Consider the following 52,910-nt stretch of genomic DNA (forward strand, 5'->3'; position numbering starts at 1 on the left):
GCCCACCCCGGCCCCGCCGACCTGTTGCTGCTCGTCGAAGTCGCGGCCAGCAGCCTGCGTTTCGACCGCGACGTCAAGCTGCCGCTCTATGCGCGCCATGGCATTCCCGAAGTCTGGCTTGTAGATATCGAAAACAGCCGACTCGAGATCTACAGCCAGCCGCAGATGAATGGCTATGTGGAAACCCGGGCGCCGGTATCGACGCTCACACCGATCGACGTGCCGGGGATGGCCGGCATGGCCGTGGACCTGAGTGGATTGTTCTCGTAACCCATGAACCCATGAGGTGGGCCAGGCAGAGCGGCGGTGGCGGTGGCGGTGGTGAGGCGTGAGGCGTGAGGCGTGGAAATCTTTATGGCCACGGAACTACACGGAAAAACACGGAAAATTACGAAAATAAAAGCCCACATAGCAACCGCGCGGCTTGATTACTGGGATGTTGCAATTGCCTTTTTCCGTGTTTTTCCGTGTGCTTCCGTGGCCATAAGGGGTTTCACGCCTCACGCCCCGCTCCCCGCTCCACCGCCGCCCGCAGGGCCAGTTCGTAGCCGATCGGGCCGAGGCCGGCGATGGTGCCGATGGCGATGTCCGACAGGTAGGACCGGTGCCGGAACGGCTCGCGGGCGTGGACGTTGGACAGGTGGACCTCTATAAAAGGTATATGCACCGCCGCCAGGGCGTCGCGCAGGGCGACGCTGGTGTGGGTGAAGGCCGCCGGGTTAATGATGATGAAGCGCACGCCTGCCGCCGGCGCCCCCTGCACCCGCCCGACCAGCTCGTGCTCGGCGTTGGACTGGAAGGTCTCGACCGTCACCCCCAGCTCACCGCCCAGCGCCGCCAGGCGCGCGTCGATGTCGGCCAGGGTGGCGTGGCCGTAATGCTCCGGCTCGCGGGCACCGAGCAGGTTGAGATTGGGGCCGTGCAGGACGAGGACGGTCATGGCGTGCATCCGGTAGTGGTGGAATGCGGGGATTGTAGTGGAAACCGCGCCCGAGAGCCCCTGCATGGCCACGGCGGCACACACTAAAGAGTCCGTCTAACCGGGAGCGCCTCGCAGGGTGTGGTGCCTGCATCGACTAAAAACCGATCTTGGCCACGGAAGCACACGGAACAACACGGAAAAATTACCTCGTTAAAACCCCTTGGGGATCACGCGACGGAACATCTCTGCGATGAGGTTCGGCTTTGGGATTTTCCCACCCGATTTTTCCGTGTTGTTCCGTGTGCCTCCGTGGCTATAAAGGTTTTACTCCTCACTCCTCACTCCTCACTCAATCAAGCCTGACCCCATTGACCGGAGCTTCAGAAAAAACGAAGGCCGGATCCACTTGCGCGGATCCGGCCTTCATCAGGCCGTGAGACGGGTGATGTATCAAATCACCCAGAGCGTCTCATTCAGACAGCGGCCTTCTTGCGGCGGGCTACGCCCACCAGGCCGATCAGACCCGAGCCCAGCAGCCACACGGCAGCCGGGACCGGGATGACAGCGGGGGCGGTAATGTCACCACCACTGATAGTACCCACCAGGTTCAACAGGTATCGTGTATTACCGAAGTTGGACGGATCACCGGCGGGCACAGTTGCAGAGTAGGTCAGGGTGTAAGTGTCCCCGGCGGTACAATCCACACCACAGGTAATATTGGCAACGCCCTCAGCATTACCATTCCACGCACCGCTACCCATCGGGATCACTGCGATACCGTTCCAGCTCACGGACCAGCCGCTGAAATCTGCCGTGGCGGTATTGCCGCTGGCGCTGAGTACGTTCGTGTTTGAAGTGCTCAGGTGCAGGCCAGTGTTGCCAAAGAAGGCCCAGGCGTTGTCGATGCCCTCTACCTCAGAGCCATTCGGCACGCCGCTGTGGCTGCCGCTGGCCGACTGGGTAGTACCCAGAACCAGACCATCATTCCCACTGATGAATTGACCGTCGAAGCCTGGGGCGTTGACGGCAGTGCCACCACCCATGGTGAAGAACGAACCAGCATCGACACTCAGTGTGGCGGCGCCAGCGGTAGAAGCGGCCATAGCAGTCGCGATGGCAGCGGAAAGAGCGATCTTCTTCATTGAGTAACTCCTCCAGAGTAACCTTCATTATTGAACTCTTATACTCAAGCTTAAGAAAAGCTGAGTACGACGGGATTATTGAGCAATGCACGTGCCAAGCAAACAAAATCATTAATTATCATATAGATATACATACGCACCCCGGAAGGACTACAGCCGGACTGTCAAGTCGACCGACAGGGCGCGGCCGGCACGGTGGCCGGGAATGATCGCCACGGCCGAATGTAACCGAGTGATACACTTTGGTTATTTCTCGGCAATCGGTCCGAAACACCCAGCGCTCGCCATCTGTAAAGAATCCCGGCAGATAACACGCCTCTTGCCACGTCACCGCTGCACCCTCCCGGTGGCGCGGGGCACACCCCGTGACGGTCATCACACTTCGGGAAGATCGGCCGATGCGCGCGGCTCAGCGCAGCGCCGGATCGGTCCGCCGCCACAACCCACGACAGTGTCTGCAGCAACCGCGTGCGTCGGTCGCGCCCGGTGCCACCAGCCAATGCCGACACGACCACAGCCGACACTGTCGTATACATTGGCGTGCGACACACCGACGACGCCACGTCCCACAGGTACCTTGACAATTCTTTTTCCCACCGTCAGCATGCCGTAACAAATACACATGCCGTAACAAATACAGAAGGCCTGCGGCAGCGCGCTCACAGTATTTTCATCGCGCGCGTCCGACAGGAAGCGGCCGTCACGGCACGCCGGCCTCGACAACAACAGAACTAAAAACACAACATCGGAGGAGTCACTATGCACGCGGCTAGGAACCGAGCCTTGGCGTTGGCCGTCAGCGCTATCTTGTTTTCCCCCCTCTCCCACGCCACCAACGGCATGTATATGATCGGCTATGGAATGAGCTCGATCGGCATGGGTGGCACCGCCATCGGTAATCCGCAGGACAGTCTGGCCGGCGCATCGAACCCCGCGACCATCACCGCGTTCAACATCCGCGCCGATGCCGAGGCGACCCTGTTCCTGCCGGACGCCTCGGCGACCATCCGTCGCGACGCGCCGGACGAACTCAGCCAGGACAGCCGCGCCACCACCTTCGTCATCCCCAACATGGGCATGGCGATGAAGTTCAACCGCAAGCTCAGCTTCGGTTTCAGCGCGGTGGGTGCGGGTGGCGGTGGCAGTCGCTATAACTATAACCTCTACAATGCCACTGCCGGCGCCGGCGGCGATCCGGATCAGACCCTCGGCGTGAACATGATGATCATGCAGATGAACCCGACCATCGCGTTCCGCCCGGCGAAGAACCATTCCGTGGGCGCATCGCTGGTGCTCAGCGTGCAGACCTTCCGCGCCTTCGGTCTGGATTATTTCACCCCGTTCACCCGCGATCAGGACAACCGCTACCTCACCAACCGCGGCAATGACTGGGCCTACGGCGCGGGCGTGCGGCTCGGCTGGATGGGCGAGTTCATGAAGGAACGCCTGATCCTGGGCGTCACCGGCACCTCGAAGATCTATATGTCGAAGTTCGACAAGTACACGAGCCTGTTCGCCGAACAGGGCGACTTCGACACCCCCGCAAACTTCGGGGTCGGCATGTCCTACAAGGTGACGCCGAAGCTGCTGGTGGCGCTGGATGTCACCCGCACGCTGTACTCCGATGTCCGCTCCATCGGCAACCTGCCGCCCGCCACCGGCCCCGGCTCGGTGTTCCCTGATGCCGATGAGATTCATCGCATGGGTAACGATGCCGGCCTGGGCTTCGGCTGGGAAGACCAGACCGTCTACAAGCTCGGCGTCGCCTATAAATATGACAACAAGTGGACGATGCGAGCCGGTTGGAACTACGGCAAGAGCCCCATCCCGGAGGACAACGGCGCCATCCTGGTGAACTTCCTCGCACCCGCGACCACCGAGCACCACCTGACGCTGGGCGCGACCTATGCGGCCTCCGACATGATCGAGTACAGCTTCATGTACATGCGTGCCTTCAAGAACCGTCAGTGGGGCCCGACCTACATCGGCAACATGGGCGAGATCGAGATGAGCCAGAACGCCTTCGGTGCCGGCATCGGTGTCAGTTTCTAACCCAGACCATCACACAACTGTAACGGGATGCATACCCCGGGCGCTGGACACGACAACACCCTACCCGCGTGACACCGGCGAAACCCGTAATTAGAACAACATAAGATTTGGAGGAGCGGCGATGAACGCCTCACATTATAAGACCCGACGACTGACGGCTGTTGCAGTATTGATGACCGGCCTGCTCGGCTCCAGCGCAAGCTGGGCCGTGCTGCAGGACGGTTCCACCCTGAACATCGGTGCCGGCTCCAATTTCACCATGTCGGGGCAGCCGACCGCCATCACCGGCCTCAATGGTATCGTGCTCGGCACGACTCAGCTGGCCAGCGGTTCCCATTCCGGCGCCCCCGGCTGCGTCAATGGTGTCGGCACCTGCAACAATACCGGCGAATCCCCCAACATCGACAACCCCTGGGGTTTCTTCGGCAATACCGGCATGCATCAGACCACGTCCCCGAGCAACGTGTCGACCGCAAGCGGCAACACCGCCACCGTCGATCTCAGCGGCTGGAACGTGACCTGGAACGGCCTTGCCTCCATCCCAATGGGCTCCGGAGCCTGGGGTGCCAACGCCAGCGGTGTGGCCAACATCGTCTGTGGCGTCGACTGTGGCAACGGTGATACCTACACCCTGACCTATACCGCAACGGTCCCAGAGGGCGATCCGTCCAATTTCGGCGGCGTGCAATATGGGCTGAACCTGGCCGGTACGATCAGTGCCCCCGTAGCCCCGGTGGCCGGCGACCTTTCGCTTTCGGTCGCCCAAAACACCGCCGCGTCCTGGACCCCCGACGTTACCGACGACAATGGGGATGCTCTGACATGCAGCATTGTGGCGCAGCCCGCGGCGGGCCAGGGCACGGCCACGGTTGCGGCCGACTGTAGCACCGGCAGCTATGATCCGGGCGCATTTTTCGGTTCGACATCCTTCACCTATCTGGCCAATGACGGCACAGCAGACAGCGACGTCGCCACCGTAACCGTCACGGTCGCGGCAACACCACCACCGGTCGCCGTCGACGACACCGCCACCACACGCGTCAACACACCCGTAGATATTGATGTGACTGCCAACGATACGGATGCCGATGGGACGGTCGACGTGACCACGGTTGCGATCGTACTCGATGTCACCAACGGCACCACCAGCGTCGATGCCGTAACCGGTGTCGTGACCTACACGCCAAACGCCTCCTTTACCGGTGACGACAGCTTCACTTATACGGTTGATGACGACGATGGCCAGACATCGGATCCGGCAAGCGTGACCATCACCGTCACGCCCAACAGCGTACCGACCGCCAGCAACGACAGTGCCACCACCGATGCCGACACCGCCGTCGTGATCAACGTGCTGGCCAATGACAGTGATTCCGATGGCACGCTCGATCCAGCAACCCTCACCGCATCCAACGGCACCCACGGCACCACCAGCGTGAATACGACGACGGGCGAGGTTACCTACACCCCGAACCCCGGCTTCGTGGGTCTCGATACCTTTACCTATACCGTCGATGACAACGACGGCGACACCTCCAACAGCGCGACCGTGACGGTCACCGTCCGTTCGACAGGCGCCGGTGCCATGCCGGCCAACGCCACGCTGAGCATCGATACCGGCTCCAACTTCACGATGGAGGTCTCGCCCGGGTTCCACCTTCCCACGGCCATCACCGGCTTCCAGGGACTCAAGACCTTCGTCGCCCAGGCCGCATCCGGCTCACATACCGGCGCCCCGGGCACCATAGCGGGCGAGAACCCCAGCATCGACAATGTTTGGAACTTCTTCGGCAACACCGGCATGCACGGCACCACCACCCCCGCACGGGTACTGAGTGCCACCGGCAATACCGCCACCCTCGATATGAGTGGCTGGTTCGTCACCTGGAACGGCATTGCACTCATTCCGATGAGCAACAACCCCTGGGGTTCCAACGCCGAGGGTGTTGCCGACATCGTCTGCGGTGTGGACTGTGGCGACGGTGACACCTACACCCTGACCTATACCGCGACCGTGCCCGTGGGTGATCCGTCCGGCTTCGGCGGCGTGGCCTATGGGCTGAACCTGGTCGGCACCATCAATGTCATCCCGGTGGTGGACGCCAGCGGCAGTACCGGCACACCGGTCGTGGGCGACGGCGGTGAAGGTGGCACCGAGGCCAGTGGCTATCAGATCGCCGTGACCGGCCTGTTCGACGATCCCGACTACGACGCCGTCAGTTCGGTGTTCGACTTCTCGGTTAGCGGCCTGGGCGTCGGCGGCACGGCCGTGGTGACCCTCAACCTGGGTCAGGCCATGCCAGCCGAGGCGGTCTACCGCAAGTTCACGCATACATCAGGGTGGTTGACCTTCGACACCAGCGCGGGTGACACCATCGAGTCCGGTGCCTCCGTCAGCGGTGACTGTGCAACGGCGGCGGGTGTCACCTATGCGGCCGGACTCGCGGCCGGCAATGACTGCATACGGCTGACCATCACCGATGGCGGCAGCAACGACGGTGACCGCTCCCTGAATGGGACGGTCTTCGATCCAGGTGTGGTTGCAGTGCCTGCCGCCGCGCCCTTCGTCGACACCCGCACCAGCGGCTCCAGCAACAGCGGTGGCTGCACCCTCGGCACCCGCCCGGTCTCGCTAAACAAGGCCGGTGACTGGTTGCTGGTCGGGCTGGCGCTCGTCGGTCTGGCGCTGTTCCGCCGCCGCGCGGCCTGAGACGGGCCGGCAGGATGCCGGTGGCAGTACCCCAAGCGCGGCCTTCGGGCCGCGCTTTTTTGTGGTGCGTGTATCCCGTGGTGGGAAAACCGTGACCCCGCGCTTGACGCACCTGCCGGATTTCTGTTGAATCGGCCGCACCCGGTGCGGCGGACGGCGAACGCACTGGCACGGACGACGCCGGCCGTACCGCGGCAGGAATGCCGCTCCTGCAAAGGCGGCGGCCGACAATCACAAGCCCACACGGGCACTCTGGAGGAGCTACGTATAATGGTATTGAACCGCACCCTGCCGGCCCTGGCCGGCCTCGTCCTGATGGCCCTGTCGATGGGACCCGCCCTGGCCGCCGAGGCCGGACCCGACGACGCCTATCTCGTCCAGCCCGGCGACGTGCTGAGCATTTCGGTGTGGCGCGAAGAGGGCCTCGAGAAAGAGGTGCTGGTGCGCCCCGATGGCGGGCTGTCGTTCCCGCTGGTCGGCAACGTCCAGGCCAGCGGCAAGTCCATCCCGCAGCTGCAGACCGAGGTCGCCGACAAGCTCAAGCGCTTCATCCCCGACCCGTCGGTGACCGTCGCCGTGCTCAAACTCGACGGCAACAAGGTCTATGTGATCGGCAAGGTCAACCGCCCCGGTGAGTTTCCGGTGACGCGCAATGTCGACGTGGTGCAGGCCCTGGCCATGGCCGGCGGCATGACGCCGTATGCCGCCGTCAACAAGATCCACATCCTGCGCCGCAGCGGCGGCAAACAATCGGCCATCCCCTTCGCCTATGGCGATGTCGAGAAGGGCCAGGATCTGGAACAGAACATCGTCCTGCAGGCCGGCGACGTGGTGGTGGTGCCGTGATGGCTTGACGAATACATATGTTATGCATATATTCACGTCATGGAGCTGACCTGGGATCCGGCCAAGGCGGCCGCGAACCTCGCCAAGCACGGGGTGCGTTTTGCCGATGCCGAAACGGTCCTCTATGACCCGGATGCGCTTACCGTCGAGGATACCGACGCGGAAGGTGAGCACCGCTACGCTTCCATCGGGACGGATGCAATGGGTCGCATCCTGGTCGTCGTATACAGCTACCGTGGCAACCGGATTCGCTTGATTTCCGCACGCCGCGCCAGCAAGAAGGAGAGGCGGGCCTATGAAGAAGGAATATGATTTCAGCACGGGGACCCGCGGCGCCGTGATCGCCCAGAAGGGTAAGACCCGTATCACCATCTACCTGGACGATGCGGTGCTGGGTGCTTTCCGGGAGCGCGCGGACGCCTCGGGCCAGGGATATCAAACCCTGATCAATGAAGCGTTGCGGGAGTACCTGGGCAGATCCCAGGTGCCCGTCGACGAGGAAACGCTGCGGCGCGTGATCCGCGAGGAGCTGAAGCAGGTGGGTTGAAGGTGCAGGGTGCCCCGGCACACCCTGCAAGATGGATGGCCACGGAAGCACACGGAAATACACGGAATTCAAAAGCCCGCTGCTCACCACCTTCCGTGTTCTTCCGTGTGTTTCCGTGGCCAATATTGATGGTTGCAATGATCAATGGGGTCAGACTCGATTGGTCCGCAATCCATTGATCCGGGATTTTTTTACCTTCCGTGTATTTCCGTGTGCTTCCGTTGCCAATGGTTGTTTCCGAGCACGCTGCCGATTCGAGACGCTGGATATGGACATCTCCTTCCAAAACCCGGATCATCGGGCGACCCGCAGGCAGGACCACATGACCGAAAGCGCCTGACCGAAGAGCGCGACGCGGGGGCCGTGAGACAGGGTTGTCCCAGACCATTACAACGTTAAGAAAAACCGATTTCGGCCACGGATGCCCCGGAAGACACTGAAATGAAACAGCGTCGTGAAGCCCCGGCTCAACACCTGGCGGGCGTGGATTGCTGGTGTGCGAAACGTATGCCCTCGTCCGTGTTTTTCCGTGTGCTTCCGTGGCAAATACGGGTTTTGGGTTCCATTGCGTTGAGCTCACAATGAACACACACAGCCGCCTGTCGTGCCTGCTGCTGGCCGCCGCGTCACTGGCCGCGCCCGGGTTGCACGCCGCCGAATGGGTGGCCGAGCCGAGCGTCAGCCTGCGCAGTGAATACGACGACAACATCCGGCTGACGGCCTTCGATCATGACGCCGTCTGGGGCGCCATCCTCGACCCCCGCCTCACGCTCAGCCGCCGCACCGAACTGTGGGACCTGAACGCCACCGGCCGGTTGCGGGCGGCCTGGTACGACGACGACGATCTGAATACGGTCGACAACTTCCTCGACCTCGCCGCCGCGCGGCGCTTCGAGCGCGGCTCGCTGGAGGCCAGCGCCGGGCTCAGCAACGACACCACCCTGCAGAACGAAATCCTGGACATCGACACCGGCCTGGTGATCAACCAGGTCGACCGCAGCCAGCGGACGCTGCGCCTGGCCGGGGAGTACATGCTCACCGAGACCACCTGGGTGGAGGTCTCGGCGGAGTACCACCAGGTGGACTACGACGACGGGGAACGCTACGGCCTGCTCGACTATGACTATCTGACGCCCGGCGTGCGCGTCGTCCACCAGCTGAACCCCAAGACGCAGGTGTTCGGCATCCTCAGTCACGCCCGGGTGGACTACGAGACGGCCAGCGCGCTGGAGTCCAAGACCGACAGCCTGCAACTGGGTGCGGCCTACGACATCACCGAGCTCTGGAAGGTGAGCGGATCGGTGGGCACGCGCCGCACCAAGACCAGTTCGCTGCTGCCCACGGCCGTGCCGATTCCCGGGCTGGAACCCTTTTTCCCGCTCCCCGGGACCTACACCATCGTCTACGAACCCCGCGACAGCGAGACCACCGGCCTGGTCTACGACGCCAGCCTCAGCCGCGAGTTCGAGACCGGCAGCCTGAAGCTGAGCGCCTCGCAGTCGATCATCCCCAGCAGCACCGGCACGGACACCGAGACGACCCGCGTCGATCTCCATGGGACGCGCCGCTTCAGCGCTCAACTGTGGGGCCGGTTCGCCGTTAGCTATTACCGCTCGGACAGCCTGGGCGATGTCACGACACGCGCGGACCTCGACCGCTACCGCATCGCGCCCGGCCTGACCTGGAGGCTCGACCGCGACCTGGCGCTGACTGCCGGCTACGCCTACACCCACGTCACGCGCGATGTCGCGCTCGACGATACGGCCGACAGCAATATGGTGTATGTCAGCCTTGGTTACACCTGGCCGCGTATGGCGATGTCGCGGTGAGTGAGGGGTGAGGACGAAAAACTTTTCATGGCCACGGAAGCACACGGAAAAACACGGAAAATTACGAAGGCAAAAACCCAGATAGCAACTTCGCAGCTTATTTGCTGGGATTTTGCAATAGCCCCTTTCCGTGTATTTCCGTGTGTTTCCGTGGCCAATGAGATGTTTGTGAATGCAGAGCGCCGCGAGGCTGTATGATGAGGCGCTGCGGATGCCAGGAGATCCCCGGTTTTACAATAAGATATTTTTCCCGTGTCTTTCCGTGTAGTTCCGTGGCCAGAAACAGATTTTTTTAGTACGCCCCACACCGCGATGCGGCGCCGACGCACCCAGCGAGCACCGCACGGATCAACTGAAAAAGGGCTCACACGAGCAGCGCATGAACGAAGAACAGACCAAGAATCTGCAGGACTACCTCATTGCCTTCAAGCGCCGCCGCGCCCAGATCGCCGCCCTCTTCGTGGTGGTCTTCGGCATCGGCGCGATCATCGCGCTGGCCTGGCCGCCCACCTACCGGTCGGCGGCCACCATCCTGATCGAGGAGCAGCAGATCCCCACCGAGCTGGTGCAGTCCACCGTCACCAGCTATGCCGCACAGCGTATTCAGACCATCAGCCAGCGCGTCATGACGCGCAGCAATCTGATGAGCATCATCGACAAGTACAACCTCTATGCCGACAAGCGCGGGCGTGAGACCACCGAGGAGATCCTCGCGCGCATGCGCAAGGATATCGCGCTCGACATGATCAGCGCCGATGTGATCGACCCGCGCTCCGGCCGCCCCATGCCGGCCACCATCGCCTTCTCCCTGGCCTTCGAGGGTGAGAACCCGGAACAGGTGCAGCGGGTCGCGAACGAACTGACGACCCTGTACCTGCAGGAGAACCTCCGCACCCGCACCTCCAAGGCCCAGGAGACGCTGACCTTCCTGTCCGACGAGGCGAATCGCCTGAACCAGCAGATCAAGGAACTGGAAGGGCGCCTGGCGGCGTTCAAGGAAGCCAACGCCGGCAGCCTGCCGGAGCTGCAGCCCTTGTTGCGCGAGCAGATCGAGCGCACCGAGCGCGAATTGACCGACACCGCCACCCAGATCCGCACCCTGGACGATCGGCGCTTCTATCTGCAGGGCCAGCTCGGCCAGCAGGACCCCTACGGGGCGGATGTGAATCTGAGCCCCGGCGCCCGCCTCAAGGCCCTGCGCACGGAATACGCGAGCATCGCCGCACGCTATTCCGCCGACCACCCGGACGTGATCCGCATGCAGCGCGAGATCGAGAGCCTGGAGCGTGAGACCGGCCAGGTGAATCCGCGCGAGGGCCTGCTGGAGCAGATTGCCGCGCTCAAGGTCGAGCTGGGCAGCCTGCGGGAGAAATATTCTACCGAGCACCCCGACGTGGTGCGGCTCGAGCGTCAGATCGCCGGTCTGGAGGCGACGCTGGCCAAGACCCCGGCCGGCGGCGGATCGCAGTCCCAGCGCAGCCCGGACAACCCGGCCTACGTGACCCTGCAGGCGCAGCTGAACGCCACGCTGAGCGAGATCCAGTCACTGCAGACCAAGCGCACCCAGCTGGAGGCGCGCCGCGCCGACTACGAACGGCGGCTGGCGGCCATGCCGCAGGTGGAGGGCGAGTTCCGCACCCTGACGCGTGATCTCGAGAACGCCTCGGCCAAGTACCAGGAACTCAACGCCAAGCAGATGCAGGCCCGGATCGCCCAGCAGCTGGAGACCGAGAGCAAGGGCGAGCGCTTCACCCTGATCGATCCGCCGGTGCTGCCGGAGGAGCCGATCAAACCGAACCGCCCGGCCATCATCTTCCTGAGCCTGGTGCTGGCATTGGGCAGCGGTGTCGGCTATGCCGCCGTGGCCGAGAGCCTGGACACCACCGTACGCGGTGCCAAGGGGGTGCTGGCGACGCTGCAGGTCGCGCCGCTGGCCCTGATCCCCTACCTGGCCTCGGACCGCGAGCGCAGCGCCCAACGGCGCAAGCGCCGCCTGCTCGTACTGGGCGCGCTCGCAGTGGTGCTGCTCGCCGTCGGCCTGGTGCATGTGTTCGTATCGCCGCTGGACGTGCTCTGGTTCCGCGCCCTGCGCAAAGCGACCATCGTCACGGGTATTGGGATGGAGTGAGGCGTTAGGCGTTAGGCGTTAGGCGTTAGGCGTGAGGCGTGAGGCGTAAAAGACAAAACCTTTTTTAGCCACGGAAACACACGGAAATACACGGAAAAGGGCTATTGAAAAATCCCAGTAAACAAACTGCGCGGTTACTATCTGGGCTTTTACATTCTTAATTTTCCGTGTCCTTCCGTGTGTTTCCGTGGCTAAAGAGGGTTTTCACGCCTCACGCCTCACGCCTAACGCCTCACTCTCAAAACACGTTCACCGTTGAGGACGAATTCATATGGAACGCATCAAAGACGCGTTGGAACGGGCCAGGCAGGAGCGCGGCGAGGCGCCGCCACCGGTCGCACGTCCCGGGTCCACGCCCGCGGCACCGCCGGCGGCAGAGATCAGCTACACCCAGACACGGACCGCCAAGCCGGCCACCGGCATGCTGCGCAGTCGCCGCATCGTCGCCGGCCTGCCCGACGGCGCCTTCAGCAGCGCCTACCGGATGCTACGCACCCAGGTGCTGCAGCGGCTCACGGAGAACGACTGGAACGTGCTCGCCGTCACCAGCCCCGGCGAGGGCGAGGGCAAGACCCTGACCGCGATCAACCTGGCCATCAGCCTGGGGATGGAGGTCGACTACACGGTGCTGCTGGTCGACGCCAACCTGCGCCACCCGAGCATCCACGAACAGCTGGGGCTGCCGGCCAGCCAGGGGCTGAGCGAGTACCTGCTGGACGACGTGCCGCTGCCGGAGTTGCTGGTGCACCCCGAAGGCCTGGACCAGGTCGTCGTCCTGCCCGCCGGCCGCGTGGTGCAGAACTCCGCCGAACTGCTCAACTCGCCGAAGATGGCGCAACTGGTGCAGGAACTGAAGAACCGCTACCCGCGCCGCATCGTGATCTTCGATCTGCCGCCGGTACTGTCCGCCGCCGACGCCCTGGCCTTCGCGCCCTACGTCGACGCCGCCCTGCTGGTACTGGAGGAAGGCGGCACCACCCAGGACGACGCCCGCCGCGCCGTGGAACTGCTGGACTGCACCAACGTCCTCGGCACCGTGTTGAACAAGGCGGGGAGGGAGTGAGTGCGTGAGGAGTGAGGAGTAAAAAACCTTTTATGGCCACGGAAGCACACGGAAATACACGGAAAGTTATGAATGTAAAAGCCCAGATAGCAACCGCGCAGTTTGTCTGCTGGGATTTTGCAATAGCCCTTTTCCGTGCCTTTCCGTGTGCTTCCGTGGCTAAAAAGCGTTTGGGTTTGGGTTTGCCTTTTGCGCCTCACGCCTCACGCCTCACGCCTCACTCATAAACAGCCATGTACGAAACCCATTTCGGACTCAAAGAAAAGCCCTTTTCGCTGCTGCCGGACCCGGCGTTTCTGTATCTGAGCGACAAGCACCGTATGGCGCTGGCGCTGCTCGAGTACGGGCTCGGCAATCAGGCGGGCTTCACCGCCATTACCGGTGGCATCGGCACCGGCAAGACCACGCTGATCCGGCATCTGCTCAATCACATGGGCCAGGACGTCACGGTCGGGCTGATCACCAATACCCACCGTTCCTTCGGCGAGCTGCTGCAGTGGATCCTGCTGGCATTCAACATCGATGAGACCGGTAAGACCAAGGTGGAGATGTACCGCGCCTTCGTCGATTTCATGATCGCCGAATACGCCCGCAACCGGCGCACCGTGCTGATCGTCGACGAGGCCCAGAACATGGACGCCGAGACGCTGGAAGAGCTGCGCATGCTGTCCAACGTCAACGCCGACAAGGACCAGGTGCTGCAGGTCATCCTGGTCGGCCAGCAACAGCTGCGCGATACCCTGCGCCGCCCGGACCTGATCCAGTTCGCCCAGCGCATCTCGGTCGATTATCACCTCACGCCACTGACGGCTGAGGAGACGACCGCCTACATCCGCCATCGCCTGGAGGTCGCCGGCGGTCACCCGGAGATCTTCACCGATGCCGCCTGCCTGGCGGTGCACACCTACAGCCAGGGCGTGCCGCGGCTGGTGAATCTGTTGTGCGACATCGCGCTGGTATACGGCTATGCGGAGCAGCGCACGCACATCGATGCCGATCTGATCGCCGATGTGGCACGCGAAAAACAGGCCGGCGGGCTGTTCCCCGCGCCGGAACCCGACCTGGACGGCACGCCGAACGCCACCGCCCCGGCCGCCGACAGCGCGCCCGGGGCAAAAAAAAAACTGCGCCTGGCGATAGCCAGTGAATCGCCGATCCTGCGCCGCCACCTGCGCCAGCTGGTCGAGGCCCAGGGTCTGGACGTCATCGATACCCTGCCACTGAACGACAGCACCGTCGGCCGCATCGATCCCGAGGCCATCGATATCCTGCTGGTGGATCTGGACGACGATGCCGAGGCGCGGCTCGGCAATCTGTGCGACATGCTGGACCAGTGGAATCTGCCGGTCCTGTTCAACGATACCCAACTGACCGAGGCCAGCCTCTACGGCCGCGACCCGCAGTTCGGCGAGGAACTCACCGCCCGGCTGCTGTCGCTGGCGCCGTGAGCTGTGGGGCTCACGGCTGGTATCACGTGCGAAACCCTCTAGCCACAGAATCCACGGAACGACACGGAAAAATCTATTAATGGCCACGGAAACACACGGAAATACACGGAAGATATCGATGCATCGAGATTTACATTCTGTGTGTTTCCGTGGCTATAAATGGGTTTAGCTCACCGGATACTTTGTCGCGGGTTTCGTGACTGAAAGATTTTTCCGTGTTGTTCCGTGGATTCCGTGGCTAAAGAGTTTTTACCGCGGACTCCGTACCGCAACAGGTCTTTTCCCGACCACCCGCCGCAGCAGCCAGGCCCCGAGCAGGGCGCCGATCGCGTCGGCCAGTACATCCAGCCCGTCCATGGTGCGGCCCGGCACGAAGAACTGGTGCCATTCGTCGCTGATCCCATAGAGCGTGGCGAGTGCGGCGGCCAGCAGCATCTGGCCGCGACTGTAGCCGCCCGTGCGCAGCGGCAGCGCGCCGAGCAGGAGCGCGCCCAGCAGACCGTACGCCACCAGATGCACCAGCTTGTCCTGCCCGGTGAAGCCCAGATCGATCTCCGGCATGGGCTGCGACGACAGATAGAAGAGCGTCGCCATCCAGGTCACGGCCAGGAACGTGCTCAGCAGGCGCAGGGTCTGGGTCGAGGGCATCAGCGGGGTCTCGTCATGGCAGAGTGAAAATCTTTCGGATGCTGGTAGTTACAACGATTCAGCCACGGAATCCGTGGAACGACACGGAAAAATCTATCAATGGCCACGGAAACACACGGAAATACACGGAAGATGTCGATACATCGAGATTTACATTCTGTGTTTCCGTGACCATTAGGGAACCCATCTGATTTATTCGTCGTACCGTCATTGCGAGCGAAGCGCGGCAATCTCCTTCGACGACAGATCAGCAACTTGGAGATTATTCGCTGCGCTCACCCCTCCGGGGCCGCCCTGCGGACGTTCTGCGCTCGCAAGCTCGCTGGTGCCGCGTCGCTGCACTCCTCGCAATGACGGGTTAATCAGGTTCCTTAGATCTTTGTAGGTCACCGACGCACCCTACACGGGCGCTCCCTCCCAGGCGCGGGGCGGGCCGAGCATCTGCCGCGAGAACGCACGGACAGGCGCGGAAGAGGCCGACATCACGGGTTTTACATTCCGTGTACTTCCGTGTGTTTCCGTGGCCATGAATAGATTTTTCCGTGTTGTTCCGTGGATTCCGTGGCTAAAGGGTTTTGCAGTCGGGCCTTGTGGCCGAGGTCTTACCGCACTTTACAGATACGCCGACCAGTCCCGCGACGCGTCGCCGAAGACGAAGAAGTGTGGGTTGAGCAGCGAGTCCTTGGTGTTGTAGCGCAGCGGCTGCAGGTCCAGACCGGTGACGCGGCCACCGGCCTCCTCCACCACGCATTGCGCGGCGGCTGTGTCCCATTCCGAGGTCAGGCCCAGGCGCGGGTAGATGTCGGCGCGGCCCTCGGCGACCAGACAGGATTTCAGGGCACTGCCCAGGCTCACCAGTTCGTGCGGACCGAGGTTGGCAAGGAAGCGCTGCAGCGACTCGCCACCGTGCGAGCGGCTGCCGGCGACCACCACCGGGCCGTCGGGCAGGGCCCGCACGCGGATCGCCTGCGGCGCGCCCCCGGCCTCCTGCCGGAAGGCCCCACCGCCGGTGCAGGCGAAATAGGTCAAGCGCGTCACCGGCACATAGACGATACCGAGCTCCACCCGCCCGTCGTGGACGAGCGCGATGTTCACCGTGAACTCGCCATTGTGCTTGATGAATTCGCGGGTGCCGTCGAGTGGATCGATCAGCCAGTAGCGGCGCCAGCGGCGGCGCTCCTCGAAGGGGATGCTGGCCGACTCCTCCGACAGCACCGGGATGTCCGGTGTCAGTGCCTCGAGCCCGGCGCTGATGGTGGTATGCGCCGCGAGATCGGCGGCGGTGAGCGGTGACTTGTCGTCCTTGTGCTCGACGGCAAAGTCGGTCTCGTAGATTTCGAGGATGTGTTCACCGGCCTGTACGGCGATCGCCTTGACCGCGGCGAGCAGGTCACAGGCATTGAAATTATCGTTATCGGCCATCGTTACGTCTCTCCCATACCATGAACAGCACGCTCCACCAGGGGCCTCACGCCCCGCCGGGGAGGCGGCATTCTAACAAGCCCGGGGCGTGAGGCGTGAGGTGCAGGGGGCAAAACCCGGTGATGGCCACGGAATCCACGGACCAACACAGACAAAACCTTTTTTGGCCACGGAAACACACGGAACAACACGGAAAAAATCCATTGTTGAAAACGCAATAAATCCGTCCGCAGGGTCCCCTCAGCAGACCGGTAGGGTGCGTCGAGGCGCAGCCTGACGCACCAGGTTCCGCGCCACGGTGCGTCGCTGGCGCCGACGCACCCTACACGATCGGCCCCTCACAGGCACAGGACGGGCCAAACATCTGCCACAAGAACACACGAGCAGGCACGAAAGAGGTCGACCTGACGGATTTTACATTCCGTGTACTTCCGTGTGTTTCCGTGGCCATCAAGATTTTTCCGTACGCTTCCGTGGCTACTACGTCCTTTGAACCGTGGTGCCCGCGTGCATCACGCGGGCGGGTTGAGCGCACCGCCGCAGCTCGCACCCTGGCCGGCGGTGCAGCCGTAGCAGTGATCGGCGACCGCGATCGCGGTGCCTTCCAGCGCGGCGCCGATCAGCTCGCGGAGGTGCCGGCGGCGGCCGCCCAGGCCGACACCGAGCATCTGGTTGAAATCGCAGTCGTAGACCTGACCCTGCCAGTCGATACTGAGCAGCGAGCGGCACATCACGCCAGCGAGATTCTCGGCGCGGTGCGCCCCGCGCAGCAACGCCATGTAGTCGCGGAACTCGCCCCGCGACACCAGCGTGCTGCCGAAGCGCTGGATGGGCATGTTGGCGAGTACGTAGAGCCGGTTGAATTCCACGCCCGCGCGCGCGCGCAGCTCGCGGCGGTAGTCGCCCTCCAGGGCGTGCTGCGCCGGCGGCAGCATCGGCCCACTGGGGTTGTACATGAGGTGCAGCAGCAGACCGCTGTCCGCACGACCATAACCGAGCGCATTGAGACGCCGCAGTCCGCGCAGGCTCGCAGCATACACGCCCGTGCCCCGCTGGCGGTCGACGTTCTCCTGCAGATAGCAGGGCAGCGAGGCGATGACCTCGACCTGCTGCGTGGCAAGAAATTCCGCCAGATCTTCCTGCCCGGGCTCCTCCAGAATGGTGAGATTGCAGCGGTCTACGACCTGCACCCCGAGCTCGCGCGCCGCCGTGACCAGCCTACGGAAATGCGGGTTCAGCTCCGGCGCACCACCGGTGAGATCCAGCACGCGGACACCGGCCGTCCGCATGAAGTCCAGCACCAGTGCGATGTTCTCCGCGTTCATGGACTCGCGCCGTGTGGGGCCGGCGTTCACGTGACAGTGCAGGCAGGCCTGGTTACAGCGGTAGCCGAGATTGACCTGCAGCGTTTCCAGCCGGTTGCGTCGCAAGGGCGGAAAATCAGTCTGCTGCAGTAGCGGCAGGGTTGCATGCATGCGTGTGGTCTCCGGTGGTTCGTCGATGCATCAGGTCTTGTGGAGCGCCACCGCGAGGAAGCCGCCCCAGCTGGCCGTAGTGGGTATGTGCGGTTCGATCCAGCGCGCACAACGGCCACCGCCGGGGAAGAATACGGCACTGCCGAACGACAGTCGCGGCCGCGGTTGCAGACCGGCGCTCCAGCGTATCACGTCGGCCGCGCGATCCCAGCGCGCGCCCCGGTAACCGCCCTGCCCCTGCTCGCGGTGATAGAGCAGACTGCGGCGGTTCAACAATCCCAGTACCACACCGCGACGACAGACCCGCCAGAGTTCGGCCAGTGCCTGCGCGGGTGGCTCCACGAAGCACAGACTGGTCACGGCGGCGGCATAATCGAAGCTGCCCGCGTCGAACGGCAGTGCCAGCGCACTGCCGCGGACGGCCGGCAGCTCCGGGGCACTGTGGCGCGCGACCCCGAGCATGGCGGCATCGATGTCGAGACTGACGACAGCCAGCCCCGCCGCGGCGAAGCGCCGGCTGAACTCGCCCGTACCGCTGCCCACGTCCAACAGCGTCCCCGGCACCACCGGTCGCAGCAGCGCCAGCATCAGCGCGTCTTCGAGCGCGGCGATCCAGCGACCGCGGGCGCTGCTGTACCAGGCCGCGTAGCGTTGCGCGGCCGCGGGCGTGAGGTACATCTACAGCGTATCGATGAAGCTGCGGGCGGCCTCCACCACGTCGTCCGCGTACAGATCGCGGAAGAAGTGGTCTGCTCCGTCGATGACCTCCAGGCGGATGCGTTGGCCGTCGGCCAGGGGCCCGACCTTCTCCGCCACGTCCGGGACGACCTCGTCGGCGCTTCCGGCGATGACCAGCACCGGCACATCAATGTCACCGAGCAGGATGGGCGTGTCCAGACGGTGGTCGGGGGTGTAATAGGACGTGAAGGTCCGTGCCTGGACCTGGGCATCGGCACAATAGAGAAAGCCGGTCGGCTCCAGCCAGGTATCGCCCTTGCCGGTGTCGACCCGTTGCTGCGCCGACGTCAGTACGGCGGCCAGTTCCGTCGCGTAGCGCTGGCGGTACTCCGCATTGGCAGCGGCCTCGCTCCAGGTCGCCGGCGCAATCAGCACCACCCCGCGGACGGCCGGCTCGGGGCGTTCGGCCGCGAACCACGCGGTCTGGTTGCCGCCGCGCGAATGTCCGACCAGGATGATCTCCCGCACGCCCTGCGTCTTGAGCCAATCGCGCCACAGGCCGATCTCGTCCAGTGCATCCGTATGCTGATGGGTATGCGGCACGGCGCAGTCGTACATGCCCTCACGATCGTCCAGGCCGAGGCTCAGGGTGATCGCGAGTGAGCTGATGGCCTGTTCGGCGAACAGATCCTGGAGGGTCGCGATGATCTCCATGCCGTTGTGCCCCAGGGTGCCGTGGGTGATCAACAACACCGGCCCGTCCTGCCAGCCCTCCTGTGCGGCCGCCAGATTCGCGTTCAATGTCAGATCGCCGTGCTGCAGCTGCACATTCTCGGCCTGCACCGTGCCGGCGATGCACACCAGCGCCAATATCCAGGAACCCAGTCTTGCCATCATGGCACGCTCTCCTTGTGGAATCTCACTGCGAAGTACTACTCGTCAAGGGATTGGACGCCGGCGGGTGCGCGTCCATTCCCACTGCGTCGGCCTCCCGGCCGGCAGCAGCCATTTCCCGAATGCGTCGCAACCGGCTGACCTCGCCTTTGATACGCAGCAGGTCGCCGTCCAGGGCCGCCTGTCCATGCCACCATTGATAATCGGGCGACTGATGGCCGACACCCAGCCCCACGTTCTGTACATGCCGCCCCATCCGCGCCAGTACGGCCAGTGCCTGCGCCAATTCCATATCCGTATGTTCGTCCCGGGTGGCCTCGACCAGGCTGTGCGCCTCGCGCTGCTTCATCCGGGCGATGCCCAGCATGCGCTCCCCGCCCTCGCCCAGCCGGCCGACGTAGCGCGGTGCGTGGCAATCGTAACAGACCGCGTTCATTGCATCACGGGCCCGCTGGGCCACGTCCGACGCGGGCTCCGTAGCGTGCGGCACGATCCGGCGCCGCGTATCGTGTTCAGCGGTGTGCAGATGGCAGTAGGCACAGCCGGGCGCGCGGTAGTTGGCGCTGCACAGCGGCCGCGTCCAGTCCCAATGCGGGGCCTCCAGCTTGACGATCACGCCGTGCTTGGAGGTCGCATAGCTGTGCGCCACCGGCGCCTGTGTCCCGCCGTGACAGCCGCTACACGTCTGATCGTGGCGCGCCTTCACACCGCCGTCGTGGACCGCGCCATGGCAGTCCATGCAACTGGCGCCGCCGGAGCCATGGCCGCTGCCCCGCCATGCCGCCACCAGCGCCGGCTGTATCGCCGCATGGCAACTGACGCATTGCCCGGCATCGGCCACCGGTCCGCCGGGGCGCTCGGCGGCCTGCGCAGGACCGCCGAGCAGCACCAGTATGACCGCGCAAGCGCCCCAGCGGCGGCCACGGCGGCGCGCCGCTGACCACGCCTGGCCGAGCGCATCCGCATCACGGGGCCTGCCGCGCACGTCACGGACCATCAGTTGTGTACCCGGTTGTACGACGTGTATTCACCGTCGATCCAGAAATCCCCGGGATCGGCCCGTCCGCCGGTGCGCTCCTGTTCGGCCTCGCCCAGGGTGCGCAGAGTATCGGCGGCGATCAGCAGCGCGGCGAGATCCTCATCCAGACGGTGGTGTGCGGCGGCGGCATACTCCGGTGCAGAATGCGCCGCGCCCTTGTAGGCGGCGAGATTGTCGAAGTACCACATCTCGAAATAGTCGCGCTCGATCGGCGAGACATTGTAGAAGGCCGAGGATTGCCCCTCCATATAGCCGATGCGCGCCCGTGGCCAGAGGCTGTCCAGCCAGTCCGTGGCATAGGGTGGCCGCTCGCCGGCACCGGGGTGCAGCAGATCGTCACGACGCAGTGCCTTGAGTACATCTTCCGCCGCATACAGTTTGCTCCAGGCCCGTGTGCGCTCCGCATCCAGGCCACGCAACTGCTGCGCCGACCACTGCGCATCGTGGCAATCGCTGCACACCTCGATCCAGGCACGGCGCTTGACCTCGTTGCTGGAGGTGAGCGGATTGACCTGCTGCAGGCCGAACTTCCAGATGGTCTTGTCCGCCACCTGATGCTTACCCTCCCGCATGTGGCAGTAGGCACAGGTCGGGGTGCGGTAATTGCCCTTGGTGAGTGGCTTCGACCAGTCCCATTTGACACCCTCGGCCAGGTAGATCTGGCCGTGCAGCGAGTGGAAGTAGGTCTCGTCGTCCGGGTGCGGTGGCCCGCTGTGACAGGTGATGCAGGCCTCCGGCCGGCGCGCCTCGGCGGCGGAGAATTTGTGCCGCGTGTGGCAGGAGTCGCACTTGGTCGCCACCGAATGACACTGGATACAGGCCTGCACCTCGGCCTTGGGCTTGTCGACGAAATGTTTGGCGTCCACGGCCCGCTCCATGGCCAGGGCATGACTGGGGAAGCCGAAGCGCTTCTCATCCTCGAACTCGGCCACGCGCCCGGGGTGGCAGCCGGCGCATACCTGGGGCGTAGGCATGTGCAGCGCACTGTGATCGCTACCGTGACAACTGTTGCAGTACACCGGTTCGCCGTGGCTGCGCCGGCGTGCGTGCAGGCTGGCCTGCCAGTCCTTGACGATACCCGGCGTCACGCCCTCATGGCAGCTCACGCACTGCTTGCCGTCGAAGCTGCCGCTGACAGTCTGCACAGAATCGTAGAAGCGCTCGGGATGCCAGTAGGCGGCCACCGGCTCGGGTTCCCACAGGCGCGAATACAGGCCGGCACCGGTGCCGCCCTTGCTCCAGGCGACATAGGCGTAGCCGGCCGGCACCAACAGCGCGATCAGCGCCAGGGTGATCCAGATGTACCCAGGTCGCTTCATCGTCCGCCCCTGTCATGACGTCCCGGGCGCAACGAGTTCCACCAGTGCAATGGATCATATTGGCTGGATTCCCGCCCGCGCCGGCGTGCCCACCAGCGCCACAGTCCCAACCCGGCCAGTGCAAAAAACGGTGTCAGCCAACCCAGCCGTCCCGGGCCGTGCTGCGGTACACCGGCACCGGTCGGAGTGACCCCGGTCGACGCCACGCCAGCGCCAGCCTGTGAATCGACCGCCAGCCGATCGTCATCAGCGTGCCCGTGCAGCTCCGTCAGCGTGTCCGGATCGAGGCAGTGCGCCGTGTCGTGATGGCCGCTGCAGAAGTCCATGCCGGCCCATTCGTGGCTGGCCTGGGCCGCAGGTATGACCAGGAACCACAAGAGGCCGGATATCGCTATGGCCGCCGCGCGCCTCATGCGCCCTCCGCGGGCGCCGAGGCGCGCGCCGCCACCGTCTGCAGGGTGACCGCGGCGCCATAGCGGGGTCGTGGGGTCAGCGCGCGGCGCGCCTTTTTCCATAGACTGGAATCATCGAGGATCGCCTCGGCGGCGCGGCGACCGGCCGCCAGTGCCGTGACCACCAGATCCGGGCCATGCGTGTTGTCGCCGCCCGCGAAGATACCCGGCTGCGACGTCCGTCCGGCGGCATCGATGCGGATCAGACCCTCGGTATCCGTGGCGATGTCGAGTGTGGCCAGCCAGTCGGGTGGATCGGCGGCGACACCGAAGGCAAAGACGACCGCATCGCAGTCCAGTCGCCGCTCGCCGGCGGGCGTCGCGCAACGCAGGCCGTTGACCTGGTCATCGCCCTCGATGGCGAGCGGGGTATGCTCGAACAGAAATTCCGCCCCCTCGTCGCGGGCGGCCCCGGCCTCGCGTGGTGCGGCGCGCAGTCGCTCTTCCGCGCCGCGATAGGCGACCCTGACCGCCGCGCCCAGGCGCAGTGCGCTGCGCGCGCAATCCATCGCCGTATCGCCACCGCCCAGCACCACGACGCGGCGGCCCTGCAGTGTCATGGCACCGGTCTGTGCCGCGCGCAGAAAGCCCAGCCCGTCGTACACGCCGCTCAGGGCGTGCCCCGGCAGATCCACCGGATGCGGCCGTTGCGCACCGGTGCCGATGAACACGGCGGCATGACGCGCGCGCAGGGCGCGCACCCGCGGCGCATCGACCGCGACGCCCAGGACGAATTCGATACCCAGTCCGCGCAGCACCGCCTCGCGCCGTGCGAGCACCTCCGCTTCGAGCTTGAAAGGCGGCACACCGCTGACGAGCAGACCGCCGATGTGCGGCTCGCGGTCGTACACGCGGACCGTGACGCCCGCGCGTGCCAGGCGTTCGGCACAGGCGAGCCCCGCCGGCCCCGCACCGATCACGGCGACGGAAAGGGTATGGCGGCGGAAGCCACGGAACGACACGGAAGACTTGGCTACCGGTCCTGAATCATTGCGTGTCGTTCCGCGGCTTCCGTGGCGAGTGTTTTTCCGTTCGTCTGCGCGGGCCGGCCGCCAACCCTGCGCCAGCGCGTGATCGGTGATGGCCCGCTCGATGGCGCCAATGGCGACGGCATTGCCATCCGGCGCCAGGGTGCAGCCGCCCTCGCACAGACGCTGTTGCGGGCACAGCCGGCCACAGATCTCCGGCAGCGGGTTGGTGGCATGCGCGATTCCGGCGGCGCCGATGAGGTCACCGCGCGCGGCCGCCTGCAGCCAGTCGGGGATCCGGTTGGACAGGGGGCAGGCACTGCGGCAGCCGGGTACGCCGCAATCGAGGCAGCGCGCGGCCTGTTCCGCGATCCAGGCGCTGGCCGGCGGCCGCTGGATCTCGTCCCAGTCGCCGCGGCGCGCGGCCGCCGGACGCGTCTCCAGATCACGGCGCGGTACCGGCGTGGCGGGGGCGCGCTTGAGCAGATGGCTGGCGTTCTGCACCAGCCCGGGCCGGAACAGATTGCGCACGTCACGGATTTCCAATGCATCCGTGGGGCAGGACACCACGCAGCGCGCACAGCCCATGCAGTCCTCCAGCCCGGTGACACGTCCGTGCGCCTTGCCCTGCTCCCAGACCGGGATGCCCATGTCGCAGACCTCTTCACACCGGCGGCAGTCGTTGCACTTGTCGGCGTCGAGTTTCAGGTCGTAGAAGCCGGCATGATTGAGCAGTCCGAAGGTCGCCCCATAGGGACAGAGATAGCGGCAATAGAAGCGATTGCCCACCACGGGGGCGACGAAGAACGTGCCGAAATAGGTCAGCCCGACCAGCGCGTAGAAGCCGCCGACGAAGCTCACCGTCCAGGCGCTGGGGGGATACTGGGTGACGACCATCACGCCGACGTAATAGGCGAAGAAGAACCACTTGCTGTGGTGCAGCCGCCACGCCCATTTGCCGCGCACGGTGCGGTCGCGGAAGGCGAAGCCGACGGTCTCGCGGATACCCACGCACGGGCAGTTGAAGCCGCAGATCACCCGCCGGCCGAACAGGAACACTGCCGCCAGGACCAGGAAGAAGGTGATCGTGCCGGGCACGTGCAGCGCCGGGAACACCGGTTGTCCCCACAGGTAGCCGACGTAGGGTTCGTAGAACGGCGTCAGCCAGGGGATCAGCCACCAGAACACCGTGACCATGGCCACCAGGATGATGAATCGTTTGCGGGTGTAGGGATTGCGCTCGGCGGCGATGCGCCAGATACCGAAGCCGAGGATCAATGCATACTCGGTATAGCGGTTGAGCCAGATGGGATTCTCGAACAGCATCAACCAGCTCTCGTTCAGCCAGCCGACGAATGCCAGGGTGAAGGCGATCATGCTGAGCCACTGTATGGCCGCGCTGTAGCGTCCGGGCAGCGAGTCCTGCTGCGTGGCGGCGAGCGGCCGCGGCAGGTAGTGGATGGGCTGTTCCAGCTTCATCTCATGCGCAGTCATACCACCTCACTTGTGACGACCAGCGCGTCACGCGGTGTGCTGTCCCCGGTTCCGACCGTCAGCATCTGCAGCGAGCCGCGCCCGCTGCCCGGTCGCGGCGGCCCGTTCGGATGCTGATGGCGATGTACTTCATAACCCAGCGCTGCCTGCGGCGCGCGTTGCACCGTCCCGCCAGGCGGCGATCAGCGCCCTGGCCGCCCGGTCCGTATCCTCGTCACGGGTCATGCGCCCGAGCGACAGGCGCACCGCGCCCTGCGCCCGTGCGGGTGACACGCCCATCGCACCCAGGACGCCGCTCACGGCGATAGCATCCGCGTGACAGGCCGACCCCACCGACGCGGCCACATCCGCCTGTGCCCGCGCCAGCAGTTCGCGACCACTGACCCCGGGGAAGGACACATTGAGTGTGTTCGGCAGACGGAATTCGGGGTGGCCGTTGAGCGCGAGCCCGGGGATCGCCGCCGCCAGCGCCGTGTGCAGGCGCTCACGCAGCGTGCGGAGGTGCGCGGCCTCGTCGTCCAGCGACTGTGCCGCCAGCTGCGCCGCCGCACCGAGCCCGACCAGTGCCGGCACGTTCTCCGTCCCCGGCCGCAGACCGCGCTCATGGCCGGCTCCGACCAGGACCGGCTCGATCGCTGTACCGGTCCGCACGTACAGGGCGCCCACACCCTTGGTGGCGTAGAACTTGTGCCCCGCCAGCGTCAGCAGATCCACATCCAGAACGTCCACCGCCACCGGGATCTTGCCGACGGACTGGGCGGTGTCGGTATGCAGCACGATGCCGCGCGCCCGGGTGAGGGCCGCGATCTCCGCCAGCGGCTGAATGCTGCCGACCTCGTTGTTGGCATGCATCACGCTGACCAGCACGGTGTCGCTGCGCACGGCTGCGGCAACCCGGTCGGGATCGACGCGACCGTACTGGTCCGCCGGCACCACGGTCACCTCCCAACCGGCACTGCGCAGGTGCTCACAGGGTGCGATTACGGAGGGATGCTCGACCGCGCTGGTGACGATATGTGCGCCGCGCTGACGCAAGGCCTGCGCCACGCCGCGGATGGCCAGGTTGTTGGCCTCGGTCGCGCAGCCGGTGAAGACGATCTCTTCCGGCCGGGCGCCGATCAGTACGGCGACCTGCCCGCGTGCCACCTCCACCGCAGTATGTGCGGACTCGCCATAGCCATGTGCCGAGGAGGGATTGCCGAAATGCTCCCGCAGATAGGGCAACATCGCATCAACGACACGCGCATCGACCGGCGTCGTGGCGTTATAGTCCAGATAGACCGGTGCGGACATGGTCTACACCAGATTCCGGATGAGGATATAGGTGGCGACCAGGATCAGGAACACGCCGAAGCTGCGCTTGAGTCGCTGCTGCTCCATCCGCTGGCCGATCCAGGCACCCAGGAAACTCGCGGCGACGGCGACTGCAGTGAAGCCTGCCAGCAATGGGTAATCGATCGATACGGCACCGGCATAGCCCGCAAAGCCGGCGGTGGACTGAAAGGCGACAATGCTGAGCGAGGTGCCCACGGCACGCTTCATCGACAGCCCCGACAGCAGTACCAGCGCCGGCACGATCAGAAAGCCCCCACCGACGCCGACCACCCCGGCCAGCATCCCCACCAGGACGCCATGGGTGGCGATGCGCAGATAGGGGAAATGGGTAGCATCACCGCTTTCGCATGCACTCACGGCGAGATCACCCACCGCGAGCGCGCCCACGGAACGGCGCGGTGGCGGTGCCTTGAGCATGCGCCAGGCAGCGACATACATCACCAGCGCGAACAGTGTGAGTTGCAACACGACCGGCAGCACCACACCCAGCCGTGCGCCGCCATAGGTGCCCACTGCACCGAACAGGCCGAAGATCAGCGTGACGCGCAGATTGACGTTACCGCAGCGCCAGGACTGGATGGCCGCGATGGTCGCGGTGATGGCGATGATGCCGAGGCTCATGGCGATGGCGGACTTCGGCTCGACATGCAGCAGATACAGCAGTGCCGGCACGGTCACGATCGCACCGCCGCTGCCCATGATACCGAGCAGCAAGCCGGTCGCCGCCCCCGCGATCAATACGAACAGAATCATCGTTCACCCCCATCGACTGCGGCTGACTGTGCCACCGTCAGCAGCGCTCCACCGGGTAGCCGTGCCGGTTCCAATCGGTCATGCCCAGGCGGGCGACGACCACGTTTGAAAACCCCTGCTGCGCGAGCAGCTGTGCCGCAGTCGTCGACATACGATCGGTACGACAGACCGTGACGATGGGTCTTTCCTGATACGCATCCAGTTCGTGCATGCGCGCACCCAGCTCGTTCAGCGGGATGTGCGTGGCACCGGGGATATGTCCGAGCTCGCCGCGGTAATCGTCAGATGCGCGCACGTCCAGCACCAGCACGTCCTCGTTGGTGTCGAGGCGGCGCTTGAGTTCAGGGATCGCGAGCATCGGCGGCTTGCGCAGCCGGCCGATCAGCCGCGGCAGGAAGGCGACCGCCGCCAGCAGCGCGAGTGCCAGCAAGCCCTTCTGGATCAGGCCCTCGCCGCCGGCGACGGCCTCGCGGCCGGCGTAGCCGAGGTAGGTGTAGGCGATTGCGCCCGGCAACATGCAGATGTAGCTGGCGATGACATACTGGAGCAGCGGGATGCGCGTCAGGCCCAGCGCGTAGTTGAGCAGATTGAATGGGAACAGCGGCACCAGACGCACGAAGGCGACGAAGCGCCAGCCCTCCTCCTCCACCCCGTGGATGAGCTGTTTGAGGCGCCCGCCGGCACGGCTCGCCACCCACTCCGAGGCGAGATAACGCGATACCAGGAAGGCCAGCGTCGCGCCAAGCGTCGCGCCGGTGAGGTTGTAGAAGGTGCCGAACACCGGCCCGAAGAGGGCGCCACCGGCCAGGGTGATCACCGACCCGGGCAGGAACAACACCGTGGCCACGGCATAGATCAGTATGAACAGCAACGGCGCCGCGGGTCCCGCTTCTTCCGTCCAGGTCGCCAGCGCCTGGGCATCGAAGTGGTCACGGTACAGCACCGCCAGCACGACGCCGGCGAGCAGCACGACGGACAACAGGATGCGCAGTACTTTTGCGTTCATGCTGAAAAACTCATTTCGGCCACGGCAGCACGCGGAAGAACCCGCAAGGCACCGCCAAGGCCCCTTTTTGCCACGAAGAAAATCCTGGTCCGTGTTTTCCCGTGTGCTTTCGTGGCGCCTGCAGGTTTTGGATTCATGGCTTGATGTCCCATGAACGGCGGTTGATGACGTATTCGCTGATCCTGCCGACAAAGGGGATCGCCAGCATGCCCGTGAGCCAGGAGCACCATCTGCTATCGCGGAAGGTCCGGATGCCGATGGTCATGCCCTCGTGGCCGGCGCGCGGCTGGGCACGGTAGGTACCGAACAGGCGGTCCCACCAGGGCAGATTGAAACCGAAGTTGCTGTTGGTCTCGTCGTCGTCGATCGAGTGGTGCACACGGTGCATGTCCGGCGTCACCACGAACAGACGCAGCACCCGATCGACAGCGATCGGCATACGCACATTGCTGTGGTTGAACATGGAGGTCGCGTTCAGCAGGATCTCGAATACGATCACCGCCAGCACCGGCGGGCCGAGCAGCGCGATCACCGCGAACTTGATGCCCATCGACAGCAGGATCTCCAGCGGGTGGAAGCGTGAGCCGGTGGTGACGTCGATATCCAGATCAGCGTGGTGGACGCGGTGCAACCGCCACAGCAGCGGCACGGCGTGCACCATGACGTGCTGCAGCCAGATGAAGAAGTCCAGGATGATCACCGCCGCGAGCACCGCCAGCCAGTACGGCGGCTGCAGATAGTTGATCAGCCCCCAGCCCTGCTCGCGCGCGAACAGCGCCATGCCCACCGCGGCCGTGGGGAACAGCACGCGCAGCAAAAAGCTGTTGAAGAACACCAGGCCGATGTTGTTGCCCCAGCGCAGCCACTTCTTCTCGGTGAGCCGCCGCCGCGGCGCGGCCAGTTCCCACACCGCCATGACGGCGAAGATCCCGAAGAAGAAGCCCAGCCGGACGGATATCTCGTGGGCGCGTATGACCTGTTCGAACTCCATCTCTCATCCTCGCCAGGGTTGCAGGCCCGCCCCCGGGGCCTATAATAAGGCAATACTTATATGTTCAATTGATTGCTTGAATACACTAGCCGGGGGACCCCTGCATGTCAAGCGGAAATGTGAAGCACGACTTATTTGCCCAGTTCGCCCGCATCGGCAAGGCCCTGAGCAGTGCCAGCCGCCTGGAACTCATCGAATACCTCGCCCAGGGCGAGCGCAGTGTGGACGCGCTGGCCCAGGTCTCGGGGCTGAGCGTCGCCAACACCTCCCAGCATCTGCAGCAGTTGCGCCAGGCGGGGCTGGTCGCCCCCCGTAAGGACGGGCAGCGTGTCTATTACCGCTTGTCGGGGGACGACGTGGTGTCGCTGCTCGACGGCCTGCGCCGGGTGGCGGACCGTCACCTGGCCGAGGTCGCGCAGTTGGTCAGCGCCTATCTCGATACCAAGGACAACCTCGAACCCGTACCTGCCGCCGAACTGCTGGCGCGGGTGCGCAGCGGCGAGATCACTGTCCTGGATGTGCGCCCGCCGGAGGAATTCGCCGCCGGGCATCTGCCGGGCGCCATCAACATCCCGCTGGGCGAGCTGGAGTTGCGGCTGGGCGAGCTGCACCCCGACCGCGAGGTGGTCGCCTACTGCCGCGGACCCTATTGCGTGCTGGCCTTCGACGCCGTCGCACACCTGCGTCAGCGTGGCCTGCAGGCCCGCCGCCTGGAAGACGGTTATCCGGAATGGAAGGTCGCCGGCCTGCCGGTGGAGTCGTCCGGCTAGCCGGGGGGCAGGCTGTGTCTCAGGCGTCGCTGTCGTGCGACAGGAGGCCTTTCAGCCGGGTGGTACCGATGACGTGGAGCACCACCGCGCAGCTGCCGAAGAAGAAGGCCGATGCCATCAGGCTGGCGTGGATGGGATCCATCTCCATGCGCGGCTCGTAGACGAAGGCGGTGATCCCGAACGCTACCGCGGCCACGCCACAGAGCATGGCGATCAGACAGGTGATCTTCTGTCCGAAGGTCTTGGTCATGATACGTCCTCCAGCCACGGCCTCTTCGGGCTGTCATGGGCCGCGTCGGCGCCGCAGTATGCGCGGCGCAGTACGCCAGATGTGCAAATCAGTCCACTGCCGAAGGTCTAGGGATTACGGCCCACACGGTCCGGCTCACGCGGCGTCGGCCGGGTGAGCAGGAACACCGCAATGGCGGTGAAGAACAACCCCGCGCCGACGGGCACCCACGCCGCCTCCATGTGCCAGACGAGCAGCCCCCAGCTGAGCAGCAGCGTGATGACGGCGAGCAGCTTGGCCCGTGCCGGCACGGCCCCCTGCTCCCGCCAGGCCCGCAGCGGCGGACCGAGCTGCGGATGTCCTTCCAGCCAGGCGTGCAACCGGGCCGAGCCGCGCGCCCCCGACCAGGCCGCGACCAGCAGAAAGGGCACCGTGGGCAGGCCGGGCACGACCACACCGACCAGGGCCAGGCCGACACAGATATACGCAAGAACAGAGAAAGGCCAGCGTCGCATAGTTACAGTGGGACAACCGGATTCCGGCAGTGGTTCAACACGTCACCGAGGGTAGCACAAAGCACGCGCGGGCGGGGTTCAAGCCCGGGGCGCAGCTGCGGGATCTGCGCGGTAGAACGGCTCTTCAAGGCCATGGCCGGCAGATCCTGGCTGCGACTACGGACCCGTCGTTTTTTCTTTGGGCGTGCGGTGAGACACAGAGGGGATATCATTGCTGTCCCATAAACCCCAAAAACCATATTGGCCACGGAAGCACACGGAAAAACACGGACAAGATCCTATGCCGCACACAGCAGCCCACGTCACCCACCAGGTGCTGAGGCAGAGTTTCTGCGACAAGGTTCCTTCAGTGTCTTCCGTGTGCTTCCGTGGCTGACGTGAGTTTTTTGGAAAATACAAGCCCGCGGTGGTGGCTACCATGACCAGATGGGCAATGCCTGTCCGGCCCATGCGCTGTACTTGCGGCCACTATAATTCAAGGCGATGCCAGGGAAAAATGACACCAGCCCAACCGGATGAGCACCCACAAACAGAACGATCCGTCAGCGCCTGCCGGATACGCGGCGGCCGCCATCCACGATGCAGCGATGACTGAATCGTCGCGGCCGATCCGTTGGCTGGGACGTGCGCTCCCCCTGGCGATCCTCCTACTCGTCGGCATCCTTGCCGCCCGTGAGGTACGCGGACTCGACCTTCATGCCATACGCTCCGTGCTGGGCGCGCTCTCCCTGCCCCAGCTGCTGCTCATCCAGGGCCTGGCACTGACCGGGGTACTGGTGATGAGCCTGTATGACTGGCAGGCCGCCCGCAGCATGGCGATACGGATTGCACCACGCACCCTGGTCGTGAATGCCTGGATCGCCAATGCGTTCAACAATCTCATCGGCTTGTCCGGCCTTGCCGGCTCGGGTATCCGTATGGTGCTGATGACGGGTGATCGGGTCGACGCCCAGCGTGCCGCGGCGTTCGCGGCGCTGATCATGGTCTCCGTACCTGTCGGGCTCGCCGTTCTGTGCTGGGCGCTGCTGCTCGCTGGCGCACCGGACCTCAACGGGTTACCAATACCTGCCTGGACCGCCTGGTTGGCACTCGGGGCCTTTGCAGTCTATCCACTGGCATATGTCTTCCTGTTGCAGCGTGGTGCACTTACGCGTGTGCTGCGTGGGCTCGCCCCCCAGTCCTTGCATTCGCTCCTCACCATGATCGCGATCTCGACACTGGACTGGCTGCTGGCCGCCAGCGTGGCATGGGTGGCGCTGACATTCAGCGGCGCGCCAATACCCTGGCTACATTTCCTGTTCGGCTTCGTGCTGGCATCCAGTCTCGGTATCCTCAGCTTGATCCCGGGCGGACTGGGCGTGTTCGATACGGCGCTGGTCATCTTGCTGGCACCCTTCGTACCGGGGCCGGAACATATCGTTTCCGGGCTTCTCCTGTATCGCCTCTGCTATTACCTCGTGCCCTGGCTCATCGCCGTCTATCTGGGTTCAGACAAGTTGATGCTGTCGGAGCAATGGCAACACATGGCGCTGGCGCGTTTGTGGCAGGAAAACCGCCTTCTGGAGCTGTTGCGGCTGCCACTGAACCTGATGGCCTCACTCGGTGTGCGGGCGCTGGCCTACCTCAGCTTCGGCGGTGGCATCGTGTTACTCGTCTCTGCCGCATTCCCGGCGCTGCAGGATCGCCTCACGGTACTGCGGGCTTATCTGCCGCTGGCCGCCATCGAGATCTCGCATCTCTTGTCCGTTATTGCCGGCGTACTGCTCATCGCGCTTGCGCGCGGTATTGCCGGTCAGGTGCGCAGCGCGTATACCCTGACCCAGATCCTGCTTCTCGGGGGGGCATTCTTCACCTTCCTCAAGGGCATCGATTACGAAGAGGCGATCGTCCTGCTGCTGGTCGCACTGCTGCTGCACCGGCAACGCAGCCGTTTCTATCGTGACAGCTATCCCCTGTTGAGCCCACGCAGCCTGATCTGGCTGGTCGGCCTGATCTGCAGTGTCATCGGCTTTGCCTGGCTGGGGGACTGGGTGCACGGCAATATTCCGCTTGGCTGGCATCATCTCGCACGATCCGGGGCCAGCCTGGAGGCACCGCGCTTCGCGCGCGGCCTGCTGGCGGCCGCAGGCGTCGCCGCGGCATTCATCGGCTGGTCTTTCTTTCAGCGTCCGAAGATCGTGCCGACCGGGATCGACAGGCAGGCCCTGGTCGAGGCTGAAACGATATTGAACCGGTTCGGCGGCAGCGAATTCGCGCACCTGGTGTTTCTCGGTGACAAGTCTCTGCTCTGGTCGCCGGACCGCACGGCATTCATCCAGTATGGAATGATTCGCGATCGTTTGATCGCGCTGGGCGACCCCTGCGGCAATCCGGCGGCCTTCGACACCGTACTCATCGCATTTCGTGACTATGCCGACCGCCACGGGTTGACACCCTGCCTCTATGAAGTGAGTGAAGCGCACCTGCACCACTATCACGATGCCGGCTTTGCCCTGTTCAAATTGGGCGAGGCCGCGGTGGTCGAGCTGGCGGACTTCACCCTGGAGGGGAAACGTGGTGCCGCGTTACGGCACAGCATCAACCGGGCCAAACGGAGTGGTGCGGAATTTGCGTTACTCGAACAACCACTCGATGAACCGCTCTGGGCGACCCTGCGCGCCCTCTCCGATACCTGGCTGGCGGCACGCGGTGCGGCTGAAAAAGGCTTCTCACTCGGAAATTTCAACGAGGCCTATCTGCGTCGCAGCCCCATCGCGATCATCAAGGTCAAGGGGCAGGTCGTCGCCTTTGCCAACCTGATGCCGGATTATGGCCGGCGTGAAGAACTGAGCGTCGACCTGATGCGCCATTACCCGGATGCGCCACCCGGCACGATGGACCTTCTGTTCGTCGAACTGATCCTGTACGCACGCACCCAGGGTTATACCGCTTTCAACCTGGGCATGGCGCCGCTCGGTGGGGTGGGCGAGACGCGCTACGCGCGTGCGGGCGAGAAGATCATGCGACTGGCCTTCGAGTACGGTAATCGTTTCTACAACTACAAAGGGCTGCGTGACTTCAAGGAAAAATTTCACCCCAGGTGGCGCAGCACCTATTTCGCCTATCCGCTACTCACCGCACTTCCACCCTTGCTGATGGACAGCGCCGCATTGATTGCCGGTGGTTACCGGCGAATACTGTTCAGGTCTGACCCGAAGGATGCTTGCTTAAACCCTTCTTGGCCACGGAAGCACACGGAATGACACGGAAACCAAACTGCGGTGCATGACCCTGGGTTTACCCACTGAATTATTTCCGTGTTGTTCCACGTGCTTCCGTGGCCATTGTCCCAAGGCACCGGCTTGCGTACATGCCATCAGGCTTGGTGGGCTTTTGCAGAGGCCCCTTAACCGGTAAGGCGGTAATACTGGACACTGAACCACTCCTGCGCATCCATCCAGACCTGATCCAGGCTGAAGCCGGCAGTCCGGGCCAGTGCACTGAATTCCGCGACCGTGTATTTATAGGAACTCTCGGTATGGATGGATTCATCCCTCCGGAACCGGAAGCGATGGCCGTCGATGCCAACCGTCTGATCCCGCAGGCTCACGAGATGCATCTCGACCCGTCCCAGGACAGGGTTATAAAAGGCCTCGTGCCTGAAACCGGCGAGATCGAAATCGGCGCCCAGTTCCCGGTTGATACGGGTCAACAGATTCAGATTGAACGCCGCCGTAACCCCCTCCCGGTCGTTATAGGCGGCATGCAGCAGTGCCGGGTCTTTTTTGAGATCGATGCCGATCAGCAGACCGCCACCCGCACCCACTGTCTCCGCCAGCACCTTGAGAAAATTGTCGAGATCCGCTGGTTCGAAATTGCCGACACTGGAACCGGGAAAGAAGATCACCCGGCGACCCCGGTCGGGAAGCACCGGCAGGCCTTGTCCGGCCGTGAAATCGGCACACGCGGCCCGCACTTCCAGCCACGGGTATTCCGCGGCCAGCCGCCTGGCGGACTCGCGCAGATAGCGTTTGGAGATATCCACCGGCATGTAGAGGCGTGGTACCAGCGGCCCCAGGAGTTCGCGCACCTTGACGCTGTTGCCGCTGCCCGGTTCGATGAGCAGGCAGTCGGACCCGACACGGTCCGCAATGGCCTGGGCGTTGTCATGCAGGATGGCGATCTCGGTGCGGGTGGGATAGTACTCTGGCGTGGCACAGATGCGATCGAACAGCTGCGAACCCCGTTCGTCATAAAAAAACTTCGGCGGGATATGGCGCGGGTGGTGTGACAGACCGTCGATCACCTCCTGAAAAAAATCCGCAGGCTGGGGATGTTGGTCATGAAAGGAAAATGCGGCTGTGGCCATGATGTATCCCCTGTAAGGTTCATGGCACTTCCTTAAGCCATCCAACCATTCCTGGCCACGGAAGCACGTCTCGAGAAGGTCAGAGGCCTGGATTTCGGCCTCCATCGAAATGACGAATCACTCAGGGCGTTATGACGAATCGCTCAGCGCGTTCCGGATAGGACTGTGCCTCACTAGCTGTCCCAAAAACCCAAAAACCACATGTGCCACGGAAGCACACGGAAAAACACGGACAAGATCATATGCTTCATTGAGCAGCCCACGTCACCCGTCAGGTGCTGAGGCGGAGCTTCTGCGACACGGTTTCATTTCAGTGTCTTCCGTGTCCTTCCGTGGCTGAATTCAGTATTTTTAGAGAAAAATCATTGGTCAGCAATGACTGAGCGTGTTGGTACATGCGCACCTGAGCATGCGACGCCGGGCCAGCCCTCGGCTCCCGCCGGCGTCGCGGCCATGGCTGCAAAGTAACAGTATAGACAACCATCCGCGGATGGCAGGATGAAAATCCCATGCAGAATATCTGCTTGGACAACCGTTCCGGGCGCCGGTATTCGCCCTGATAGTGATCTATTTTATCGGTAGGATTCGACCAACGTCGTTATAGATCGTGGCATGGACCGGCCAGATAAAGGAGGCCCACGATGAGCACATTCCGCATCGGTGATCATGTCCGCTGGAATTCCGAGGCGGGCCGGGTGAGCGGCACCATCATCAAGGTCCATACGCGGGATTTTCAATACAAGGGGCACACGCATCATGCCTCACCGGACGATCCGCAGTATGAGATCAAGAGCGATAAAACAGATCACATCGCCGCCCACAAGGGGAGTGCCTTGACGAAAACGGGACGTTGACCCACCCATGACCCGCAGTGTCTTCACCGTCGGCCATTCGACCCGCTCGCTGAGTGAGTTTGTCGAGCTGCTGCAACAGGCGGAGGTCGAACGGGTGGTGGATGTACGCGCCTTCCCCCACTCGCGCACCAACCCGCAATACAACCAGGAGCAGCTGCCTGACAGCCTCGCCCCGTTCGGGATCGGTTATACGCATATCCCCGAGCTCGGCGGACGCCGCGGACCGGCACGGCCGCCGGTCCCCGCCACGCTAAACGGCTTCTGGCACAACGCCAGCTTCCATCAGTATGCCGACTATGCCTTGTCCGATGAATTTCGTGTCGGGCTCGACCGTCTGATCGAGCTGGGGCAACACCAGACCTGTGCCATCATGTGCTCCGAGGCCGTCTGGTGGCGCTGTCACCGGCGCATCATCGCCGACTATCTGTTGCACCGCGACATCCCGGTGTATCACCTGATGGGCCGTGACCGCATCGTGCCGGCCAGGCCCACCGAGGCGGCCACCGGCCGCGATGACTATCGGCTGGTCTACCCACTCACGGAAAAGGATGCCCGGACATGAACAGAGGAAGTCAGAGCGGGCCTGGCCGTGCTGGGGTGATTCCCGCACAAATCCGCCACAACCATTCCGGGTTATTTCGCGCACAAAAAAATAGCCGCGTAAAGCGGCGTATTTTAAAGGGATTTGGTAGCGGGGGTAGGATTTGAACCTACGACCTTCGGGTTATGAGCCCGACGAGCTGCCAGACTGCTCCACCCCGCAATTGGAGAGCGCAGGAGTCTACCGGGGTGTGACGGGCTTTGCAAGTCGTTCAGAGGCTATTTCAGGACTATCCGCCAATCCCTTGTTTTCCCGCCTAACGACGCCGGCGCCTAGCCCGTTCCAGGTGGCCCTTCAGGTCGTAGCGGTAGATGAAGCCCGGCAGAGCAAACACCAGAAACAGACACAGGGTGACGGCATAGAACTCCCAGTCCTGGACATGGCGGCCACCAAAGCTCTTCTGCTCCAGGCCCAGCGCGATGCCCCCGACGATCACGTACAGCAGCAGCCATTCGGCCAAGCGCAGCCAGGGGCCCTTGACGCCGCCGGGTGCCGGAAACACGAACAGTACGCGCTCGCTCAACCAGGGGAGATTGGCCGCGACCACGGCCAGGATCAGCAGGCCCCATACGGCCAGGGAAAGGGACATCACCACACGACCTCTAGATAAATACGTTCAGCCGATGGCCGCGGCGCACGCGGCCAGCAACCCGCCCGGGAACACCCCGAGGGCCAGCATCGCCAGACCATTGATGCTCAGCCCGACCTGCAGGTCGGTCGCAGCCGTCAGCGGGGCCGGGTCCTCAGGCGGGTCAAAATACATCACTTTGACCACCCGCAGGTAGTAGAAGGCGCCGACGACGGAGAAGAACACCGCCACCAGGGCCAGCCACAGCAGATCGATGTCGATCACCGCCTCCAGCACCACCAGCTTGGCATAGAAGCCCACGGTCGGCGGCACCCCTGCCATGGAGAACATCAGCAGCAGCATCATGCCCGCGAACCATGGGTTACGTTCGTTGAGACCCTTGAAGTCGTCCAGGTTCTCCGCTTCGAAACCGGCGCGGCTCAGCAGCACGATCATACCGAAACTGCCGAGGGCCATGATCGCATAGATGATGGTGTAGAACATCGCCGCGGCATAACCGCCGGCAGTGCCGGCGAGCAGGCCCAGCAGCAAAAACCCCACATGGGAAATGGTCGAATAGGCCAGCATGCGCTTGAGGTTGGTCTGAGCGATGGCGACGATATTGCCGAGTGCCAGCGACAGCACCGCCAGGATGATGAGCATGCCGCCCCAGTCAGCCTGCACCCCGCCCAGTGCCTCGGTCAGCAGGCGCATGGCCATGGCGAAGGCGGCGATCTTGGGCGCGGTACCGACGTAGATCGTCACCGGTGTCGGCGCACCCTCATAGACGTCGGGCAGCCACATGTGAAAGGGCACGGCCCCGAATTTGAATGCCACCCCCAGCACGATGAAGCTCAGCGCGAAGATCAGCACCACATCATTCAGGCCACGCTCAGCCACCGCCTCCCCGACGACGGCGATGTCCAGACTGCCGGTGAGACCATAGAGGATGGAAATGCCGTAGAGCAGCATGCCCGAGGCCAGCGCGCCCAGCACGAAATATTTCATGGCCGCCTCGGTGGCACGGCCGTCGTCGCGGCTGAAGGCGACCAGCGCATACAGCGACAACGACAGCAATTCCAGGCCGAGGTAGATGGTCAGAAAGTTGTGCGCCGATACCAGCACCAGCATGCCAAGCATGCCGAACAACCCGAGCACGTAGTACTCACCCTTGAACAGCCCGCGCACCTCCAGATAGTCGCGTGCATACAGGAACGCGCCGAAGGTCATAACGTAGATGAACGTCTTCAGCAAGGTCGCCATGGGATCGGCGACGAAGGTCCCGTTCAGCACCACCTGCGTCCCCTCGCCCGCCCCCGCCAGGGTCAGCGCCAGCGCCCCGACCAGCGTCGCCTGCGCCAACCAGTACGACACCACCCGGTTGCGATCATGCAGAAACAGATCCAGCACCAGCACCACGCAGGCCATGGTGAGCACCCAGATCTCCGGCAGCAGCGGCACGAACTCGGTTATCGCGATGGTCATAATTATGTATCTCTAAATTCTTTAACCACAAAGGACACGAAGGACACGAAGGACACAAAAAATACAATCTGCTAAATCACCACAGCACTTCGTCGCACAGGCACTGCAGTCCGCCATTTACGTTTCATCGACTTCCTTCGTGTCCTTTGTGGTTACCAAAAACATCACAGCTTCGACACCATCAGGTGCTGCAGCAGGTTGGCGATGCTGGCGTGCATGACCTCGAACAGCGGCGCCGGGTACAGGCCGAGCCAGAGCACGGCGATGGCCAGGGCGCTGAGGACCAGAAACTCGCGCGGATTCAGGTCCTGAAGTTGCGCGACGGTGTCGTTGGCGACCGCACCGAAGACCACGCGCTTGACCAGCCACAGGCTGTAGGCCGCGCCCAGAATCAGGGTCGTCGCGGCCAGGAAGGCGAACCAGAAATTGGCCTTGAAACTCGCCAGGATCACCGTGAACTCGCCGACGAAGCCCGAAGTGCCCGGCAGGCCCGAGTTGGCCATCGAAAACAGCACCATGAAAGCGGCGAACACCGGCATGGTGTTCACCACACCGCCATAGTCGGCGATCCGGCGACTGTGCGTGCGGTCATAGAGCACGCCGACGCACAGGAACAGCGCCGCCGAGATGAACCCGTGCGAGATCATCTGCACCATGCCGCCCTCCATGCCCAGCGCACTCCCCTGGATGCTGCCGGTGTTCTCCAGGATGGCGAAGGTGAGGAAGAAGCCCAGGGTGGCGAAGCCCATGTGGGCAATGGACGAATAGGCGATCAGCTTCTTCATATCCTCCTGGACGATCGCCACGAAGCTGATGTAGACGATTGCAATGAGCGACATGGCAATGATCAACCAGTCGAGTTCATGACTGGCATCGGGCGTGATCGGCAGTGAGAAGCGCAGGAAACCGTAGCCACCGATCTTCAGCATGACCGCCGCCAGGATCACCGAACCACCGGTCGGGGCCTCGACATGCGCATCCGGCAGCCAGGTGTGCACCGGCCACATCGGCACCTTGACCGCAAAGGCCAGCAGAAAGGCGATGAAGATCAGGATCTGCTCGGTCAGCCCGAGCCTCAGCACGTGGAAGTCGAGGATGCCAAAGCTGCCGGATTGATAGTACAGGTAGATGAGGGCGACCAGCATGACCACCGACCCCAAGAAGGTGTAGAGAAAGAACTTGAGGGTCGCATACACGCGCCGCGGTCCGCCCCAGATCCCGATGATCAGGAACATCGGGATCAGCATGCCCTCCCAGAACACGTAGAACAACATCGCATCCAGGGCGGCGAACACACCGATCATCAGGCCTTCCATGATCAGGAAGGAGGCCATGTACTGTGCAACGCGGGTCTTGATCACCCCCCAGCCGGCCAGCACCACGAGCACGGTACTGAAGGTGGTCAGCAGGATGAGCGGCATGGAGATACCGTCCACCCCCAGGTGGTAATGGATGTTGTAGGTCCCGACCCAGACGGTCTTCTCAACGAACTGCATGTCCGCAGTCGTGCTATCAAACGCGGTGTACAGCGGGATACTGAGCAGGAAGGTCGCCAGCGCCACGATCAGTGCCACCGTACGCCCGCCCCAGGGCTCCTTGTCCCCCGCGAGCAGGGTCGCGAACCCACCGAGGATCGGCACCCAGATCAGCAGACTGAGAAGCGGCAAGTCGAACGGCATCGGGTTATTCCTAGTTATTCACATTCAAACCACTAAGGACACGAAGGACACAAAGGAAAGCATTATTGTTGAATAAACATTCATTAACTTCGTGTCCTTTGTGTCCTTCGTGGTTAATGACGCCGTTCACCGCACGAACAGCAGCCAGGAGAGCATCGCCAGCAGGCCCAGGATCATGGCGAAGGCGTAGGTGTAGAGGTATCCCGTCTGCACCCGTCGCGCGACGCCGGCGAACCAGCCCACCATCCTGGCGCTGCCGTTGACTACCAGCCCGTCGATAATGACCACGTCACCGATGCGCCACAGCAACTGGCCGATACCGCGCGCACCGCCGGTAAACACCGCCCGGTTGAAGTCATCGGCGTAGTACTTGTTGATCAGCAGTTCATAGACGAAGCCAGCCTTGTCCCGCGCCTTGTCCGCCAGTGCCGGGTTCTTTATATAGACATACCAGGCGGTGATCAGACCGCCCATGGCCAGCCAGAAGGGTAATGCCTGGATGCCGTGCGTCACGTAGCCCCACACGCCGTGATAACTCTCACCCAGGCGGGCGAGTACATCGTGCTGCGACGCCACCTGGATCGCATCTTGGAAGTAGTCACCAAACAGCACCGGACCGATCACGTAACCGGCGATCACCGACGGGATGGCCAACAGGATCAGCGGCACGGTCACCACCGCCGGGCTCTCGCGCGGCGGTCCGCCGTGGCCATGCGCATCCTGTCCCTGACCCTCGGCATGCGGGTGCGCAGCGTGGCGATCAAAGCGCTCTTTACCGTGGAACACCAGGAAGAACATACGAAAGCTGTACAGCGCGGTGACGAACACGCCGGCCAGCACGGCGAAATAGGCGAAGCCTGAACCGGCGATCTGTGAATGATGCACCGCCTCGATGATGGCATCCTTGGAGAAGAAGCCGGACATCCCCGGAAAGGCGATCAGGGCCAGTGACCCGATCAGGGTCGTCCAATAGGTGATGGGCATGTATTTACGCAGGCCGCCCATCCTGCGCATGTCCTGCTCATGGTGCAGGGCGATGATGACCGAACCGGCGGCGAGGAACAGCAGCGCCTTGAAGAACGCATGGGTCATCAGATGGAAGATACCCGCAGCGTACGCCGAGGCACCCAGCGCCACGGTCATGTAGCCCAGCTGCGACAGTGTGGAATAGGCGATCACGCGCTTGATGTCATGCTGCACCAGGCCGAGGAACCCCATGAACAGGGCCGTGATCGCGCCGATGACCAGCATGAAGCTCAGCGCCGTCTCCGACAGCTCGAACAGGGGCGACATGCGTGCCACCATGAAGATACCCGCGGTAACCATGGTCGCGGCATGGATCAGGGCGGAGATCGGTGTCGGGCCTTCCATGGAATCCGGCAGCCAGACGTGCAGCGGCACCTGCGCCGACTTGCTCATCGCGCCGAGGAACAGCAGGATGCAGACCACCGACAACATGGACCAGTCATGTCCCGGGAAGATCTGCAGGGTCACATCGGTCATGGTCGGTGCGGCGGCGAATATGTCCCAGTAGTCGAGGCTGTTGAAATACGTCAGTACCGCGGCGATACCGAGGAGAAACCCGAAGTCGCCGACGCGGTTGACCAGAAAGGCCTTGAGATTGGCGGCGATCGCCGTCGGCCGGGTGTACCAGAAGCCGATCAACAGGTAGGACACCAAACCCACCGCCTCGAAGCCGAAGAACAGTTGCAGAAAGTTGTTCGACATCACCAGCATGAGCATGGCAAAGGTGAACAGGGCGATGTAGCTGAAGAAGCGCTGATAGCCCGGATCATCGGCCATGTACCCGATGGTGTAGATGTGCACCATCAGCGACACGAAGCTCACCACCAGCATCATCAGTACGCTGAGCCGGTCGATCAGGAAACCGATTTCAAATTGGATCCCGTCGGACAGGGCCCACATGTACAGCGAACCGTTGTAGTCTGCCGCACCGTCCAGGACGTGGTATTTGAATACCCACAACGACAGCAGGAAGGACACGGCCACACCCAGGGTGGTCACCCAGTGCGCGCCGGCACGGCCGATCTGCCTGCCGAACAGCCCGGCGAGGATGGCGCCCGCGAGTGGCGCCAGCGGTATGGCGAGATAGACGTTTTCCATGCCCTAGCCCTTCATGCTGTCGAGATCCTCGACGTTGATGCCGCGCCGGTTGCGGAACAGCACCACCAGGATGGCCAGCCCGATGGCCGCCTCGGCCGCCGCCACCGTCAGGATGAAGAATACGAACACCTGCCCGGCGAGATCATCGAGGAAATGCGAGAAGGCGATGAAGTTCATATTCACCGCCAGCAGCATCAACTCGATGGCCATCAGCAGAATGATGACGTTCTTGCGGTTGAGAAAGATCCCCGCCACGCTCAGCGCGAACAGGATGGCCCCCAACACCAGATAATCCGACAGCGCGATCATTGTTCTACTTCCACCAAAACCCCACTCTTACCGCAAAGGACGCAAAGGTACGCGAAGGAAATCATTGCTGTTTATGACCCGCCTGATCCCATCCTTCATTCGGAGTACATTGAAGTTCAACAGATATCCCAGCCTCACCCGACTCAATCTCAAATACGTCAACACCTGGCTGACATGCAGTGGCAGTACCTGTTCGACCGCCTTCAACTCCACGATCACACGATCACCAACCAGCAGATCGATGCGATAACCCGCATCCAGGTCCAATCCAGCGTAGCGCACCGGCAAAGGAACCTGCCGTTTCACGTCAATCTGCAGCTGGCGCAACTCGTGTAGCAGGCAGATCTCATACGTGCTTTCCAGCAACCCGGGGCCGAGCCCCGAATGCACTTTCAGGGCGCAGCCGATGATCTGCCGCCCAAGCTCTTCCTCGTCTTCCATAGACTCGCATTCCTTTGCGCGCCTTCGCGTCCTTTGCGGTAACAGTTGTCCTTGTTAGTCGCTCTTCTCCGCCTCCATCTTCACCAGGCGGATGCGGTCGCCGGGCTTGACTGAGACCTGCCTGGTGGGGTCCTGGTGCTTGGTGCCCGCGCGGTGGCGCAGGGTGAGGACGATGGCGGCGATGATGGCGACCAGCAGGATGACCGCGGCGATCTCGAACGGATAGACGTAATCGGTATACAGCACGCGGCCCAGTTCGCGGGTGTTGCTGTAGTCGGCCGCCTTCGCCACTGGCCTGGCGACCTGATCCAGTCCGAAGTTCTTTACCCCGACGATCAGCGCCATCTCAATGACGATCAGCACCGCCACGGTCAGTCCCACCGGCAGGTAACGGATGAAGCCTTCCTTGAGCGGCGCGACATTGATATCGAGCATCATGACCACGAACAGGAACAGCACCATGACTGCACCGACGTAGACCAGCACCAGGGCAATGGCGAGGAACTCTGCCTCCAGCAGCAGCCACAGCCCGGCGCTGCTGAAGAACGCCAGTACCAGATGCAGGGCCGCATGCACCGGGTTGCGCACCGAAACCACCCGGACCGCTGCAAACACCAGGATCACCGCCAGCACCCAGAAAACAAATTTCTCAAAGGTCATTTTTATTGACTCTTACTTACATTCACTAACCACAAAGGACACTAAGGACACTAAGATTTTTATATGAAAAAAGATTTTCCTTTGTGCCCTTGGTGTCCGTTGTGGTTTAAAAAACCTATCGATACGCCGCGTCCGCCGCACGGTCGGCGGCGAGCTGGGATTCGTACTTGTCGCCGATGGCCAGGAGTTTTTCCTTGGTCATGATCTGCTCGCCGCGGTTTTCGAAGTGGTATTCGAAGATGCGTGTCTCGACGATGGAGTCGACCGGGCAGGATTCCTCACAGAATCCACAGAAGATGCACTTGAACAGATCGATGTCGTAGCGCGTGGTGCGGCGTGTGCCATCCTCGCGTGGGGCGGCCTCGATGGTGATGGCCAGCGCCGGGCAGACTGCCTCGCACAGCTTGCAGGCGATGCAGCGCTCCTCACCGTTCGCATAGCGGCGCAGCGCGTGCAGGCCACGGAAGCGTGGCGACTGCGGGGTCTTCTCCTCCGGGTACTGCACGGTGATCTTGCGCGCGAACAGATAGCGGCCGGTCAGGTGCAAGCCCTGGAACAACTCCCAGAGCAACAGGCTTTTGAAATACCGTTTGATCGCGTTCATTGCATTCGGCCTTCAACACATGAACCACGAAGGACACGAAGTTCTTCACATGTCAAAACCCGGTTGGCCCTGAATTCATTCATGCCTTCGTGTCCTTCGTGTCCTTCGTGGTTAAAGCATCGCATCGGAACGCACCTCAGTCGAACCAGGGACCAAGACCCGCCATGATCGCCGCAGCGATGACGACCAGCCAGGCGATGGTCAATGGGATGAATACCTTCCAACCCAGGCGCATGATCTGATCGTAGCGGTAGCGTGGGAAGGTGGCGCGAAACCACAGGAAGAAGAACAGGAAGAAACTGATCTTCGCCAGCAGCCAGAAGATGCCCGGCACCCAGGCGAAGGCCGTCCCGAGCACGGGAATGCCCTGAAAGGGCGACAGCCAGCCACCGGCGAACATGATGGCGGTGAGTGTCGCGATCAGGATCATATTGGCGTATTCGGCCAGGAAGAACACCGCGAAGCTGGCACCCGAGTATTCGACGTGGAAGCCGGCCACGATCTCCGATTCACCCTCAGCCACGTCGAAGGGCGCGCGATTGGTCTCGGCCACGCCGGCGATGAAATAGATCACGCACAGCGGCAGCAGCGGCAGCCAGAACCAGTGGACCAGGCTGCCCTCCTGGGCACGCACGATGTCACCGAGGTTGAGGCTGCCGGCGGCCATGAGCACGCCGACCAGAGCGAAGCCCATGGCGATCTCGTAGGCGACCATCTGCGCGGCCGAGCGCATCGCACCCAGCAGGGCGTATTTCGAGTTCGAGGCCCAGCCCGCGATGATGACGCCGTAGATCCCGACCGAGGTCAGCGCCAGGATGTACAACAGGCCGGCGTCGACATCGGCGAGTACCATGCCGTCATCGAAGGGGATCACCGCCCAGGCCGCCAGCGCCGGACCGATGGACAGAATGGGTGCGAGGATGAACAGGAAGCGGTTGGCATTGCGCGGAACGATCACCTCCTTCATCAACAGCTTCACCGCATCGGCGATGGGCTGCAGCCAACCCCGCGGCCCGACGCGGTTCGGTCCGATGCGCACCTGCATATAGCCGATGATCTTGCGCTCGGCGAAGGTCAGATAGGCCACCGCGACCATGAGCGGCACCATGATGGCGACAATCTTGGCCAGTATCAGTCCGACTTGGAGGATCGTGTCCCACATGATTCTAGTTGCCGTCGCTGCCTGCTGTGCTGAAAGAATTCATTTGCCACGGAAACACACGGAACAACACGGAAGAATGCAACGACGGCGATTCTCGAAGCGATGGGCCTCGACCACCGCGCCGGGAGGCGTCGTACGAGCCTCTTCTATAGAGCCTTTCCGTGTGCTTCCGTGTGTTTCCGTGGCCATTGAGTCTTGCGTTCACGGTGCCGGCCCGAGCTCGACGTGGCCGAACGCCGGCCCCAGGTGCGCGCTGCCCGGCCGCGCGGCGACGATCTGGGCTGCGCCATCCGGTACACGGTCGTCGATCACCAGTGCCAGGACCGCGGTGGCAGCGCCCTGCGTCACCTGGACGTTGCCGCTCAGGCCCAGCCGCGCCGCCTCGGCGGCATTTACGCGCACCACGGCGTCCGCCGCATCGGTCATGGCCTGCAACGGTCCCGAGTGCCGCACCAGCGCATCACTCGCATACAGGGGCACGTCGCCAATACGTTCCAGGCCTGCGTTGGTTTCGGGCCGGGCAAGGGCGCCGGCGACGCGCGCGTGACTTGGACGACGTTCATCGACCCGCGTGCGCAGCTCGTCGCGCACCGCCTCGGAGCTCTGGTAGTCGAAATCTTCCAGATCCAGCAGGTTACCCAGTACGCGCAACACCTTCCAGCCGGGGCGTGTTCCACCGCGGGGACGCGCGGCGCCGGCAAAACTCTGCCAGCGGCCTTCACCATTGACGAAGGTACCGGAGGTCTCGCTGAACGGTGCGAGCGGCAACAGGATGTCCGCCTGCGCACGCAAGCCCGCGGAGGCGAAGGCCGTGAACGCGACGACACTGGCGGCCGCGGCCAGCGCACGGTGGGCCAGCGCGGCGTCGGCGAAGTCGGCTTCGGGTTCGCAGCCGAACAGTATATAGGTCTTGCGCGGCGCGGCCAGCTGCGCCTGTGCATCCAGCCCCGGCGTTGCACGCGCTTCGCCGCCGGGTGCGCGGTGCGGCAGCACCCCGGCCAGCCAGGCGCCGGCGCCGTTGGGTCCGTCGGAGAGAAAGCCGACACGTATGTCGGCGACCTCACCGATCAGCAGTGCCAGGGCCCGCAGGGCGCTGGCCGCCGGATGCATCTGCGCCGTGAGGCCCAGCAGCAGCATACCGCGTTCGGCAGCGGACAGCGCCTGCGCGATGGCCTCATGGCGTGGCGTCGGCGTGGCACTGTCGAGCAACCCCTGCAGGTCCGCCGGTGCGCGGGTGTTGCGCAACCCCAGCAGTGCCGCCGTCACCGCGGCCAGCTCCGCGACCAGGGCCGAGGGCCGGACGGCGATCTGATCGGCCAGATCGAAATTGAACTCGTAAGCGACCGGGTTGAGGGCAAAGACACGCGCCCCGGCGAGTGCCGCCTTGCGCAGGCGGTGCCCGACGATGGGCTGTTCCTTGCGCGGATTCGCACCGATCAGCAGCACCGCGTCGCGGCTTTCGAGATCGGCCAGCGGCCCGCCCAGCCAGGGGTGCAGGCTCAGGCGGTCCTGGTCGGTGAAATCCGTCTGCCGCAGGCGATGATCGATGTGGGCGCAGCCCAGGCCGGCGGCGACCCGTGCCAGCAGATAGGCCTCCTCCAGCGTCGCCGTCGGACTCACCAGGATACCCAGCTCATCACCTGCGGTACTGCGCAAGGTCTCGGCCACGGCCTGCAGCGCACTTTCCCAGTCGACGGTCTGCCACTGGCCATCGATCTTGCGCTGCGGCGCGGTCAGGCGCTGCGGGTGCTCCAGGCCGTGGCAGCTGAAGCGGTCACGGTCGGACAGCCAGACTTCATTGATCTCTTCGTTATCACGCGGCACGGCGCGCATCACCTCGCTGCGGCGGGTATGCACATAGAGGTTGGAGCCGACACAGTCGTGCGGTGCGATGGAGGCGTGCTGGGTCAGCTCCCAGGCACGCGCCCGGAAGCGGAACGGCTTGGAGGTCAGCGCGCCCACCGGGCAGACGTCGATGATGTTGCCGGACAGCTCCGATTCGACGGCGCGCTCGACATAGGTGCCGATCTCGAGGTGCTCGCCGCGGCCGGTGCCGCCGAGCTCCTTGTGGCCGGCGATCACCTCCAGGAAGCGTATGCAGCGGGTGCAATGGATGCAGCGCGTCATCTCGGTGGCGATCAGCGGACCGATGTCCTTGTCCTTGATCACGCGCTTGGCCTCGGCGAAACGCGATACGTCGCGGCCGTAGCCCAGCGCCAGATCCTGCAGCTCACATTCGCCGCCCTGGTCGCAGATCGGGCAGTCCAGCGGGTGATTGATGAGCAGGAACTCCATCACCGCCTTTTGTGCCTGGCGGGCGTAATCGGAGTGGGTGTAGATCTTCATGCCGTCGGCGACCGGTGTGGCGCAGGCCGGCAGCGGCTTGTTCACCTTCTCCACCTGTATCAGGCACATGCGGCAGTTGGCCGCGATCGGCAGTTTGTTGTGATAACAGAAGCGCGGCACGTCGATGCCATGGGCATCGGTGACCTCGATGATCATCTGGCCCTTGCGTGCCGTGTACGGCCGACCATCGATCTCGACGTTGACGGTCTCGGCGGCGGGCACCTCCGCTTTGGCGCTCATGCCACGACCCCCGCCCGCGCGCCGCGTTCCGCGCCCGGGCCGACCATGCAGCGGCCGTGCGCCACGTGATATTCGAATTCGTGGCGGAAGTGCTTCAGAAAGCTCTGCACCGGCCAGGCGGCGGCCTCGCCGAAGGCACAGATAGTGTGGCCCTCGATCTGGCCGGCGGCACTCACCAGCAGATCCAGGTCCTCGGGACGCCCCTGCCCTTCCTCGATGCGCTTGACCACGCGGTACATCCAGCCGGTACCCTCGCGGCAGGGCGTGCACTGGCCACAGGATTCGGCGTAGTAGAAGCGAGAGATGCGCATCAGCGCCTTGACCATGCAGACGGAATCGTCCATCACGATCATGCCGGCCGAGCCCAGCCCGGAGCCGGCCTTGGCCAGCGAGTCATAGTCCAGATCCACATCCATGATGGTCGCGGCGGGCAGCACCGGCATGGACGAGCCGCCGGGGATGACGGCCTTCAAGGTATGCCCGTCGCGCACGCCGCCGGCCATCTCCAGGAGATCGCGGAACGGTGTACCCATGCGCACCTCGTAGTTGCCGGGACGGTTCACGTGCCCGGACACACAGAAGATCTTGCTGCCACCGTTATTGGGCTTACCCAGGCTCAGAAACCAGTCGCCGCCGTTGCGCATGATCGCCGGCACCGAGGCCAGGCTCTCGGTGTTGTTGATGGTGGTCGGCCGGCCGTAGAGGCCGAAATTGGCCGGGAACGGCGGTTTGAAACGAGGCAGGCCCTTCTTGCCCTCCAGCGATTCCAGCAGCGCGGTCTCCTCGCCACAGATGTAGGCACCGGCGCCGAGATAGCTGTGGAGCTCCAGATCGATACCCGAACCCTGGATGTCCGTGCCCAGCAGGCCGGCGTCATAGGCCTCCCGCAGCGCGGTCTCGAAACGCTGGTAGGGCTCGTGATGGAACTCGCCGCGCATGTAGTTATAGCCGACGGTGGCGCCGATGGCGTAGCCGCCGATGGCCATGCCCTCGATCAGCGCATGCGGGTTGAAGCGCAGGATATCGCGGTCCTTGCAGGTGCCCGGCTCGGATTCGTCGGAGTTGCAGACGATGTACTTCTGTACCGGCGCCGTGCGCGGCATGAAGCTCCACTTCAACCCGGTCGGAAAACCCGCCCCGCCACGTCCGCGCAGACCGGATTTCTTGACCTCGTCGATGATCACCTCGGCCGGCGTCTTCTCGGCCAGGATCTTCTTCCACGCCTGATAGCCGCCCGTCTTGAGATAGTTCTCAAGCGTCCAGGGCTGATCGTACTGCAGCGTCGCGAAACAGACTTCGTTGGATTTCATCAAAATCTCTCATGGCCACGGAAGCACACGGAAAGGCACCGCATGAATCCTACCGATTTCCGTGTGTTGCTGTGTGCTTCCGTGGCCATTGTCATTTCAGCTCGTCCAGGATCTGGTCGACCTTCTCGATGGTCAGATGCTCGTGATAATGCCCGTTCACTGTCATCATCGGGGCACCGACGCAGGCGGCCAGGCACTCCTCCTCGTACTTGAGAAAAATGCGGCCGTCCGCTGTGCTTTCGCCGCGACGGACACCGAGCTTCTTTTCCACATGTTCGACCAGGCCGTCGGCACCACACAGCATGCAGGAGATGTTGGTGCAGATCGCCACGGTATTGCGACCGACCGGTCGGGTCTCGAGCATCGAATAGAAGCTCGCGACCTCATAGACCGATACCTGCGGCATGTCCAGGTACTCGGCGACCGCATCCATCGCCGCCACACTCACATGGCCGGCCTCGTGCTGCACCGCATGCAGTGCCGCCAGCACCGCCGACGCCTTCCGCTCCGGCGGAAACTTGGTCAGCCAGTGGTCGATCTCGGCGCGGACCTCGGCACTCAGCGATGCTTTTTGCTGCACGTCCATCAAAACCTCGTTTACCACGAAGGACACAAAGGACACGAAGGAACCATTATTTCAAAAATAATAATTCGTTCTGATTTCCTTTGTGCCCTTCGTGTCCTTTGTGGTTAAAGTCATCATTACCGATCGATCTCGCCGAAGACGATGTCCTGGGTGCCGATGATGGCCACTACGTCCGGGAGCATGTGGCCACGGACCATCTCGTCCAGCGCCGCCAGATGCGCGAAGCCCGGTGCGCGTACCTTCAGACGATAGGGTTTGTTGGCACCGTCCGAGATCAGATACACGCCGAATTCACCCTTGGGGTGCTCCACCGCCGCGTAGGCCTCGCCCTTGGGCACACAATAGCCTTCCGTGAACAGCTTGAAGTGATAGATAAGGGACTCCATATCGGCCTTCATCTCTTCGCGGCGTGGTGGCGTGATCTTGCGGTCTTCGAGCAGTACCGGACCGGGGTTGGCGCGCAGCCAGTCGACGCATTGCCGGATGATACGGTTGGACTGGCGCATCTCCTCCATGCGCACCAGATAGCGATCGTAGCAGTCACCGTTGCGGCCCACCGGGATGTCGAAATCCATACGGTCGTAGACCTCGTAGGGCTGCTTCTTGCGCAGATCCCAGGCGATGCCGGAACCGCGCAGCATGGGGCCGGTGAAGCCCAGCTGCTGGGCGCGCTCGGGCGAGACCACGCCGATACCGACGGTGCGCTGCTTCCAGATGCGGTTGTCCGTCAGCAGCACCTCATAATCGTCGATGCAGGCCGGGAAACGCTCGGTGAAATCCTGGATGAAATCCAGCATCGAGCCCTCGCGATTGGTGTTCAGACGCCGTACCTCGTCACCGCTGCGCCACTTGGATTCCTGATATTTGGGCATGGTATCCGGCAGGTCGCGATAGACGCCGCCGGGGCGGTAATAGGTCGCATGCATGCGCGTACCGGAGACCGCCTCATAGCAGTCCATCAGATCCTCACGCTCACGGAAGGCGTACAGGAACACGGTCATGGCCCCAATGTCCAGCGAGTGTGCCCCGAGCCACATTAAATGGTTCAGGACGCGCGTGATCTCGTCGAACAGGACGCGGATATACTGTGCACGCAGTGGCGGCTCGATACCGAGCAGCTTCTCGATGGCCAGCACATAACCGTGTTCGTTACACATCATGGACACGTAATCGAGCCGGTCCATATAGCCGATGCTCTGGTTGTACGGCTTACTCTCGGCCAGTTTCTCGGTGGCGCGGTGCAGCAGTCCGATGTGCGGATCGGCACGCTGAATCACCTCGCCGTCCATCTCCAGCACCAGGCGCAACACACCATGCGCCGCCGGATGCTGCGGACCGAAGTTCATGGTATAGCTTCTGATCTCAGGCATATCGTGTCGCTTTGCTCAGATACAAGATACAAGTGACAAGATACAAGCAAAGAACGCTTCCAGGATACCAGTTGCTTTACTTGCGTCTTGCATCTTGTTTCTTGTATCTCTCTCGCAGAATCATGAAGGTTTCGGTACGGATTCCGAATCAGCCATATTCACTTCGGAACGCCTCCGCATCTCCTCGCGGATCACCTTCGGTACCAGCACGCGCGGTTCGATGCTGACCGGTTCGTAGACGACGCGCTGCCGCTCGGGGTCGTAGCGCACCTCGACGTTGCCCGACAGTGGGAAATCCTTGCGGAACGGGTGACCGATGAAACCGTAATCGGTCAGGATACGGCGCAGATCGGGGTGGCCGTCGAAGATGATGCCATAGAGGTCGAAGGCCTCGCGTTCGAACCAGTTCGCCGCGGCCCAGACGTCGATCACCGAGGGGATCACGGGCAATTCTTCGTCGGGCGCGAAGCAGCGCAGGCGCAGGCGCCGGTTATGGCTGATCGACAGCAGGTGATAGACCGCGGCGAAGCGTAACGCCCGGGCCGGCCGTTCGACGGAGAGGTCCGCGTCGTCCTGGCGCAGATGGCCGGCGGTGTGCGCATCGACGCCGCGGCTGAACCCCTGACCGGATGACTCCACGGTCGACCATTCGTCGATGCCATACTCGGAATAGTCCACACCGCAGACGTCGATGAGGAGGGTGAATTCGAAATCGGGGTGGTGACGCAACGTCCGGCAGACTTCCAACAGCCGCTCGGGTGCGACCACCGCGGTCACCTCACCCAGATCCAGCGTCGCTGACTCGATCCCCTCGCCCAGGGTTTCCTGTATCTGTTCCAGCAACTGCTCGGCTCGGCTCATGATCGGACTCAGCGGGCGATGGTGTTGGTACGGCGGATCTTGTTCTGCAATTGCAGAATGCCGTAGAGCAGGGCCTCGGCGGTCGGCGGGCAGCCCGGCACGTACACGTCCACCGGCACGATGCGATCGCAACCGCGGACAACGGAGTAGGAATAGTGATAATAGCCGCCGCCGTTGGCACATGAGCCCATGGAGATCACCCACTTCGGCTCAGGCATCTGGTCGTAGACCTTGCGCAAGGCAGGGGCCATCTTGTTGGTCAGCGTCCCGGCGACGATCATCACGTCGGACTGCCTCGGACTGGGACGGAAAATGACCCCGAAGCGGTCAAGGTCATAGCGTGCCGCGCCCGCATGCATCATTTCCACGGCACAGCAGGCCAAGCCGAACGTCATGGGCCAGAGTGACCCGGTACGCGCCCAGTTGACCAGATCATCGATCTTGGTCACGACAAAGCCGCGTTGCTGCAGCATCTCAGGCGGGCTCTGCGTCAATCCCACTCGAGTGCCCCCTTCTTCCATTCATAGACGAAGCCGACCACCAGTACGGCCAGGAAGATCCCCATGGATACCAGACCCGCAAGGCCAAGGGTGTCGAGTGCAACGGCCCAAGGAAACAGAAAGGCAATTTCCAGGTCGAACACAATGAACAGGATCGCCACGAGGTAATAGCGGACGTCGAACTTCA

General features: G+C 63.3%; 48 protein-coding genes and 1 tRNA gene. 14 read left to right on the top strand and 35 right to left on the bottom strand.

What is annotated here, in order from left to right:
* Nucleotides 1-270 (top strand): Uma2 family endonuclease (locus tag K8I04_15040; GenBank protein MBZ0073030.1); only part of this gene is annotated, 270 nt, incomplete at its 5' end.
* Between the two features lie 223 nt (nucleotides 271-493).
* Here the strand turns inward: K8I04_15040 and aroQ are convergent.
* A complete protein-coding gene (gene aroQ / locus K8I04_15045) occupies nucleotides 494-940 on the bottom strand; it encodes a type II 3-dehydroquinate dehydratase (GenBank protein MBZ0073031.1) in 447 nt (148 codons plus the stop codon).
* Nucleotides 941-1,395: 455 nt separating this feature from the next.
* On the bottom strand, nucleotides 1,396-2,064 hold the full coding sequence (locus K8I04_15050) for a VPLPA-CTERM sorting domain-containing protein (protein ID MBZ0073032.1): 669 nt from the start codon (nucleotides 2,062-2,064) through the stop codon (nucleotides 1,396-1,398).
* A gap of 783 nt (nucleotides 2,065-2,847) precedes the next feature.
* On the opposite strand from K8I04_15050, the gene K8I04_15055 reads away from it, so the two are divergent.
* From K8I04_15055 to K8I04_15095, 9 genes are all read left to right on the top strand, one after another.
* Nucleotides 2,848-4,116 carry an outer membrane protein transport protein gene (locus K8I04_15055; GenBank protein ID MBZ0073033.1) on the top strand — a complete coding sequence of 423 codons (1,269 nt, stop codon included), beginning with the start codon at nucleotides 2,848-2,850 and terminating at the stop codon, nucleotides 4,114-4,116.
* Between the two features lie 121 nt (nucleotides 4,117-4,237).
* Nucleotides 4,238-6,826 (top strand): tandem-95 repeat protein, encoded by a 2,589-nt coding sequence (locus tag K8I04_15060; GenBank protein MBZ0073034.1) that lies wholly within the window; start codon nucleotides 4,238-4,240, stop codon nucleotides 6,824-6,826.
* A gap of 270 nt (nucleotides 6,827-7,096) precedes the next feature.
* A complete protein-coding gene (locus K8I04_15065) occupies nucleotides 7,097-7,672 on the top strand; it encodes a polysaccharide biosynthesis/export family protein (protein ID MBZ0073035.1) in 576 nt (191 codons plus the stop codon).
* 39 nt (nucleotides 7,673-7,711) lie between these two features.
* Nucleotides 7,712-7,984 carry a BrnT family toxin gene (locus tag K8I04_15070; protein MBZ0073036.1) on the top strand — a complete coding sequence of 91 codons (273 nt, stop codon included), beginning with the start codon at nucleotides 7,712-7,714 and terminating at the stop codon, nucleotides 7,982-7,984.
* Nucleotides 7,968-8,219: a BrnA antitoxin family protein gene (locus tag K8I04_15075; GenBank protein MBZ0073037.1), complete on the top strand. Its 252-nt coding sequence runs from the start codon at nucleotides 7,968-7,970 to the stop codon at nucleotides 8,217-8,219. Before K8I04_15070 ends, K8I04_15075 begins: the two co-directional genes overlap by 17 nt.
* A gap of 581 nt (nucleotides 8,220-8,800) precedes the next feature.
* Nucleotides 8,801-10,048, top strand: a complete 1,248-nt coding sequence (locus K8I04_15080) for a hypothetical protein (protein ID MBZ0073038.1) — start codon at nucleotides 8,801-8,803, stop codon at nucleotides 10,046-10,048.
* 379 nt (nucleotides 10,049-10,427) lie between these two features.
* On the top strand, nucleotides 10,428-12,176 hold the full coding sequence (locus K8I04_15085) for a lipopolysaccharide biosynthesis protein (protein MBZ0073039.1): 1,749 nt from the start codon (nucleotides 10,428-10,430) through the stop codon (nucleotides 12,174-12,176).
* Nucleotides 12,177-12,447: 271 nt separating this feature from the next.
* Nucleotides 12,448-13,239, top strand: a complete 792-nt coding sequence (locus tag K8I04_15090; protein MBZ0073040.1) for a CpsD/CapB family tyrosine-protein kinase — start codon at nucleotides 12,448-12,450, stop codon at nucleotides 13,237-13,239.
* Nucleotides 13,240-13,472: 233 nt separating this feature from the next.
* Complete coding sequence (locus K8I04_15095) at nucleotides 13,473-14,687, top strand: AAA family ATPase (GenBank protein ID MBZ0073041.1); 1,215 nt, start codon at nucleotides 13,473-13,475, stop codon at nucleotides 14,685-14,687.
* Between the two features lie 249 nt (nucleotides 14,688-14,936).
* On the opposite strand, the gene K8I04_15100 is transcribed toward K8I04_15095, so the two are convergent.
* The 13 genes from K8I04_15100 to K8I04_15160 all read right to left on the bottom strand — a co-directional run bounded on the left by K8I04_15100 (nucleotide 14,937) and on the right by K8I04_15160 (nucleotide 29,161).
* Nucleotides 14,937-15,335, bottom strand: a complete 399-nt coding sequence (locus K8I04_15100) for a VanZ family protein (GenBank protein MBZ0073042.1) — start codon at nucleotides 15,333-15,335, stop codon at nucleotides 14,937-14,939.
* Nucleotides 15,336-15,947: 612 nt separating this feature from the next.
* On the bottom strand, nucleotides 15,948-16,757 hold the full coding sequence (gene cysQ / locus K8I04_15105; GenBank protein ID MBZ0073043.1) for a 3'(2'),5'-bisphosphate nucleotidase CysQ: 810 nt from the start codon (nucleotides 16,755-16,757) through the stop codon (nucleotides 15,948-15,950).
* Nucleotides 16,758-17,269: 512 nt separating this feature from the next.
* The gene (gene arsS / locus K8I04_15110) at nucleotides 17,270-18,232 is read right to left on the bottom strand and encodes an arsenosugar biosynthesis radical SAM protein ArsS (GenBank protein ID MBZ0073044.1); all 963 of its coding nucleotides are present in this window, start codon (nucleotides 18,230-18,232) and stop codon (nucleotides 17,270-17,272) included.
* Nucleotides 18,233-18,262: 30 nt separating this feature from the next.
* The gene (locus K8I04_15115; protein MBZ0073045.1) at nucleotides 18,263-18,910 is read right to left on the bottom strand and encodes a methyltransferase domain-containing protein; all 648 of its coding nucleotides are present in this window, start codon (nucleotides 18,908-18,910) and stop codon (nucleotides 18,263-18,265) included.
* The gene (locus K8I04_15120; GenBank protein MBZ0073046.1) at nucleotides 18,911-19,807 is read right to left on the bottom strand and encodes an alpha/beta hydrolase; all 897 of its coding nucleotides are present in this window, start codon (nucleotides 19,805-19,807) and stop codon (nucleotides 18,911-18,913) included.
* 22 nt (nucleotides 19,808-19,829) lie between these two features.
* A complete protein-coding gene (locus tag K8I04_15125) occupies nucleotides 19,830-20,801 on the bottom strand; it encodes a hypothetical protein (protein MBZ0073047.1) in 972 nt (323 codons plus the stop codon).
* Nucleotides 20,801-22,162 carry a hydroxylamine oxidoreductase gene (locus tag K8I04_15130; protein ID MBZ0073048.1) on the bottom strand — a complete coding sequence of 454 codons (1,362 nt, stop codon included), beginning with the start codon at nucleotides 22,160-22,162 and terminating at the stop codon, nucleotides 20,801-20,803. Before K8I04_15130 ends, K8I04_15125 begins: the two co-directional genes overlap by 1 nt.
* Nucleotides 22,159-22,575, bottom strand: a complete 417-nt coding sequence (locus K8I04_15135) for a hypothetical protein (protein MBZ0073049.1) — start codon at nucleotides 22,573-22,575, stop codon at nucleotides 22,159-22,161. Before K8I04_15135 ends, K8I04_15130 begins: the two co-directional genes overlap by 4 nt.
* Nucleotides 22,572-25,076 (bottom strand): FAD-dependent oxidoreductase, encoded by a 2,505-nt coding sequence (locus K8I04_15140; GenBank protein ID MBZ0073050.1) that lies wholly within the window; start codon nucleotides 25,074-25,076, stop codon nucleotides 22,572-22,574. The genes K8I04_15135 and K8I04_15140 overlap by 4 nt, the downstream gene beginning before the upstream one ends.
* Nucleotides 25,077-25,205: 129 nt before the next feature.
* Complete coding sequence (locus tag K8I04_15145; GenBank protein ID MBZ0073051.1) at nucleotides 25,206-26,369, bottom strand: cysteine desulfurase; 1,164 nt, start codon at nucleotides 26,367-26,369, stop codon at nucleotides 25,206-25,208.
* 3 nt (nucleotides 26,370-26,372) lie between these two features.
* Nucleotides 26,373-27,164: a sulfite exporter TauE/SafE family protein gene (locus K8I04_15150; GenBank protein MBZ0073052.1), complete on the bottom strand. Its 792-nt coding sequence runs from the start codon at nucleotides 27,162-27,164 to the stop codon at nucleotides 26,373-26,375.
* A gap of 37 nt (nucleotides 27,165-27,201) precedes the next feature.
* Nucleotides 27,202-28,170 carry a VTT domain-containing protein gene (locus tag K8I04_15155; protein ID MBZ0073053.1) on the bottom strand — a complete coding sequence of 323 codons (969 nt, stop codon included), beginning with the start codon at nucleotides 28,168-28,170 and terminating at the stop codon, nucleotides 27,202-27,204.
* Nucleotides 28,171-28,303: 133 nt separating this feature from the next.
* Nucleotides 28,304-29,161: a sterol desaturase family protein gene (locus K8I04_15160; GenBank protein ID MBZ0073054.1), complete on the bottom strand. Its 858-nt coding sequence runs from the start codon at nucleotides 29,159-29,161 to the stop codon at nucleotides 28,304-28,306.
* Between the two features lie 104 nt (nucleotides 29,162-29,265).
* On the opposite strand from K8I04_15160, the gene K8I04_15165 reads away from it, so the two are divergent.
* Entirely contained in the window at nucleotides 29,266-29,931 is a 666-nt protein-coding gene (locus K8I04_15165; protein ID MBZ0073055.1) for a metalloregulator ArsR/SmtB family transcription factor, read from the top strand.
* Nucleotides 29,932-29,950: 19 nt separating this feature from the next.
* Here K8I04_15165 and K8I04_15170 read toward each other — a convergent pair whose 3' ends face one another.
* Together K8I04_15170 and K8I04_15175 are read right to left on the bottom strand one after the other, a co-directional pair.
* Nucleotides 29,951-30,181, bottom strand: coding sequence for a hypothetical protein (locus tag K8I04_15170; GenBank protein MBZ0073056.1), 231 nt, complete (start codon nucleotides 30,179-30,181; stop codon nucleotides 29,951-29,953).
* A gap of 107 nt (nucleotides 30,182-30,288) precedes the next feature.
* Nucleotides 30,289-30,675 (bottom strand): YbaN family protein, encoded by a 387-nt coding sequence (locus K8I04_15175; protein MBZ0073057.1) that lies wholly within the window; start codon nucleotides 30,673-30,675, stop codon nucleotides 30,289-30,291.
* 587 nt (nucleotides 30,676-31,262) lie between these two features.
* Between K8I04_15175 and mprF the strand changes: the two genes are divergently transcribed.
* Nucleotides 31,263-33,917, top strand: coding sequence for a bifunctional lysylphosphatidylglycerol flippase/synthetase MprF (mprF, locus tag K8I04_15180; GenBank protein MBZ0073058.1), 2,655 nt, complete (start codon nucleotides 31,263-31,265; stop codon nucleotides 33,915-33,917).
* Nucleotides 33,918-34,060: 143 nt separating this feature from the next.
* Here the strand turns inward: mprF and egtD are convergent, their stop codons facing one another.
* On the bottom strand, nucleotides 34,061-35,023 hold the full coding sequence (gene egtD, locus K8I04_15185) for an L-histidine N(alpha)-methyltransferase (protein ID MBZ0073059.1): 963 nt from the start codon (nucleotides 35,021-35,023) through the stop codon (nucleotides 34,061-34,063).
* Between the two features lie 641 nt (nucleotides 35,024-35,664).
* Between egtD and K8I04_15190 the strand changes: the two genes are divergently transcribed.
* Together K8I04_15190 and K8I04_15195 are read left to right on the top strand one after the other, a co-directional pair.
* Nucleotides 35,665-35,877 (top strand): DUF2945 domain-containing protein, encoded by a 213-nt coding sequence (locus K8I04_15190; protein MBZ0073060.1) that lies wholly within the window; start codon nucleotides 35,665-35,667, stop codon nucleotides 35,875-35,877.
* Between the two features lie 7 nt (nucleotides 35,878-35,884).
* Complete coding sequence (locus tag K8I04_15195) at nucleotides 35,885-36,439, top strand: DUF488 domain-containing protein (protein MBZ0073061.1); 555 nt, start codon at nucleotides 35,885-35,887, stop codon at nucleotides 36,437-36,439.
* A gap of 124 nt (nucleotides 36,440-36,563) precedes the next feature.
* Here the strand turns inward: K8I04_15195 and K8I04_15200 are convergent.
* The 17 genes from K8I04_15200 to ndhC form a co-directional block, all read right to left on the bottom strand.
* A tRNA-Met gene (locus K8I04_15200) sits at nucleotides 36,564-36,640 on the bottom strand.
* Between the two features lie 94 nt (nucleotides 36,641-36,734).
* A complete protein-coding gene (locus tag K8I04_15205) occupies nucleotides 36,735-37,067 on the bottom strand; it encodes a DUF2818 family protein (protein ID MBZ0073062.1) in 333 nt (110 codons plus the stop codon).
* 27 nt (nucleotides 37,068-37,094) lie between these two features.
* Nucleotides 37,095-38,531 (bottom strand): NADH-quinone oxidoreductase subunit NuoN, encoded by a 1,437-nt coding sequence (gene nuoN / locus K8I04_15210; protein ID MBZ0073063.1) that lies wholly within the window; start codon nucleotides 38,529-38,531, stop codon nucleotides 37,095-37,097.
* A gap of 164 nt (nucleotides 38,532-38,695) precedes the next feature.
* Nucleotides 38,696-40,210 (bottom strand): NADH-quinone oxidoreductase subunit M, encoded by a 1,515-nt coding sequence (locus K8I04_15215; protein ID MBZ0073064.1) that lies wholly within the window; start codon nucleotides 40,208-40,210, stop codon nucleotides 38,696-38,698.
* 126 nt (nucleotides 40,211-40,336) lie between these two features.
* Nucleotides 40,337-42,334, bottom strand: coding sequence for an NADH-quinone oxidoreductase subunit L (gene nuoL, locus K8I04_15220; protein ID MBZ0073065.1), 1,998 nt, complete (start codon nucleotides 42,332-42,334; stop codon nucleotides 40,337-40,339).
* Between the two features lie 3 nt (nucleotides 42,335-42,337).
* Complete coding sequence (gene nuoK / locus K8I04_15225) at nucleotides 42,338-42,643, bottom strand: NADH-quinone oxidoreductase subunit NuoK (protein MBZ0073066.1); 306 nt, start codon at nucleotides 42,641-42,643, stop codon at nucleotides 42,338-42,340.
* Between the two features lie 27 nt (nucleotides 42,644-42,670).
* Nucleotides 42,671-43,084 carry a GxxExxY protein gene (locus K8I04_15230; protein MBZ0073067.1) on the bottom strand — a complete coding sequence of 138 codons (414 nt, stop codon included), beginning with the start codon at nucleotides 43,082-43,084 and terminating at the stop codon, nucleotides 42,671-42,673.
* Between the two features lie 54 nt (nucleotides 43,085-43,138).
* Nucleotides 43,139-43,744, bottom strand: a complete 606-nt coding sequence (locus tag K8I04_15235) for an NADH-quinone oxidoreductase subunit J (GenBank protein ID MBZ0073068.1) — start codon at nucleotides 43,742-43,744, stop codon at nucleotides 43,139-43,141.
* A gap of 115 nt (nucleotides 43,745-43,859) precedes the next feature.
* A complete protein-coding gene (nuoI, locus tag K8I04_15240; protein ID MBZ0073069.1) occupies nucleotides 43,860-44,348 on the bottom strand; it encodes an NADH-quinone oxidoreductase subunit NuoI in 489 nt (162 codons plus the stop codon).
* A 136-nt stretch (nucleotides 44,349-44,484) separates the two neighbouring features.
* Complete coding sequence (gene nuoH / locus K8I04_15245) at nucleotides 44,485-45,510, bottom strand: NADH-quinone oxidoreductase subunit NuoH (protein ID MBZ0073070.1); 1,026 nt, start codon at nucleotides 45,508-45,510, stop codon at nucleotides 44,485-44,487.
* 201 nt (nucleotides 45,511-45,711) lie between these two features.
* Complete coding sequence (gene nuoG, locus K8I04_15250; protein ID MBZ0073071.1) at nucleotides 45,712-48,096, bottom strand: NADH-quinone oxidoreductase subunit NuoG; 2,385 nt, start codon at nucleotides 48,094-48,096, stop codon at nucleotides 45,712-45,714.
* Nucleotides 48,093-49,406, bottom strand: a complete 1,314-nt coding sequence (gene nuoF / locus K8I04_15255; protein ID MBZ0073072.1) for an NADH-quinone oxidoreductase subunit NuoF — start codon at nucleotides 49,404-49,406, stop codon at nucleotides 48,093-48,095. Before nuoF ends, nuoG begins: the two co-directional genes overlap by 4 nt.
* A gap of 91 nt (nucleotides 49,407-49,497) precedes the next feature.
* Complete coding sequence (locus K8I04_15260; protein ID MBZ0073073.1) at nucleotides 49,498-49,992, bottom strand: NAD(P)H-dependent oxidoreductase subunit E; 495 nt, start codon at nucleotides 49,990-49,992, stop codon at nucleotides 49,498-49,500.
* Between the two features lie 116 nt (nucleotides 49,993-50,108).
* Entirely contained in the window at nucleotides 50,109-51,362 is a 1,254-nt protein-coding gene (locus K8I04_15265; protein MBZ0073074.1) for an NADH-quinone oxidoreductase subunit D, read from the bottom strand.
* A gap of 120 nt (nucleotides 51,363-51,482) precedes the next feature.
* Nucleotides 51,483-52,223 carry an NADH-quinone oxidoreductase subunit C gene (locus tag K8I04_15270; protein MBZ0073075.1) on the bottom strand — a complete coding sequence of 247 codons (741 nt, stop codon included), beginning with the start codon at nucleotides 52,221-52,223 and terminating at the stop codon, nucleotides 51,483-51,485.
* Nucleotides 52,224-52,231: 8 nt separating this feature from the next.
* A complete protein-coding gene (locus K8I04_15275) occupies nucleotides 52,232-52,696 on the bottom strand; it encodes an NADH-quinone oxidoreductase subunit B (GenBank protein MBZ0073076.1) in 465 nt (154 codons plus the stop codon).
* A gap of 17 nt (nucleotides 52,697-52,713) precedes the next feature.
* A partial coding sequence (gene ndhC, locus K8I04_15280) for an NADH-quinone oxidoreductase subunit A (GenBank protein ID MBZ0073077.1) occupies nucleotides 52,714-52,910 on the bottom strand: 197 nt, incomplete at its 5' end.

Source organism: Gammaproteobacteria bacterium (genome assembly GCA_019911805.1).
Lineage (GTDB): Bacteria > Pseudomonadota > Gammaproteobacteria > Thiohalobacterales > Thiohalobacteraceae > JAHJQQ01.

Bases quoted from the DNA above. Each gene is read 5' to 3' on its own strand.
- K8I04_15160 (MBZ0073054.1), bottom strand. From the start codon at position 29,161: ATGGAGTTCGAACAGGTCATACGCGCCCACGAGATATCCGTCCGGCTG.
- K8I04_15130 (MBZ0073048.1), bottom strand. From the start codon at position 22,162: ATGAAGCGACCTGGGTACATCTGGATCACCCTGGCGCTGATCGCGCTG.
- K8I04_15145 (MBZ0073051.1), bottom strand. From the start codon at position 26,369: ATGTCCGCACCGGTCTATCTGGACTATAACGCCACGACGCCGGTCGAT.
- arsS (MBZ0073044.1), bottom strand. From the start codon at position 18,232: ATGCATGCAACCCTGCCGCTACTGCAGCAGACTGATTTTCCGCCCTTG.
- aroQ (MBZ0073031.1), bottom strand. From the start codon at position 940: ATGACCGTCCTCGTCCTGCACGGCCCCAATCTCAACCTGCTCGGTGCC.
- K8I04_15195 (MBZ0073061.1), top strand. From the start codon at position 35,885: ATGACCCGCAGTGTCTTCACCGTCGGCCATTCGACCCGCTCGCTGAGT.
- K8I04_15100 (MBZ0073042.1), bottom strand. From the start codon at position 15,335: ATGCCCTCGACCCAGACCCTGCGCCTGCTGAGCACGTTCCTGGCCGTG.
- nuoN (MBZ0073063.1), bottom strand. From the start codon at position 38,531: ATGACCATCGCGATAACCGAGTTCGTGCCGCTGCTGCCGGAGATCTGG.
- K8I04_15070 (MBZ0073036.1), top strand. From the start codon at position 7,712: ATGGAGCTGACCTGGGATCCGGCCAAGGCGGCCGCGAACCTCGCCAAG.
- K8I04_15175 (MBZ0073057.1), bottom strand. From the start codon at position 30,675: ATGCGACGCTGGCCTTTCTCTGTTCTTGCGTATATCTGTGTCGGCCTG.
- nuoF (MBZ0073072.1), bottom strand. From the start codon at position 49,406: ATGAAATCCAACGAAGTCTGTTTCGCGACGCTGCAGTACGATCAGCCC.
- K8I04_15260 (MBZ0073073.1), bottom strand. From the start codon at position 49,992: ATGGACGTGCAGCAAAAAGCATCGCTGAGTGCCGAGGTCCGCGCCGAG.
- K8I04_15140 (MBZ0073050.1), bottom strand. From the start codon at position 25,076: ATGACTGCGCATGAGATGAAGCTGGAACAGCCCATCCACTACCTGCCG.
- K8I04_15125 (MBZ0073047.1), bottom strand. From the start codon at position 20,801: ATGGTCCGTGACGTGCGCGGCAGGCCCCGTGATGCGGATGCGCTCGGC.
- egtD (MBZ0073059.1), bottom strand. From the start codon at position 35,023: ATGGCCACAGCCGCATTTTCCTTTCATGACCAACATCCCCAGCCTGCG.
- K8I04_15050 (MBZ0073032.1), bottom strand. From the start codon at position 2,064: ATGAAGAAGATCGCTCTTTCCGCTGCCATCGCGACTGCTATGGCCGCT.
- K8I04_15135 (MBZ0073049.1), bottom strand. From the start codon at position 22,575: ATGAGGCGCGCGGCGGCCATAGCGATATCCGGCCTCTTGTGGTTCCTG.
- K8I04_15190 (MBZ0073060.1), top strand. From the start codon at position 35,665: ATGAGCACATTCCGCATCGGTGATCATGTCCGCTGGAATTCCGAGGCG.
- K8I04_15170 (MBZ0073056.1), bottom strand. From the start codon at position 30,181: ATGACCAAGACCTTCGGACAGAAGATCACCTGTCTGATCGCCATGCTC.
- K8I04_15085 (MBZ0073039.1), top strand. From the start codon at position 10,428: ATGAACGAAGAACAGACCAAGAATCTGCAGGACTACCTCATTGCCTTC.
- nuoH (MBZ0073070.1), bottom strand. From the start codon at position 45,510: ATGTGGGACACGATCCTCCAAGTCGGACTGATACTGGCCAAGATTGTC.
- K8I04_15150 (MBZ0073052.1), bottom strand. From the start codon at position 27,164: ATGATTCTGTTCGTATTGATCGCGGGGGCGGCGACCGGCTTGCTGCTC.
- K8I04_15075 (MBZ0073037.1), top strand. From the start codon at position 7,968: ATGAAGAAGGAATATGATTTCAGCACGGGGACCCGCGGCGCCGTGATC.
- K8I04_15235 (MBZ0073068.1), bottom strand. From the start codon at position 43,744: ATGACCTTTGAGAAATTTGTTTTCTGGGTGCTGGCGGTGATCCTGGTG.
- nuoI (MBZ0073069.1), bottom strand. From the start codon at position 44,348: ATGAACGCGATCAAACGGTATTTCAAAAGCCTGTTGCTCTGGGAGTTG.
- K8I04_15270 (MBZ0073075.1), bottom strand. From the start codon at position 52,223: ATGAGCCGAGCCGAGCAGTTGCTGGAACAGATACAGGAAACCCTGGGC.
- K8I04_15090 (MBZ0073040.1), top strand. From the start codon at position 12,448: ATGGAACGCATCAAAGACGCGTTGGAACGGGCCAGGCAGGAGCGCGGC.
- K8I04_15205 (MBZ0073062.1), bottom strand. From the start codon at position 37,067: ATGTCCCTTTCCCTGGCCGTATGGGGCCTGCTGATCCTGGCCGTGGTC.
- K8I04_15060 (MBZ0073034.1), top strand. From the start codon at position 4,238: ATGAACGCCTCACATTATAAGACCCGACGACTGACGGCTGTTGCAGTA.
- mprF (MBZ0073058.1), top strand. From the start codon at position 31,263: ATGACTGAATCGTCGCGGCCGATCCGTTGGCTGGGACGTGCGCTCCCC.
- K8I04_15230 (MBZ0073067.1), bottom strand. From the start codon at position 43,084: ATGGAAGACGAGGAAGAGCTTGGGCGGCAGATCATCGGCTGCGCCCTG.
- K8I04_15065 (MBZ0073035.1), top strand. From the start codon at position 7,097: ATGGTATTGAACCGCACCCTGCCGGCCCTGGCCGGCCTCGTCCTGATG.
- K8I04_15115 (MBZ0073045.1), bottom strand. From the start codon at position 18,910: ATGTACCTCACGCCCGCGGCCGCGCAACGCTACGCGGCCTGGTACAGC.
- nuoK (MBZ0073066.1), bottom strand. From the start codon at position 42,643: ATGATCGCGCTGTCGGATTATCTGGTGTTGGGGGCCATCCTGTTCGCG.
- K8I04_15215 (MBZ0073064.1), bottom strand. From the start codon at position 40,210: ATGCCGTTCGACTTGCCGCTTCTCAGTCTGCTGATCTGGGTGCCGATC.
- nuoL (MBZ0073065.1), bottom strand. From the start codon at position 42,334: ATGGAAAACGTCTATCTCGCCATACCGCTGGCGCCACTCGCGGGCGCC.
- cysQ (MBZ0073043.1), bottom strand. From the start codon at position 16,757: ATGGCCGATAACGATAATTTCAATGCCTGTGACCTGCTCGCCGCGGTC.
- K8I04_15155 (MBZ0073053.1), bottom strand. From the start codon at position 28,170: ATGAACGCAAAAGTACTGCGCATCCTGTTGTCCGTCGTGCTGCTCGCC.
- K8I04_15275 (MBZ0073076.1), bottom strand. From the start codon at position 52,696: ATGCTGCAGCAACGCGGCTTTGTCGTGACCAAGATCGATGATCTGGTC.
- K8I04_15165 (MBZ0073055.1), top strand. From the start codon at position 29,266: ATGTCAAGCGGAAATGTGAAGCACGACTTATTTGCCCAGTTCGCCCGC.
- K8I04_15265 (MBZ0073074.1), bottom strand. From the start codon at position 51,362: ATGCCTGAGATCAGAAGCTATACCATGAACTTCGGTCCGCAGCATCCG.
- K8I04_15080 (MBZ0073038.1), top strand. From the start codon at position 8,801: ATGAACACACACAGCCGCCTGTCGTGCCTGCTGCTGGCCGCCGCGTCA.
- K8I04_15095 (MBZ0073041.1), top strand. From the start codon at position 13,473: ATGTACGAAACCCATTTCGGACTCAAAGAAAAGCCCTTTTCGCTGCTG.
- nuoG (MBZ0073071.1), bottom strand. From the start codon at position 48,096: ATGAGCGCCAAAGCGGAGGTGCCCGCCGCCGAGACCGTCAACGTCGAG.
- K8I04_15120 (MBZ0073046.1), bottom strand. From the start codon at position 19,807: ATGATGGCAAGACTGGGTTCCTGGATATTGGCGCTGGTGTGCATCGCC.